Below are 53388 nucleotides of genomic sequence, written 5' to 3' on the forward strand. Positions count from 1 at the left end.
GAATCTCCCACAGGGACCGCGCTGGCCTTGGCGTTTGTTACAGGGCAGCGACTCCCTAATCATTGAAAAGGCTCTCGGCCCAGCGCGGTCCCTGTGGGTTGTTGCTGCGCGCTACCACCGCCCACCCAGCGCGCGGAACAGGTTGACCTGTGCCTGCGCCAGACGCCCTTGGGCCTCGACCTGGCTGGCGCGCAAGCGGATCAGTTCGCGTTCGCTGTCGAGCAATGCCAGGCCGTCCACCGTGCCGGCGCGGTAGTTGTTCTGGGCCAGGGCAAAGCCCCGCTCGCTATGGCCAAGCGCTGCCTCCAGTACCTGCAGACGCTGCCGCTCACCGGCGTAACGCGCCAGCGCCTGGCGCACGTCCTTCAGCGCATTCAATGCCACGCCCTGGTAGCGGGCGACCTGCGCCTGCTGCAATGCTCGGGCCTTGCCAACGCGCGCGCGATTGGCCTTCAGGTTGGGGAACTGCCAGTGAATCAGCGGGCCGATCCCGAACATCACCGCGCGGCTGTCGCCGAGGTCGGCCAGGTGAGCGGCGGAGGAGGTCAACGAGGCGCCGAAGCTGACCTTCGGGTACAGGTCCGCCCGGGCGATTTCGGTCTCCAGCGCAGCAGCGCGCAGTTCCCGTTCTGCCTGGCGCAGATCCGGCCTTCGCTCGAGCAGGCGCCACCCATCGCCAAGCGGTAGCGGCACCGACACCGTGGGGATGGCGCTGCAGTCGCCTACCGGTGCCGCAGCCGCCTGGCCACTGAGCATGGCCAGTTCGTAGAGCGCCATTTGCCGCCTGGCAACGAGCATCGGCAGTTGCGCCCGCACCTGCTCACGCAAGCCCAGCAGGCGCTCGCTGTCGAGCGCCGTTGCCACGCCGGCCTGTTGCTGGCGTTCACTCAATTGCACGCTGCGCTCGAGGCTTTGCAACGACTGCCTGGCCTGGGCCAGGCGTGCGCCATACACGCATTGAGCCAGGTAGGCGCGGCTGGTCTGGGTGACCACCTGCAGGCGTACCAGGTCCCGTGCTGCAGCGCTGGCATCGGCTTGAGCGCGGGCACGCTCGATGGCCGCACGTACCTGGCCCCAGACATCCACCTGGTAGGCCAGCTCGATGCCGGGGCTGAATTGCCATTGTGACGGCGCATGGCTGTCAGTGGCCTCGGCCAGGGTCTGGTCATCGGCGCTCTTGCCATAGGTTGCGCCAACCTCCACCGTAGTGGCGGGCCAGCGGCGCGCGTCGAATTCACCGATACCCGCCAGCATGGCCTGCACAGTGGCGTCTGCCTGGGCCAGGTCCTGGTTATGCGCCAGGGCCAGCTGTACCCAGTGGTTGAGTTGCGGGTCCTGGAACAGCGCCCACCATTGCGCGGGTAACGGCTGCTGGCTGACCCCCGCCGGCAGGTCTGCCAGCGGGTTTGCCTGCAGCACGGGTGGCGGCGCGGCGGGGGCCTGCTGCCGCGTGCACGCCGTGAGGGCACCCAGCACGGCGAGCGTGGCGCCCAGCCGGGCAGTGAAGGGAGAAAAGTGCAGTAAAGGCATCACACAGGCCACTTGAAGAGGGTGATGCGAGGTTAACCAGGGATGGGGAAGCGGCGCTGTCGCAAGCAGGACAAGCCTGCGCGCAAGCGGGACAACCTGCTGTTCAGTGACCGCGTGTGAGGTTGTGCTGCCAGTCACTCGGCGCGTAGCCGAGGATGCGCTTGAACATGGCGGTGAACGCGCTTGCACTTTGGTAACCGTGCTCCAGCGCCACGTTGAGAATCGGCTGCCCCTGCGCCAGGCATTGCTGGCTGAGCATTACCCGTGCGCGGGCGCGCCACTCGCCATACGACATGCCCAGTTCGCGTTGAAACAGCCGCGCCACGCTGCGCGCACTCAGGTTCAACTGCGCGCCACACTGCGCCAGCGTCAGGTCCTGGGCCGGGTCCTGGAGAAAGCCCTCGCACCAAGCACGCAAGCGCGGGTGCGAGGGCGTGGGCACGAAGGCATGGATGCGCCGAGCGGCGGACAACTCGTTCAGGATCAATGCCCGCGCATGCTCGCCGTCACGCCGGTCGAGCATGCGTGACGCGGCCAGGATCAGTTCGCGCAGCAAGCCGGATACCACGATGACCTGGCAGCACGCGATGCCGGCGTCGAGCAGCAACGTGCGCATGCTCACCACGCCCTGCATGCGGATGGCGTGGCTGACCCCGGCAGGCACCCACAGTGCATGCCCGCCGGGGATCACCCAGTCGCCTCCCGCGCTGCTGACGCGCATTACCCCGCTGGCGGCATAGATCAGCTGGTCTTCAGCGTGGCAATGGCTGGCGACCTGGTCGCCGTGGCCGTAGTCCATTTCCAGTGTTCGCATTCAAGGCATCCTCGATATTGGATCCAATTATACGGCGGTGGATTTTCATCGGGTTGCGATGGTAGGCATGGAAAAGGTGTGACCAAGACGCAAAATGGCTGTTTGGCAGTTGAACGTGGGGAATTATTGCCAGGCGAGTACTACGCACAACAAATAACGCGGCTTCTCTTGTCAGATCCAGACATCATTGACCGCGGTGCGCTCGCCGCCTTCATGCCCGGTGTTCAGAATGCCGCGGGGCTCGATCATCATCAGTTTCGCTTCGCCCTCTGCGGCTGTCCTGTGTTCGATACCGCGCGGCACGACATACAGCTCACCGGGGTTGACGTACACACAGCCATCGGGCAGATCGATGCGCAAAACACCCTCCAGCACCAGAAATGCTTCGTCGGTTTCCGGGTGTGCGTGCCAGATGAATTCGCCTTCAATGCGCACCACCTTGAACTGGTAGTCGTTCATTTCGGCAACGACCCTGGGGCTCCACTGCTGCTCGATCAGCGACGCTTTGTGCAGCAGGTTGGCAGGCTGGGAGGGGATACGGGCTTCAGACATGACAATTCCTCGTTGAGTGGAGTGGCCAGCCTAACGGTCTGCAACAGGCGCATCTTGTACGATCCTGCAAGTCAGCGGGTGGGGCGCAGGCGCTCCAGCCAACGCAAGGGCGGCACCCCATAGCAACGGGTGAAATGCCGGGTCATGTGGCTCTGGTCATGAAAGCCGGCAGCAAGGGCCGCATCGACCAGGCTGAAGCCGTCGACCACCATGCGCCGCAAACAGTCGAGGCGGCGCAAGGTGACGAAGCGGTAGGGGCTGGTGCCGTACAGCGTGCGAAAATCACGCGACAGGCTCCAGCGCTCGCGGCCGCTGGCCTGTTCGAGCATGTCCAGGGTAATGCTCTGGTGCAGGTGCGCCATGATGAAAGCCCGGGCCCGCTCGGCGGCTTGGTAATCCAGGCGCTTGCGCCCGCGTGGTTTGCCGCCGACCGCCAACAAGGCCATGGCCAGGTCGTACAGGGCGTCCTGCTGCTCCAGCGGCTCCAACGGGTGGTCCACGGCCTGTACCAGTGCCTCGCTGGCCTGGTACAGCCGTGGGTCGCTGGACAGCCCGCCAGCGATGAAGGGCAGCGGCTGGCCACCCAGCACGTTCTGGATCAGGGCCGGGTCTACGTAAGCCATGCGGTAGCGAAAGCCTGCGTTGGTGCCGGCCATGCCGTCATGCAGCTCGTCCGGGTGCAGCACCAGGGTGTTGCCGGGTATGCCGTGGCGCAGCGAGCCCTTGTAATGGAAGCTTTGCACGCCGGCCAGGGTTCGCCCGACCGAGTAGGTATCGTGGCGATGCGGGTCGTAACCGTGGCTGCCGAACCAGGCTTCGATACGCTCGATGCCGCCCGGCTGGTCGCTGCGGATTACCCAGTCGGACGGTGGCGGGTCAGCTTTACGGTTCATCGCGGTGGGAGCCTGGGCGGAGCACGGCTGGGGCGGCCGTGAGGGGAGGAGAAGGAAGGGTAACCGGACTGTCCGCTGTCGGGCAATCGGGTCGCCGCCAGGGGCCGCCCTGCCAGGTTATCTACCAACGTTGACTCGACCAGGGTGCTTGTCAGTGCTGAAATCGAGCAAGCACAACTACAATGGGCCGGGAGCGCCAATGAACCGCAACGAACTGCGCAAAGCCGATATCAACCTGATGGTGGTGTTCGAAGCGCTGATGCAGGAGCGCAACCTTACCCGCGCCGCAGAAAAGCTGTTCGTCGCCCAACCTACGGTCAGCGCTGCGCTGGCGAGGTTGCGGGCGATGTTCAATGACCCGTTGCTGATCCGTGTGGGCAACCGCATGGAGCCATCGGCCCGCGCCCAGGAAGTGATCAAGCACCTCACCCCGGCCCTGGATGCGATGTCTGTGGCCCTTAGCCTGACCCACGACTTCGACCCACTTTCCAGCAAGATGACCTTTCGCATCGGTTTGTCCGATGACGTCGAGTCCGGGCTGTTGCCGCCGTTGTTGCGGGCGCTGCGGGTCGAGGCGCCGAACGTGGTGGTGGTCGTGCAGCACGTGGATTACTGGCGCATTCCCGACTTGCTGGCGGCGGGTGACGTCACGGTCGGCATCAGCCAGACCCGGGGCCTGCCGGCCAATGCCAAGCGCAAGGTATTGCGCAGCATGCAGGCCAGGGTGGTGCGCGCCGACAAATCCACCAGGGCGTTGACGTTGGATGAGTTCTGCGCCCGCCCGCACGTTCAGGTCTCGCCTACGGCCAATACCCACGGTGTAGTCGATGACTGGCTCAAGGAGTTGGGGCGCGAACGCCAGGTGGTGTTGTCGGTGCCGCAATTCAGTACGCTGCCGGCGATCCTGGCCGGTACCGAACTGCTGGCCTGCTGCCCCGATTACGCGGCCCAGGGGATGGAGCGCTGGGGCAACCTGCAGGCCGAGCAACTGCCGTTCGCCGCCACGGCGCTGGAGCTGGCCATGGTCTGGCTGAGCACTACCGACAATGACCCGGCCGAGCGCTGGCTGCGCGGCCGCCTGGAGCACTACATGGGCGGTATGGCCTAGCCGGCAGAAGAGTGCTTAAAGGCCCGCTTCCAAGTCCAGCAGGTCCTGCACGGTCTGCCGCCGGCGGATCATCCGCAGTGCACCGTTCTCGATCAGGAACTCTGGCAGCAGTGGCCGGCTGTTGTAGTTGGACGACATCGATGCGCCATAGGCCCCGGCATCGTGGATCACCAGCAGGTCGCCCACCTGTGCTTGCGGCAGGTCTTGCGGGGTGAGTTCCTGGTCGTCCTGGGTGAATACGTCACCCGACTCGCACAGCGGCCCGGCCACCACGGTTGGCTGGCGTGGGCGCTCCACCGGCTGGCCGTTGGCATCGAGCAGGGTCATGCCGTGGTAGGCGCCGTACATGGCCGGGCGCATCAGGTCATTGAAGCCGGCGTCGATCATCACGAAGGTATTGCGCCCCACCTGTTTCACCGCCCGCACCTCGGCCACCAGGTAGCCGCACTCGGCCACCAGGAAGCGGCCGGGTTCGATCTCCATACGCACCGGGTGGCCGAGCATCGCTTCGATTTCCTTGCGTGCCACTGCCCAGGTCTGGGCGTAGCGCTGCAGGTCGACCGGCTTGTCGCTGCTGCGGTAGGGGGTGGAAAGCCCGCCCCCGATGGAAAACGCCTCGATGTCCACCCCCAGGCGGCCGACCAGCTCGATCATCGAGCGGGCTACCTGTTCCAGGTGCTGGTAATCCACGCCCGAGCCAATGTGCATGTGCACGCCGACCAGGTGCAGGCCGTGTGCCTTGATCACGCCCAGCGCTTCGTCCAGCTGCTCATGCCAGATGCCGTGCTTGCTGTTTTCACCGCCGGTGTTGGTCTTGCGGCTATGGCCGTGGCCAAAGCCGGGGTTGATGCGGACCCACACGCGGTGGCCAGGGGAGCGCTCGCCCAGTTGGCGCAGCATGTCGATGGAGCCGGCGTTCACTTCGATCTTTTCTGCCACCACCCGCTCCAGGGTAGGCCGGTCCAGTGCATCGCAGGTCAGCACCACGCCGGCCGGGTCGCCCTGAACGCTGGCGCCGGCAGCGAAGGCCCGCTCCATCTCGCCCAGCGACACGGCGTCCAGCACCAGGCCGTGGCCGCGCATCAGGCGCAGCACGTGCAGGTTGGGGTTGGCTTTCTGGGCGAAGCGTACGGTGTCGAACACCTTCAGCTGTTCGACACGCTCGGCGATGGTGCCGGTGTCGTAGGCCCACAACGGCGAGCCATGTTGGCGCACTGCCTCGGCCAGGAGGGTGAAGGGTGTTGTCATATTGGCGCTACTCGCTCAGGTGATACCAGGAAGGAAAGCAGGATGCGATAAAGGAGGAATTCAGAAAAATAGCTATTTTTCTGTCGGCCATTCATATCTGATATGGCCACTGTCATTACGCAGGGCGTTGCCGTGAAATTGTCCGTTCGCCATATCGAAGTGTTCCGCGCCATCATGGCGGCGGGCAGCGTCACCGCCGCAGCTCGCCTGCTGTTCACTTCGCAGCCCACCGTCAGCCGCGAGCTGGCCCGGCTGGAGCAGGTCAGCGGGCTGAACCTGTTCCAGCGCGAAGGTGGGCGGCTGGTGCCTACAGCCCAGGCACTGCTGTTGATCGAGGAGGTGGAGCGCGCCTATGTCGGGCTGGAGCGGATTGACCGCTTTGCCCAGGCCATTCGCAATTTCGAGCAAGGCCGGTTGGCCATCACCTGCCTGCCGCTGTTCTCGCAAACCCTGCTGCCCAAGGCCTGCCAGCGCTTTCACCAGCAGCACCGGGGGGTGAGTGTGAGCATTCTGGCCCAGGAATCGCCGTTGCTGGAGGAGTCACTGGTGGCCCAGCAGCACGACCTGGGCCTGACCGAGGTCGAGCAGATACCGCGCGGGGCGTATGGGGAGCGGCTGTTCAGCGCCAACATGGTGTGCGTGCTGCCCGAACACCACCCGTTGCAGGCCAAGGCCGAGCTGGCGTTTAGCGATTTTCACGAAGTCGATTTCATCAACCTGGCCAGCCTGGACACCTACCGCCAGCAACTGGACCAGCACTTTCGCGCGGCGGGTGTGAACCGCCGCACGGTGATCGAGACGACCAGTGCGGCCTCGGTCTGCGCCATGGTGCGCCAGGGCCTGGGGGTTGCCATCATCAACCCGCTGAGCGGCCTGGAGGCCGCGCAGGGCGGGCTGCCGATCCGGCCGTTGCGGGTATCGGTGCCATACCAGGTGATGCTGATCCGCCCGGATCATCGGCCGGCTTCGGCTGCGGTGGAGCCGTTTTGTGAGGCATTGCGGGCGCAGGCTAAAGCAATGCAACAAGCGCTGGCATGAGCAGGGGCGACGCGCGGCGTGTGAAGCCCTAAAGCTCGCAGACGAAGGTGCCAGTGCCGGCCAGGATGTTCTCCAGGGTTTCCTTCACCTCATCCAGGTCACTGAGGTCGCTGGTCAGGTTGATTTCCAGCACCTCATCCCCCTTCAGCGCATCGCGGTCACCGGCGGCCACTTCGATCAGCAGGCGCTTGGCACTCAAGGTCACTTTCAGCCCGTCCAGCGTCGACGGCTCGTCATCCAGGGTCAGGTCGACGGTGTCTTCGTCCGGGTAGCGGGTAAGCAGGAACATCTGGCCCTTGTCGCTGTGGCAGCACAGGGTCGCCATGTTGTCTTCCTCGTCATCGCAAGGGGTGGCGAACAGCAGGGCGGTGTTGATTTGCATGAGCAGGCTCGGATCAAAGGAAACGGAAGGGAATTCTGACAGTCTTGGCTACATGCATAAACGTAAAGTTACCGCCCCTTGACCGAAATTGTCGCAGCGCTGCAAGCCTTGATGACCGATCAGTCGTTAAGCTTCGCCAAGCCCGGGCGTGCCTGCGCACGTTCCACCTCTGGTTTTTACCGTCCGCCTTGCCACGGGTTGGCTATCGTTGATCCGTAAATGGCGCACGCAGCGACGCTTCAACTATTACAAAGCCCAAGCGGAGTACCACAGATGGCGTTCTTCACCGCAGCCAGCAAAGCCGACTTCCAGCACCAACTGCAAGCGGCCCTGGCGCAGCACATCAGCGAACAGTCCCTGCCACAAGTGGCGCTGTTCGCCGATCAGTTCTTCGGCATCATCTCTCTGGACGAACTCACCCAGCGCAGGCTTTCCGACCTGGCCGGCTGCACCCTGTCGGCCTGGCGCATCATCGAGCGTTTTGACCCCCAGTCCCCGCAAGTACGCGTGTACAACCCCGATTACGAACGCAACGGCTGGCAGTCGACCCACACCGTGGTCGAGGTGCTGCACCACGACCTGCCGTTCCTCGTCGACTCGGTACGTACCGAGCTCAACCGCCGCGGCTATAGCATCCACACCCTGCAAACCACCGTGCTCAGCGTGCGCCGGGGCGCCAACGGCGAGCTGCTGGAGCTGCTGCCCAAGGGCAGCCGGGGCGAGGGGGTGCAGCACGAGTCGCTGATGTACCTGGAGATCGACCGCTGCGCCAACGCCGCCGAACTGGCCGTGTTGACCCGCGAGATCGAACAGGTGCTGGCTGAGGTTCGGGTGGCGGTTGCCGACTTCGAGCCGATGAAAGCCAAGCTGCAGGAAGTGCTCGCCAAGGTGGAGCAAACCGCGTTCGGCCCGGCGCAAAACGAGAAGGGCGAGGTCAAGGCCTTCCTCGAGTGGCTGCTGGACAACCACTTCACCTTCCTCGGCTATGAGGAATTCACCGTTGCCAGCACCGCCGATGGCGGCCAGATGGTCTACGACGAACAGTCGTTCCTCGGCCTGCCGCGCCGCCTGCGTGTGGGCCTGACGGCCGACGAACTGCGCATCGAAGACTACGCCGTGGCTTACCTCAACGAGCCGCTGCTGCTGTCGTTCGCCAAGGCCGCGCTGCCCAGCCGCGTGCACCGCCCGGCCTATCCGGACTACGTCTCGATCCGCCAGCTGGACGCCGACGGCAAGGTCATCAAGGAGCACCGCTTCATGGGCCTGTACACCTCGTCGGTGTACGGCGAAAGCGTGCATGCCATTCCGTATATCCGCGGCAAGGTCGCGGAAGTGGAGCGCCGCTCGGGCTTCGATCCCAAGGCTCACCTGGGCAAGGAGCTGGCCCAGGTGCTGGAGGTGCTGCCGCGCGACGACCTGTTCCAGACGCCGATCGACGAGCTGTTCACCACGGTCATGGCGATCGTGCAGATCCAGGAGCGCAACAAGATCCGCGTGTTCCTGCGCAAGGACCCGTACGGCCGCTTCTGCTACTGCCTGGCCTACGTGCCGCGGGAAATCTACTCCACCGAAGTGCGGCAGAAGATCCAGCAGGTATTGATGGAGCGCCTGAAGGCCAGCGACTGCGAGTTCTGGACGTTCTTCTCCGAGTCGGTGCTGGCCCGCGTGCAGTTGATTCTGCGGGTCGACCCGAAAAACCGCATCGACATCGACCCGCAGCAGCTGGAGCGCGAAGTGGTGCAGGCCTGCCGCTCGTGGCGCGACGACTATTCTGCGCTGGTCGTGGAGAACTTCGGCGAAGCCCAGGGCACCAACATCCTGGCCGACTTCCCCACCGGCTTCCCGGCGGGCTACCGCGAGCGTTTCGCCGCCCACTCGGCGGTGGTCGACCTGCAGCACGTGCTCAACCTGTCGGAAGGCAAGCCCCTGGCGATGAGCTTCTACCAGCCGTTGACCCAGGTCGGCGAGCGCATCCTGCACTGCAAGCTGTACCACGTGGACACGCCGCTGGCGCTGTCCGATGTGTTGCCGATTCTGGAAAACCTCGGCCTGCGCGTACTCGGCGAGTTCCCATACCGGCTGCGCCATGCCAGTGGCCGTGAGTACTGGATCCACGACTTCGCCTTCACCTACAGCGAAGGCCTTAGCCTGGATATCCAGCAGCTCAATGACACCCTGCAGGACGCGTTCATCCATATCGTGCGCGGCGATGCCGAGAACGATGCCTTCAACCGCCTGGTACTGACCGCCGGCCTGCCTTGGCGCGACGTGGCACTGCTGCGTGCCTACGCCCGTTACCTCAAGCAGATCCGCCTGGGCTTCGACCTTGGCTACATCGCCAGCACCCTGAACAACCACACCGACATCGCCCGTGAGTTGACCCGGCTGTTCAAGACCCGCTTCTACCTGGCGCGCAAGCTGACCCAGGACGACCTGGACGACAAGCAGCAGCGCCTGGAACAGGCCATTCTGACCGCGCTGGACGAGGTGCAGGTACTCAACGAAGACCGCATCCTGCGCCGCTACCTGGACCTGATCAAGGCCACCCTGCGCACCAACTTCTACCAACCGGACGCCAACGGCCAGAACAAGTCGTATTTCAGCTTCAAGTTCAACCCGCGGCTGATTCCCGAGCTGCCCAAGCCGGTGCCCAAGTTCGAGATATTCGTCTATTCGCCGCGGGTCGAGGGCGTGCACCTGCGCTTTGGCAACGTAGCCCGTGGCGGCCTGCGCTGGTCCGACCGCGAAGAAGACTTCCGTACCGAAGTGCTCGGCCTGGTCAAGGCCCAGCAGGTGAAGAACTCGGTGATCGTGCCGGTGGGTGCCAAGGGCGGCTTCCTGCCGCGGCGCCTGCCGCTGGGCGGCAGCCGTGACGAGATCGCGGCCGAAGGCGTGGCGTGCTACCGCATCTTCATTTCCGGCTTGCTCGACATCACCGACAACCTCAAGGATGGCGGCGTGGTGCCGCCGGCCAACGTGGTGCGCCACGATGATGACGACCCGTACCTGGTGGTGGCGGCCGACAAGGGCACCGCGACCTTCTCCGACATCGCCAACGGCATTGCCATCGACTACGGCTTCTGGCTGGGCGACGCCTTCGCCTCGGGCGGTTCCGCCGGCTACGACCACAAGAAAATGGGCATTACCGCGCGCGGCGCCTGGGTCGGCGTGCAGCGGCACTTCCGTGAGCGCGGCATCAACGTGCAGGAAGACCCGATCACCGTCATCGGTGTGGGGGACATGGCCGGCGACGTATTCGGCAACGGCCTGCTGATGTCCGACAAGCTGCAATTGGTGGCCGCGTTCAACCACCTGCACATCTTCATCGACCCCAACCCCGAGCCGGCTTCCAGCTTCGCCGAGCGCAAGCGCCTGTTCGACCTGCCGCGCTCGGCCTGGACCGACTACGACACCAGCATCATGTCCGAAGGCGGTGGCATCTTCCCGCGCAGCGCCAAGAGCATTGCCATCAGCCCGCAGATGAAGGAACGCTTCGCCATCGAAGCCGACCGCCTGACCCCGACCGAGTTGCTGAACGCGTTGCTCAAGGCCCCGGTCGATCTGCTGTGGAATGGTGGGATCGGCACCTACGTCAAGGCCAGCAGCGAAAGCCACGCCGACGTCGGCGACAAGGCCAACGACGCGCTGCGGGTCAACGGCAACGAGCTGCGCTGCAAGGTGGTGGGCGAGGGTGGCAACCTGGGCATGACCCAGCTTGGCCGGGTGGAGTTCGGCCTGCACGGCGGGGCGACCAACACCGACTTCATCGACAACGCCGGCGGCGTGGACTGCTCTGACCACGAGGTCAATATCAAGATCCTGCTCAATGAAGTGGTGCAGGGTGGCGACATGACCGAGAAGCAGCGTAACCAGCTGCTCGGCAGCATGACCGATGAAGTCGCCAGCCTGGTGCTGGGCAACAACTACAAGCAGACCCAGGCGTTGTCGCTGGCCGCCCGCCGCGCCCGTGAACGCATTGCCGAGTACAAGCGCCTGATGGCTGACCTGGAGGCGCGGGGCAAACTGGACCGTGCCATCGAGTTCCTGCCGTCCGAGGAGCAACTGGCCGAACGCCTGGCCGCCGGCCATGGCCTTACCCGTGCCGAGCTGTCGGTGCTGATCTCGTACAGCAAGATCGACCTCAAGGAGCAGTTGCTGAAGTCGCAGGTGCCCGACGACGACTACCTGACGCGCGACATGGAAACCGCCTTCCCGCCGTCGCTGGTCAGCAAGTTCGCCGAATCCATGCGCCGCCACCGCCTGAAGCGTGAAATCGTCAGCACCCAGATCGCCAACGACCTGGTCAACAATATGGGCATCACCTTCGTCCAGCGCCTGAAGGAGTCGACTGGCATGAGCCCAGCCAACGTGGCCGGGGCTTACGTGATCGTGCGCGACATCTTCCACCTGCCGCACTGGTTCCGCCAGATCGAGGCCCTCGACTACCAGGTGCCGGCGGAGGTCCAGCTCACGTTGATGGATGAGCTGATGCGCCTGGGCCGCCGTGCAACCCGCTGGTTCCTGCGCAGCCGCCGCAACGAGCAGGACGCCGGGCGCGACACCGCGCACTTCGGGCCGAAAATCGCGCAGCTCGGGCTCAAGTTGGATGAGTTGCTCGAAGGCCCGACCCGCGAACGCTGGATGGTGCGCTACCAGGGCTTCGTCGAGGCTGGCGTGCCGGAACTGCTGGCGCGCATGGTGGCCGGTACCAGCCACCTGTACACGTTGCTGCCGATCATCGAAGCGGCTGACGTTACCGGGCATGAGCCGGCGCAGGTGGCCAAGGCGTTCTTCGCCGTGGGCAGCGCGCTGGACCTGATCTGGTACCTGCAGGAAATCAGCAACCTGCCGGTGGAAAACAACTGGCAGGCGCTGGCCCGCGAGGCCTTCCGTGACGACATCGACTTGCAGCAGCGGGCGATCACCATTTCGGTCCTGCAAATGGCCGACGGGCCGCAAGACATGGACGCCCGCGTGGCGCTGTGGGCCGAGCAGCACCGGGTGATGGTAGAGCGCTGGCGCGCGATGCTCGACGACCTGCGCAATGCCAGCGGCAACGACTATGCGATGTATGCGGTGGCCAACCGCGAGCTGGTCGACCTGGCCATGAGCGGGCAGGCAGCGGTGGTGCCTTCTTAAGCTGCAAGCTGCAAGCGGAGCTCACTGGTTTCGCTTGCAGCTTCTGGCTTTAGCACCGTTTAGATCGCGTACACAGCCCCCGCTTTTTCTTGAAGCTTGAAGCTTGAAGCTTGAAGCTTGAAGCTTGAAGCTCTCCTACTTGAACCGCCGCTCCACGCCTTTCTCCACCAGGATCTTCGCCGAGATCTCTTCCACCGAAAAATGCGTGGAATTGATGTTGGGAATGTTCTCCCGGCGGAACAAACTCTCCACCTCGCGCACCTCGAACTCGCACTGGGCAAAGCTTGAGTAACGACTGTTGGGCTTGCGCTCGTGGCGGATGGCCGTGAGGCGGTCAGGGTCGATGGTCAGGCCGAACAGCTTATTGTGGTGCTTTTTCAGCACTGCCGGCAACTGCAGGCGTTCCATGTCGTCTTCGGTCAGGGGGTAGTTGGCGGCGCGGATGCCAAACTGCATGGCCATGTACAGGCAGGTTGGGGTCTTGCCGCAGCGCGACACACCCACCAGGATCAGGTCGGCCTTGTCGTAGTAGTGCGTGCGCGCGCCGTCGTCGTTGTCCAGGGCGAAGTTCACCGCCTCGATGCGTTCCATGTAGTTGGAATTGCCGCCGATCGAATGGGACTTACCCACTGAATACGACGAATGGGCGGTCAATTCCTGCTCCAGTGGGGATAAAAACGACGAAAAGATGTCGATCATGAAGCCATTCGACGTGGCCAGGATCTCACGTATGTCCTGGTTGACGATGGTGTCGAAGATGATCGGGCGCACCCCGTCACGCTCGGCCGCGGCATTGATCTGCTGGACCATGGTCCGCGCCTTCTCGGGCGAATCGATGTACGGCCGGGTGAATTTGTTGAACGGGATGCTCTCGAATTGCGCGAGCAGACTCTGGCCCAAGGTTTCGGCTGTGATACCGGTGCCATCGGAGATGAAGAACGCGGTTCGTTTCATTTGCGACCTGGGCCTTAAGCTGATGAAGATTCTTGGATATGATAAGTTCGGTTTGCCGAATGCGGCTGTCGACATTCTGCCACATTTGCAAAGCCTATTTTCCAGGTACAGGCCACAAACGCCCGGCCAAGTCATAGCGGACAGGCGGGCGCCCTTTGAGCTTTTCCAACACAGTTAGTGGAGAGATCACCTTGGTAGAGTACGTAGTTTCCCTCGATAAGCTCGGCGTCCATGATGTGGAGCATGTGGGGGGCAAGAACGCATCCCTGGGCGAGATGATCAGCAACCTTGCCGGTGCTGGTGTATCGGTGCCGGGCGGCTTTGCCACTACGGCGCAGGCGTACCGCGATTTTCTCGAGCAGAGTGGCCTCAACGACCGAATCCATGCGGCGCTCGACGCCCTCGACGTGGATGACATCAACGCCCTGACCAAGACCGGCGCGCAGATCCGCCAGTGGGTCATGGAAGCCGACTTCCCGGCGCGTCTGGATTCGGGAATCCGTACGGCGTTTGCCGAAATGGCCGCTGGCAACGACAACATGGCCGTTGCCGTGCGCTCCTCTGCCACTGCTGAAGACTTGCCGGACGCCTCGTTCGCCGGCCAGCAGGAAACGTTCCTCAACATCCGCGGCGTGGACAACGTGATCCGCGCGGCCAAGGAAGTGTTCGCTTCGCTGTTCAACGACCGTGCCATTGCCTACCGCGTGCACCAGGGCTTCGATCACAAACTGGTCGCCCTGTCTGCCGGTGTGCAGCGCATGGTTCGTTCCGAAACCGGCACCGCCGGTGTCATGTTCACCCTCGATACCGAATCGGGCTTCCGCGACGTGGTGTTCATCACCGGCGCCTATGGCCTGGGTGAAACCGTGGTACAGGGTGCGGTCAACCCTGACGAATTCTATGTGCACAAGAACACCCTGCAGGCTGGCCGCCCGGCTATCCTGCGCCGCAACCTGGGCAGCAAGGCGATCAAGATGGTCTATGGCGACGAAGCCAAGGCCGGCCGTTCGGTGAAAACCGTGGAAGTCGACCGCGCCGAACGTGCGCGCTTCTGCCTGAGCGACGCCGAGGTCAGCGAACTGGCCAAGCAGGCGATGATCATTGAGCAGCACTACCAGCGCCCGATGGATATCGAATGGGCCAAGGACGGTGACGACGGCAAGCTGTACATTGTCCAGGCCCGCCCTGAAACCGTGAAAAGCCGCTCCAGCGCCAATGTCATGGAGCGCTACCTGCTGAAAGAAAAGGGCACGGTACTGGTCGAAGGCCGTGCCATCGGCCAGCGCATCGGCGCCGGCAAGGTCCGCGTGATCCACGATGTATCGGAAATGGACAAGGTGCAGCCAGGCGACGTGCTGGTTTCCGACATGACCGACCCGGACTGGGAACCGGTAATGAAGCGCGCCAGCGCCATTGTCACCAACCGCGGCGGCCGTACCTGCCACGCGGCGATCATTGCCCGTGAGCTGGGTATTCCGGCCGTGGTCGGTTGCGGCAACGCCACCCAGGTGCTCAAAGACGGCCAGGGCGTCACGGTTTCCTGCGCCGAAGGCGACACCGGCTTCATCTTCGAGGGTGAACTGGGCTTTGACGTCAAGCAGAACTCGGTCGATGCCATGCCCGAGCTGCCGTTCAAGATCATGATGAACGTCGGCAACCCGGACCGGGCCTTCGATTTTGCCCAGTTGCCCAACGCAGGCGTGGGCCTGGCGCGCCTGGAATTCATCATCAACCGCATGATCGGCGTGCACCCCAAGGCACTGCTGAACTACGCAGGCCTGCCTGCCGACCTCAAGGACAGCGTCGACAAGCGCATTGCCGGCTACGACGACCCGGTCGGCTTCTACGTCGAGAAACTGGTCGAGGGCATCAGCACCCTGGCCGCGGCCTTCTACCCGAAAAAGGTCATCGTGCGCCTGTCGGACTTCAAGTCCAACGAGTACGCCAACCTGATCGGCGGCAAGCTGTACGAGCCGGAAGAAGAGAACCCGATGCTGGGCTTCCGCGGTGCCTCGCGCTACATCAGCGAGTCGTTCCGTGACTGCTTCGAACTCGAGTGCCGCGCGCTCAAGCGCGTGCGCAACGAGATGGGCCTGACCAACGTTGAAATCATGGTGCCCTTCGTGCGTACCCTGGGCGAGGCCAGCCAGGTCGTCGACCTGCTGGCCGAAAACGGCCTGGCCCGTGGCGACAACGGCCTGCGCGTGATCATGATGTGCGAGCTGCCGTCCAACGCCATTCTCGCCGAGGAATTCCTGGAGTACTTCGACGGCTTCTCGATCGGCTCCAACGACCTGACCCAGCTTACCCTGGGCCTGGACCGTGACTCGGGCATCATTGCCCACCTGTTCGACGAGCGTAACCCGGCCGTGAAGAAGCTGCTGGCCAACGCCATTGCCGCGTGCAACAAGGCTGGCAAGTACATCGGCATCTGCGGCCAGGGCCCTTCGGACCACCCGGACCTGGCCAAGTGGCTGATGGAGCAGGGCATCGAAAGCGTGTCGCTGAACCCCGACTCGGTACTCGAAACCTGGTTCTTCCTCGCCGAAGGCCAGGGCGCAGCCTGACGCAATAAAACGCGGGGGGCGTCTGGCGTGCCCCCGCCTGGTTTTTTCCAGGGCGAGTTCCAGCAATGGATCCCGCCCTTTTTTGTGCACCAAGCAACCTTATGCAAAGCAGTAGCCGTTTATTTCCCGTGGCCTTGCTCAGTGCCGAGCGCCGCGGCGACCTCAGTGAAGACGTGTACCGGATCAAGGCCGGCAACAGCCCTGATCCCAGTGTGGAATTGGCCGTTACCCGCCTGGGGCTGGCCGACCAGGAGCACGCCCATGGCGTGCCGGTGATTCTGCTGCATGGCAGTTTTTCCAACCGGCGTTTCTGGTATTCGCCCAAGGGCATCGGCCTGGGGGCCTATCTGGCTCGGGCCGGTTTCGACGTATGGATCCCGGAAATGCGTGGCCACGGCCTGTCGCCACGCAATACAGCCTGGCGCCACAATAGCGTAGCCGGCTATGCCCGGGACGACCTGCCAACCATCAACGCCTTCGTGCGCGAAAAAGCCGGCCAGGCGCCGCACTGGGTGGGCCACTCACTGGGTGGAACAACCTTGGTGGCAGCCTTGGGTGGCGGTTTTCTGACCGCCGACCAGGTCGCGAGCGTGGCCCTGTTCGGCACACAGGTCAGCCGTGTGTACTGGCCGTTGAAAGTCCCGCCAGTGGCCTGGGGCGCGAAGTGGCTGCTCAAGCGCTGGGGGCAGATTTCCGGGCCGCGCTTCAAGCGTGGGCCAGAGGACGAACCCCTGGGGCTGGCCCTGGAAAGCCTGCGCTGGCATGGCTTGTTCGGGCGTTTTGGCGACAAGAAGCAGGATTGGTGGGCAGGGCTGGCCGAGGTGGATGTGCCGCTGTTGGCAGTGGCCGGCGCCGGCGACTTCCAGGACCCGGTGTGGGCCTGCCGCAAGCTGTTCGAGCAGGTGGGGGGCGAGCGCAAGCAGTTCCTGCGGCTGGGGCGTGAAGAAGGTTTTGAAGCCTTCGGGCATGTCGACATGCTGGTGAGCAAGGCTGCGCAGGTGCAGGTGTGGCCGCTGGTGGAGCGCTGGCTGCGTAACCCGCTGTTGCCGGTGCATGCGTCTACAGTGGTTGCAGAGCCTGTGCCGGTCAGCTGAGTTTGCGTCGCCTGTGCTGGCCTCTTCGCGGGCGCGCCCGCTCCTACAGGTACTGCACAAGCCTGCGAACCTGTGACAATCCTGTGGGAGCCGGCTTGCCGGCGATAGGGCCGGCACAGGCAAAACACACATGACTACCTAGTCCCGGATGACTGCAATGGGCTCTACGGTGTAGCCTTGGCCGATACCCGCTTTCGTTGTGACTGACAGGAGCTTCCCATGCAGCATTACGTAACGCCCGACCTGTGTGACGCCTACCCGGACCTGGTTCAGGTGCTGGAACCGATGTTCAGCAACTTCGGTGGCCGCGATTCGTTTGGCGGCCAGATCGTCACCATCAAGTGCTTCGAGGACAACTCGCTGGTCAAGGAGCAGGTCGAACTCGATGGCAAAGGCAAGGTGCTGGTAGTCGATGGCGGTGGGTCGCTGCGTCGGGCATTGCTGGGGGATATGCTTGCCGAGAAGGCTGCCAGAAACGGCTGGGAAGGCTTGTTGATCTACGGCTGCGTACGCGACGTCGATGTATTGATCCAGACCGACGTCGGCGTGCAGGCGCTGGCCAGCCACCCTATGAAGACCGACAAGCGCGGCATCGGTGACCTCAACGTGGCAGTGACCTTCGCCGGCGTGACGTTCCGCCCGGGCGAGTATGTGTACGCCGACAACAATGGCGTGCTGGTGTCGCCAAGCCCGCTGAAAATGCCGGAGTGATGCGCCGCACGCGCTGATGGAGCTTTGATGTTCGAGGAAGACAACGCGCAGTGGGGGCTGGTGCACGCCCTGGTGCTCGATGGCAAAGGCGGCGCGCGCCCGATTGCCCGTACCGAACTGGCCGACCTGCAATTGCAGCCCCAGCAGAGCCTGTGGCTGCACTGGGACCGCAGCCATCCGCAAACCCGTACCTGGCTGCTGAATGAAAGCGGCCTCAGCGAGTTCGCCTGCGAGCTGCTGCTGGAGGAAAACACCCGCCCGCGCTTGCTGCCCATGGCCGATGAACAGCTGCTGCTGTTCTTGCGTGGGGTCAACCTGAACCCGGGTGCCGAGCCGGAAGACATGGTCTCGGTGCGCATTTTCGCCGAGGCGCAGCGGGTCATCTCGCTGCGCTTGCGGCCCCTGCGCGCCAGCGACGAGGTGCTCCAGCTACTGGAACAGGGCAGGGGGCCCACATCCGCATCCGAGCTGCTGCTGCTGATGGGGGAACTGCTGACCGAAAAGGTGCAGGGCCTGGTCAGTGACCTCGCCGAACTGGTCGACCTGGAAGAAGAAAAGGTTGAATCCGACGAACGGTATACCCCCGAACAAGGCAGCCTGCAGCAGATCCGTCGGCGGGCCGCCGGGTTGCGCCGATTCCTGGCCCCGCAACGGGAAATCTATGCCCAGTTATCACGCAGCAAGTGGAGCTGGTTCGCCTATGCCGATGCCGATTACTGGAACGAGCTGAACAACAGCCTGATCCGCTATCTGGAGGAGCTGGAGCTGACCCGCGAGCGCGCCGCGCTGGTGCTGGAGAGCGAAGACCGTCGCCGTAGCGAGCGGATGAACCGCACCATGTACCGCTTTGGCATCATCACCTGCATCTTTCTGCCGATGAGCTTCATCACGGGGTTGCTGGGCATCAACGTCGGTGGCATTCCGGGGGCGCAAAACCCCTACGGCTTCCTGTTCGCCTGCATTGTGGTGCTGGGGCTGGCGGTGGGGCAGTGGTGGTTGTTCCGCCGGTTGCGGTGGGTGTGACGCGTGGGTGGGCTGCAGGCGAACATCACACCATTCGAAACATTCGTGCCAATCGGATGTGTGACCCATCGCCGGGCCATCTCGTCTCTAGCTGACACTGCGCGAGGTGCACATGCACGATCCGTTTGAAGAATCCCTGCGCGACCTGCTCAAGGCGTCACCCTCCGGCAACGACCGGGACGACCGGGATGACGCTGCCTGCTTGGGCCGCGTGCTGAAAACCGCCAACCGCCAGGTCGGTGCGGGTGATCTGTTCAGCTTGCTTGGCCGCTGGAGCCAGGCGCTGCTGATCGCCGTGAACAATGGCTCGGCGCATGTCGCGCCGGTGCGTCGACACACTTCCCGCAACGCTGCCACTGGCAGCAAAGCAGATAAGGCCGATTGAATATGGAACTCGATCTCTGGACCCAGAGCCTGGTCACCGCGATGACCGCCCTTTGGACCAAAGTGGCGAACTTCATCCCTAACCTGTTCGGCGCACTGGTCGTGGTGCTGCTCGGTTTCGTGGTAGCCAAGCTGCTCGATACACTGCTCTCCAAACTGCTGGCCAAATTCGGCCTGGACCGCCTCATGGCCGGTACCGGCCTGACCAAAATGCTGGGCCGGGTCGGCATACAAGTGCCCATTTCCACCCTCATCGGCAAGATCGTCTACTGGTTCGTTCTGCTCATCTTCCTGGTTTCCGCCGCTGAATCGCTGGGCCTGGAGCGGGTTTCGGCGACCCTCGACATGCTTGCCCTGTACTTGCCGAAGGTGTTCGGCGGGGCCCTGGTGTTGCTGGCCGGCGTGCTGCTGGCACAGGTGGCCAATGGCCTGGTGCGCGGTGCTGCAGAAGGCATTGGCCTGGAGTATTCGGCTGGCCTGGGGCGCATCGCGCAAGGGCTGGTCATCATCATCAGCATTTCGGTGGCCATCAGCCAGCTGGAGGTGAAAACCGACCTGCTCAACCATGTGATCGTCATCGGCCTGATTACCGTTGGTCTGGCGGTTGCCCTGGCCATGGGCCTGGGCAGCCGCGAAATTGCCGGGCAGATTCTGGCCGGCATTTATGTTCGCGAGTTGTACCAGGTAGGCCAGCAGGTGCGGATTGGAGAGGTCGAAGGGCTCATCGAGGAAATCGGCACGGTGAAAACCACCCTGCTGACCGATGGGGGGGAGCTGGTGTCGTTGTCCAACCGCGAGCTGCTGGAACAGCGAGTCAATAGCCGCTAACCGCGTGAAAGCTGTTAATGTATGCCGCCGCGAAATTCGACCCACGGGGTCGCGCGGCGACATTGACCTGACTGTCGGCCAGATCCGTTTTGAATAAAGTTCCTACGCCGCCCATGCGTTATGACCCTCGCGAGCTCACCGACGAAGAGTTGGTGGCGCGTTCGCATGAGGAGCTGTACCACGTCACCCGCGCCTATGAGGAGCTCATGCGGCGCTACCAGCGGACCCTGTTCAACGTTTGTGCACGTTATTTAGGGAACGACCGTGACGCGGACGATGTCTGTCAGGAAGTGATGCTGAAGGTGCTGTACGGCCTGAAGAACTTCGAGGGTAAATCCAAGTTCAAGACCTGGCTCTACAGCATCACCTACAACGAGTGCATTACCCAGTACCGCAAGGAGCGCCGCAAACGCCGGTTGATGGATGCCCTGAGCCTGGACCCTGTTGAAGAGGCGTCCGAGGACAAGGCACCGAAGCCGGAAGAAAAAGGCGGGCTGGACAAGTGGCTGGTGCATGTGAACCCGATCGACCGCGAGATCCTGGTGCTGCGTTTTGTCGCAGAGCTGGAGTTCCAGGAGATCGCCGACATCATGCACATGGGCCTGAGCGCGACGAAGATGCGATACAAGCGTGCGCTAGACAAGCTTCGTGAGAAATTTGCGGGCCTCGATGAAACTTAGTCGTCTGCAAATATCTCTAACGAATCGGCGAGTTCTGCTAGACTTGCCGTCGAGTTGTCCCCCTTGTTTATGGTGGGACTGCTTAACTATCACCAGATGGGGATTTAACGGATGAAATTGAAAAACACCTTGGGCTTGGCCATTGGTTCGCTCGTAGCCGCCACCTCGATTGGCGCTATGGCACAAGGTCAAGGCGCCGTCGAGACTGAAATCTTCTACAAGAAAGAATTCTTCGACAGCCAGCGCGACTTCAAGAACGACGGCAACCTGTTCGGCGGTTCGATCGGTTACTTCCTGACCGACGACGTTGAACTGCGTCTGGGCTACGACGAAGTGCACAACGCTCGTGGCGATGACGGCAAGAACATCAAGGGCTCGAACACCGCCCTGGACGCCGTTTACCACTTCAACAACCCGTACGACGCTATCCGTCCGTACGTTTCCGCTGGTTTCTCGCACCAGTCGCTGGGCCAGACCGGCCGTGGCGGTCGTGACCACTCCACCTTCGCCAACGTTGGCGCCGGTGCCAAGTGGTACATCACCGACATGTTCTACGCCCGTGCTGGCGTTGAAGCCCAGTACAACATCGACCAGGGCGACACCGAGTGGGCCCCAAGCGTTGGTGTTGGTCTGAACTTCGGCGGTAGCCCGAAGCAAACCGCAGCCCCTGCTCCAGCACCTGTTGCTGAAGTTTGCTCCGACTCCGACAACGACGGCGTGTGCGACAACGTCGACAAGTGCCCAGACACCCCGGCCAACGTTACCGTTGACGCCGACGGCTGCCCGGCTGTTGCCGAAGTCGTTCGTGTTGAGCTGGACGTGAAGTTCGACTTCGACAAGTCGGTCGTCAAGCCAAACAGCTACGGCGACATCAAGAACCTGGCTGACTTCATGAAGCAGTACCCACAAACCACCACCGTGGTTGAAGGTCACACTGACTCCGTGGGTCCAGACGCTTACAACCAGAAGCTGTCCGAGCGTCGTGCCAACGCTGTCAAGCAAGTCCTGACCCAGCAGTACGGCGTAGAATCCAGCCGTGTTGACTCGGTTGGCTACGGCGAAACCCGTCCGGTTGCTGACAACGCCACCGAAGAAGGCCGTGCTATCAACCGTCGCGTTGAAGCTCAGGTAGAAGCCCAGGCCAAGTAATTGGTTTGAAGCTTCACGAAAAACCCGGCCTCGGCCGGGTTTTTCTTTGGCTGGGTTTTACCGGCCGGCGGGCCGTGGCTGTCAGCCGGTAGCGGCCACCCACTGCTGAGCCACCTGCGCCCCAACCACCTCGCCAATCACCAGGATCGCCGGGCTACGCAAGGCGAACCCACGCGCATCCTCGACCATACCCTGCACATCGCTCCTGCACTCGCGTTGCTCGGGCAGCGAGGCATTCTCGATCATGGCCACCGGCATGCCGGGTGCCATCCCCCCGTCCAGCAACCCTTGGCGGACCTGCTCCAGCCGGGCCACGCCCATGTACACCACCAACGTGGTGCCAGCCTGGGCCAATGCTGCCCAGTTCAGTGCGCTGTCATCCTGGGTATGCGCCGTCACCAGCGTTACCCCGCGGCTGACGCCCCGCGAGGTCAGGGAAATACCGCACTGCGTGGCGCCTGCCAGGCCTGCGGTGATGCCATTGACAATTTCCACCTCGATACCATGCCCCTGCAGCCACATGGCCTCCTCGCCGCCGCGGCCGAAAATGCACGGGTCGCCACCCTTGAGCCGCACCACACAGCGCCCTTGGCGGGCGTGGCGCAACATCAGGCGCTGGATGAACGCCTGCGGCGTCGAGCGGCAGGCGCCCCGCTNNGCGCGGGGCGGCAGCCGCCACGCTTGCCCACTGCAATAACCCGCGCCTGCGGGCAATGCTCCAGCACTGCCGGGTTGACCAGGTCGTCGATCATCACCACTGCCGCTTCCTGCAAGGCGCGTACAGCCTTGAGGGTGAGCAGTTCCGGGTCACCCGGGCCGGCGCCAACCAGCCACACTTTTGCATTCATTCGTGTTTCCTCATTGGCAAGGTGCATTCAGCCCTTGAGCAGGGTGAGCAGCAATATCAGGTTGATCAGTAACGACAGCACGGCCAGGGTGCGCCAGACTTTCAGTGGCTCGCGCTCAAGCAATGGCCGCGGGCGGCCGGGTAGTTCCTGGCGGTCACCCCGTTCGAGCAGTAGCAACCAGTGTTCGGCGGTTTCGAAGCGCTGCGCCGGGTCGGCGGCCACGGCCTGCTGCAGGTTGTGCTGCAGCCACTCCGGCAGGTCGGGCCGGTAGCGCGCCGGGTTGACCGGTTGGCCGAAGCGCGGCCGCTGAAAAACTTCCACTTCCCCATACGGGTAGTGCCCGGTCAGCAGGTGATACAGCGTCACGCCTGCGGCATACAGGTCCTGGCGTGGGCTGGGCGGCTGGCCGTCGAAGGCTTCCGGGGCGATGTAGGACGGGGTGCCGGGCAAGGCATGTTGCGGGTCTTCGCAGAGCCCGGGGCAGTACGCCAGGCCGAAGTCCAGCAGGCGCAACTGGCCATCGCCGCCCAGGTGCAGGTTGTCGGGCTTGATGTCGCGGTGCAGCAGGTTGCGCCGGTGCAGCACCCCTACCGCCTGTAGCAACTGCCGGGCGAGCTCCAGCCACTGGGCCAACGGCAGTGGGCCATTTTCGGCCAGCAGTGCGGCCAGGCTCTGGCCCGGGTATTCGCGCATCACGTAGTACAACTGCTGGCGCTGGCTGCAGGCGTGCAGCTCGGGAAAGTGCCGGCCGGCGACCCTGCGCATGAACCATTCTTCGAGCAGCAGGCCCTGCGCCGCACCAGGCTCCTGCCGCCGCTCGGGCGGCAAGGTCTTGAGCAGCCACGCCTGGCCCTGGCCATCGCGCACCCGGTACAACAGGGACTGACGGCTGTGTGCGCGCAGTTGTTCGACCTGCCAGCCATCGATCGACTGGCCTGCCCGTAACGGCTCGGGCACGGGCCAGTGCTGCAGTTGGGCCAAGGTGTCACCAAGGTTCGCCGTGCCCGGTTGTTCGACCTGCACCAGCATGGCGCTGGCGTTATCCTGGCTACCGTTGAGGTGGGCGCTGGCAACCAACGTGTCCACGGCCAGCTGCAGGTCGGGTTGCTCGCGCAGCACCGCCTGGATGTGCTGGTCGCCCAGGCTGGCCCACACACCGTCGCTGACCAGCAGATAACATTCACCCGGCTGCAATTCGCCTTCCAGGTAATCCACCAGCAGATGCTGGTCCAGGCCCAGCGCGCGTTTGAGTACATGCTGCATGCCGGGCTGGTCCCAGACATGGTCTTCGCTCAGGCACTGCAGCTGGCCGGCGTGCCAGCGATACACCCGGCAGTCGCCTACGTGGGCCAGGGTGAAGCGCCGCCCGCGCAGCACCAGTGCGCTGAGGGTGGTCAGCAACGGCTGGCCATTCCCTTGGGCGCGCAGCCAGCGGTTCTGTGCCAGCAGCAGGCGGTCGAGGGCCTGGGCCACGCCCCAGGTGGCCGGCGTGGCGTAGTAGTCCAGGGCCAGCGCCTGCAGGCTGGCCCGCGCGGCAAGGCCGCCGTCGGCACATTGGCTGACCCCGTCGGCCAGGGCGAACAGGTAGCCTTTGCTGGCGGCCAGTTCGGGCGCCGGGGTAACCAGGCGCAAGGCATCCTGGTTTTCCGCGCGCGGCCCAGTGGCGCTGGCCTGGGCAAAGCTCAGTTGCAGGCTCATGGGTGTGCCTCAGACCCGCGCAGCGGTCACGGCCGCCGAGCCCCAGGTGGTGCGCCAGCGTTGTTTCACGCCGTGCAGGCCGAACCAGGCCAGCAGGCCCAGGCTTGCGAACAGCCACAACCCCAGTTGGTAGTCGCCAGTGTGCTGCTTGATGGTGCCCAGCCCCGCCGCCAGCAGGAAGCCACCCATACCACCGGCCATGCCGATCAGGCCGGTCATCACGCCGATTTCCTGGCGGAAGCGTTGCGGCACCAGTTGGAACACTGCGCCATTGCCGGCACCCAGGCCGAGCATGGCGCTGACGAACAGGGCCAGGGCGGCGGCCGCGGAGGGCAGGTTGAAGCCGACGGCAGCAATGCAGACGGCCGCTACGCTGTACATGCCCAGCAGCGTGCGGATGCCGCCAAAGCGGTCGGCCAGGGCGCCACCGAGCGGGCGCATCAGGCTGCCGGCGAACACGCAGGCCGCCGTGTAGTAGCCGGCGGTGACCGGGCTCAGGCCGTACTGATCGCTGAAGTAGCCGGGCAGGGCGCTGGCCAGGCCGATGAAACCACCGAACGTGACGCTGTAGAAGAACATGAACCACCAGCTGTCGCGGTCGCCCAGTGCCTTGAGGTAGTCGGCCATGGCTTTGGGCTTGGGCCGTTGTGGGGCGTTACGTGCCAGCAAGGCGAAGACCACCAGCGCCAGCGACAGTGGCAGCAGTGCAAAGCCGAAGACATTGTTCCAGCCAAAGCCGGCTGCCAGTGCCGGGGCGAGCAGGGCCGCGAACACCGTGCCCGAGTTGCCAGCCCCGGCGATGCCCATGGCCTTGCCTTGATGCTGTGGCGGGTACCACTGCGAAGCCAGTGGCAGCGACACGGCGAACGAGGCGCCGGCAAAACCGAGGAACACGCCCAGCAGCAGTGCCTGTTCATAGCTGTGCACGCCCAGGCGCCAGGCAGCGGCCAGCGCGACGATGACCACTACTTGGCCGATCAGGCCGGCGGTCTTGGGCGACAGGCGGTCCACCAGCACGCCCATGGCAAAGCGCAGGATGGCCCCGGCCAGGATCGGCACCGCCACCATCAAGCCCCGCTGTTGTGCGCTCAATTGCAGGTCGGCGGCAATCTGCACCGCCAGCGGGCCCAGCAGGTACCAGACCATGAAGCTGAGGTCGAAGTACAGGAACGCGGCGAACAGCGTGGGCACATGCCCGGATTTCCAGAAGCTGGTACTCATCGAACACCTCACTCGGTCATGCAACGGAACGAAAAAGACGCCGCCACCCGCTCCACGGCTGTGGAGGGGTGAGCGACGTCTTTGTCGGAATTTAAGTGGGGCAACCGCCGTTGGTTACCGGTGCGTTTTGTTCAGCAAGAGATGGGCCAACTGTGCCTGGGCAGGGTGGCCAGGCAGTGCACCTGCCCCCTCAGCCGAGCATCTCGTGCATGGCGATGATCTGCTCGGCCACCTGGATCAGCTTCTGTTGGCGGCTCATGGCCTGGCGGCGCATCAGGGTGTAGGCCTGTTCTTCGTTGCAGTCTTTCATTTTCATCAGCAGGCCCTTGGCTTGCTCGATACGCTTGCGTTCAGCCAGTTGCTGGTCGCGTGCCAGCAACTGGGCGCGCAGGGCCTGGTCGCTTTCGAAGCGAGCCATGGCCACGTCCAGAATCGGCTGCAACCGCGCCGCATGGATACCTTCCACGATATAGGCACTGACCCCTGCCTGGATCGCCTGGCGCATCACCCCGGGGTCGTGTTCGTCAGTGAACAGCACGATCGGTCGGGGTTGGTCACGGCTGACCAGCACCACATGCTCCATCACATCGCGGTCCGGTGAATCGGTATCGATCAGCACCACGTCCGGGCGCACCGTTTCGACGCAGGCGGGCAGGTCGATGGTCAGGCCTGGGGCTTCGGTGACGTCGAAGCCGGCCTCGGTCAAAGCGGCCTTGAGGCGGCCTAGTTTGCTCTGGGTGTCGTCGATCAGCAGGATGCGCAGCATGGTCGTTCCCCTTACCTGCCAACCTGGGCGTCGGGCAGCTCGCCCAACGCATGCAGGCTGAAGCTACGGGCATAGCCGTAGGGGTCGCTGCCGTCCCAGCGGCCACCGTCTATCAGCAGGCTGCTGCGCATGGGGTGCGCCGGGCATGCCACGCCCAGGCTCTGGGCGGCCTCGGTGTACAGCGCCAGGTGCTGGACCTGGCCCGCGACCTGGAGGTAATCCGGGTCTTCGCGCAGCAGGCCCCAGCGGCGAAACTGGGTCATGAACCACATTCCGTCGGACAGGTATGGGAAGTTGGCTCGGCCCTGGTCGAACAGGCGCAGGGCGTGCGGGTCTTGCCAGTGGTTGCCCAGGCCGTCCTGATAGTGGCCCAGCAGGCGTGGCTCGATGCTGGCCAGCGCGGTGTCCAGGTACGCGCTGCCACTGAGCAGTTGCGCGGCGCTGCGGCGGTTGTCCGGGTTTTGCTCGATGAACCGGCTGGCAGCGAGGATTGCCTTGATCAATGCGCGCGCGCTGTTGGGGTATTGTTCGGCGAAGGCCCGGGCACAGGCCAGGACCTTTTCCGGGTGGTCGGGCCAGATCGACTGGCTGGTGGCCAGGGTAAAGCCCTGGCCTTTGGCTACCGCGTCAGCGGCCCACGGCTCGCCGACGCAGAAGCCGTCGATGCGCCCGGCCTGGATGTGTGCGGCCATCTGCGCAGGCGGTACGACTACGCTGTCGACGTCACGCAAAGGGTGGATGCCCTGGCTGGCCAGCCAGTAATACAGCCACATGGCGTGAGTGCCCGTGGGGAAGGTCTGGGCAAAGGTCAGCCGCGGGCCATGTTGGTGCACCAGCCGCGCCAGTGCCTCAGGGTTGGTCACGCCTTTGCGTTGCAGGGTCGGGGACAGGTTGATGGCCTGGGCGTTCTGGTTCAGCCCCATGAGCACGGCCATGTCGCTGCCCGGCACACCACCGATGCCCAGGTGCACGGCGTAGACCAGCCCATACAGGCAGTGCGCGGCGTCCAGTTCGCCACTGACCAGTTTGTCCCGCAGGCCGGCCCACGAGCCCTGGCGCTTGAGGTTGAGGGTCAGGCCGTGCTGCTGGGCGAAGCCCTGGGTGGCGGCGACCACGACCGAGGCGCAGTCGGTGAGACCCATGAAACCGATATTGAGGCTGGGTTTCTCCGGCGCGTCGCTGCCGTTGACCCAGGCCAGGGGCGTTGCTCGGGGTGCAGTGTTCACAAGGTTCCTCGCCCATACTGATAAGGCTGTGGGCAGTTGGGGTGCAACCGATGTGCCATTTACGCGACCACCTCGCCCCATGGCCCCACGATGTGCTGTCATGCCGGCGCCGCGCTGGCTATAATCGCCCCCTCACTCACCCTGAGCCTTGCCCGCCCATGTATACCCTGGCCCGCCAGCTGCTGTTCAAGCTTTCCCCGGAAACTTCCCACGACCTGTCCCTGGACCTGATCGGTGCCGGTGGCCGTCTTGGCCTAAACGGCATGCTGTGCAAGCAACCGGCGGCGTTGCCGGTTTCGGTCATGGGCTTGAACTTCGCCAACCCGGTCGGCCTGGCCGCCGGCCTGGACAAGAATGGCGCGGCCATCGACGGCTTTGCCCAGTTGGGCTTCGGTTTCGTCGAAATCGGCACCGTCACGCCGCGCCCGCAGCCGGGCAACCCCAAGCCTCGGCTGTTCCGCCTGCCGCAGGCCACCGCCATCATCAACCGCATGGGCTTCAACAACCTGGGGGTCGATCACCTGCTGGGTCGTGTTCGTGCGTCGCGTTACAGCGGTGTGCTGGGTATCAACATCGGCAAGAACTTCGACACCCCGGTCGAGCGCGCGGTCGACGACTACCTGATCTGCCTGGACAAGGTATACACCGCTGCCAGCTATATCACGGTCAACGTCAGTTCGCCGAACACCCCGGGCCTGCGCAGCCTGCAGTTCGGCGATTCGCTCAAGCAGCTGCTCGATGCCCTGGCCGAGCGCCGTGAGCAGTTGGCTGCTGAACATGGCAAGCGCGTGCCGCTGGCGATCAAGATCGCCCCGGACATGAGCGACGAAGAAACCGCCCTGGTGGCGGCTGCATTGATGGAGTCGGGCATGGATGCGGTGATTGCCACCAACACCACGCTGGGCCGTGAGGGTGTCGAAGCGCTGCCGTATGGGGGCGAGGCAGGTGGCCTGTCAGGCGCGCCGGTGCTGGAGAAGAGTACCCATATCGTCAAGGTGCTGGCGGGCGAACTGGGTGGCAAGTTGCCGATCATTGCCGCCGGTGGCATCACCGAAGGGCGCCACGCTGCCGAGAAGATCGCTGCTGGGGCGAGCCTGGTGCAGATCTATTCGGGCTTCATTTACAAGGGGCCGGCACTGATTCGCGAAGCGGTGGATGCGATCGCGGCGATGCCGCGCTAGTTTGGCGCTTTGCCAGCCCATTAAAAAGGGCCCCTTGAAGGGGCCCCTGGGCCTACGCCCGCCGCCCGATTGGGGCGTGCATGTAAATCGAATTCAGTGTCCTCGATCAGCCTACGGCGTGATTTTCGTTGAGTCTATGGATGCCAGCGGTGCCAGTCATTCCGTCCCAGTTATCGCCGCGACCTTCACGCCAGCCGTTGATCCAGGCTTGGCGAACAGAAGGAAGATTGAACGGGCAAAGTTCGCGGGATTTGCCGGTGACCCCGTATTGGTAGCCACGTGAATATGCTCTTTCCAACGGATCACGCTTAAGTCTTCTCATAGGGTGTTGCCCTCACTTGTTGACTGTAATGTCCCGTCGGCCTCTCCGAGGCCGGGCAGAGTCTTTCTGCCGGTTTGCGCTCGCTGCCGGCGTCGCGAGCTGAATGTGCCGCCTCGTTGCGAAGCGGCCTGAGACCAGTTCTATCGAATGCGAGTCACGGTGTGAATGATCGATTTGTCATAACGACGTAACGTTTGTGAGGGTGTGGGGATAAGTAAAGAAATGCGACTCAACCTTGTTTAGCGTTGAGCCCGCTACGATCGGGGTTTGCCGATCATTGACGTCATTTTGCCAGCGTCACTCAAGGAACAGAGAAATAATTTGAAATGCGACGAAGGGTCACATAGGGCTCTACGTCGCCAGAATTTTTCGTACTGCCTGATGATCTAAGCTGTCTTTGCCACCCGGCAAAGTGCAGATCTGTCAGGTGGCCCGGCCCGCTGCGGCACACGTTGTGCCCAACCGGCCACCTGCACGCCTGCTGGAAAGGCGTGCGGGCAAACATCGCGGGGCGATGCGTCGCCTCGTCAGTCAATAGCCCAAGGCTCTGGAATATTCATGTCGGACCGTTTCGAACTCTACCTCACCTGCCCCAAAGGCCTTGAAGGCCTGCTTGCCGAAGAGGCCAAAAGCCTTGGCCTGGACGAAGTGCGTGAGCACACCTCGGCCATCCGCGGCGCCGCCGACATGGAAACCGCCTACCGCCTGTGCATCTGGTCGCGTCTGGCCAACCGTGTGCTGCTGGTGCTCAAGCGTTTTTCCATGAAGAACGCCGACGACCTGTACGACGGCGTGCACGCCGTCGACTGGGCGGACCACCTGGCGGCCGATGGCACCCTGGCGGTCGAGTTCAGCGGCCATGGCTCGGGCATCGACAACACCCATTTCGGTGCGTTGAAGGTCAAGGATGCTATCGTCGACAAGCTGCGCAACCGCGAAGGCCTGCGCCCGTCGGTGGAAAAAATCGATCCTGACGTTCGCGTGCACCTGCGCCTGGAGCGCGGCGAGGCGATCCTGTCCCTCGACCTGTCCGGGCACAGCCTGCACCAGCGTGGCTATCGTCTGCAGCAGGGCGCCGCGCCGCTCAAGGAAAACCTGGCGGCCGCTGTGCTGATCCGCTCCGGCTGGCCGCGTATTGCCGCGCAAGGTGGCGCGCTGGCCGACCCGATGTGCGGTGTAGGTACGTTTCTTGTGGAAGCCGCCATGATTGCTGCCGACATTGCGCCCAACCTCAAGCGTGAACGCTGGGGTTTCAGCGCCTGGCTCGGCCATGTGCCGGCGCTCTGGCGCAAGGTGCATGAAGAAGCGCAGGCACGGGCCCAGGCTGGCCTGGCCAAACCCCCGCTGTGGATCCGTGGCTACGAGGCCGACCCGCGGCTGATTCAGCCGGGCCGTAACAACGTGGAGCGCGCAGGCCTGGGTGACTGGGTGAAAATCTACCAGGGCGAGGTCAGCACCTTCGAGCCGCGCCCGGACCAGAACCAGAAAGGCCTGGTCATCAGCAACCCGCCCTACGGTGAGCGCCTGGGCGACGAAGCCAGCCTGCTGTACCTCTACCAGAACCTGGGTGAGCGTCTGCGCCAGGCGTGCATGGGTTGGGAGGCTGCGGTATTCACCGGGGCGCCGCAATTGGGCAAGCGCATGGGCATTCGCAGCCACAAGCAGTACGCGTTCTGGAACGGCGCGTTGCCGTGCAAGCTGCTGTTGTTCAAGGTGCAGCCTGACCAGTTCGTCACCGGTGAGCGCCGCGAGGCACCGGCCGACACCCGTGAGGTCGGCCAGCAGGTGCCCGTCACCAGCGAGCCGGCACGCCTGTCGGAAGGGGCACAAATGTTTGCCAACCGCCTGCAGAAAAACCTCAGGCAACTGGGCAAATGGGCCCGACGCGAGCAGGTCGACTGCTATCGCCTGTACGATGCCGACATGCCTGAGTATGCCCTGGCAGTCGATCTGTACCACGACTGGGTACACGTGCAGGAATATGCCGCACCACGCTCGGTGGACCCGGACAAGGCCCAGGCGCGCCTGCTCGATGCCCTGGCGGCCATTCCGCAGGCATTGGGCATTGCCCCGCAGCGCGTGGTGCTCAAGCGCCGCGAGCGGCAAAGCGGTACCCGCCAGTACGAGCGTCAGGCTACCGAGGGCCGTTTCCAGGAAGTCAACGAAGGCGGCGTGAAGTTGTTGGTCAACCTCACCGATTACCTCGACACCGGCCTGTTCCTCGACCATCGTCCGATGCGCATGCGTATTCAGCGCGAAGCAGCCGGCAAGCGCTTCCTCAACCTGTTCTGCTACACCGCCACGGCCACCGTGCACGCGGCCAAGGGTGGGGCGCGCAGCACCACCAGCGTCGACCTGTCGAAAACCTACCTGGACTGGGCGCGACGCAACCTGGCGCTCAATGGTTATTCCGAGCGTAATCGGCTGGAGCAGAGTGATGTCATGGCCTGGCTGGAGGGTAACCGCGACAGCTACGACCTGATCTTCATCGACCCGCCAACCTTCTCCAACTCCAAGCGGATGGAAGGTGTGTTCGACGTGCAGCGTGACCACGTGCAGTTGCTGGACTTGGCCATGGCCCGCCTGGCGCCCGGTGGCGTGCTGTATTTCTCCAACAACTTCCGTAAGTTCCAGCTGGACGAACACCTGATGGCGCGCTACGCCGTGGAGGAAATAACGGCCCAGACCCTGGACCCGGATTTCGCCCGCAACAATCGCATCCACCGCGCCTGGCGCTTGCAGCTGCGCTGAGCCGACGGGGTACATTGCGCGGGTAGTGGCCAATAGCTATAACTTGGTTCATGGCTGGATAATCCGCAGGACGCTGACGTGACGAGACGTGTGTATGTCAAAGTGTGGCGTGCTTGCGCGGGTGCCTGGCCTGCGCGCAGAGGCGATGTCCGCCTGGGTGATGGCCTTGATTGCGCTGCTGGCCGGCGGCCTGCTGACGGCCGCCCTGGCCCTGGCCACGCAGTCGTTGTACAACCAGCAGCTGCGCCAGCGCTTCGAGTTGCTGGCGGGCGAGCGCTTTGGCCGCATCGCCGAGCGTTTTGCCGAACAGCAGCAGCGCCTGGATGGGCTGCGCTGGTTTTTCAGCTATTCCGATGAAATAACCCCCCGGGAATTTGCCGGTTATGCCCGGCCGCTGCTGCACCGTACCCAGGCCTATGCCTGGGCCCCGCGTGTAGAGGCTGCGCAGCGCGCCATATTCGAACGCCAGGCCAGCACCCTTGCTGGCCCGGGCTTTATGATTCGCGATCAGGACCCGCAGGGGCAGTGGCGCCGCGCCCCCGCGCGCGACCTGTATTTTCCCGTGCTGTATAGCGCGTCAGGCACCTTGCCGGGGCTGCCATCTGGTCTCGACCTGGCTGCGCAGGATGCGGCCCGGGCAGTGCTTGCGCGGGCGCTGGTGCCGGGGAGCATGGCGGTGTCGCAGCCGCTGAAGTTGAATGCCAGCGAACCGGGCGTGCGCGGCCTGATGATGGTGGCCCCGGTATTCGCCGTTGCCACGCCCCACGGCGTGGCAGCGGGTTATGTGCTGGCCCTGTTGAGCATGCCTGAGCTGATCGGCGATGGCCGGCCAGTGGCGCCTGACGATAACCTGGTAACGCGCCTGGTTGACCCGTCCGGGCGGCAGGGCCCAGAAGTTCTGTACGACTCCAACAACCCCGTGGCGCCCCTGTCGCTGGTCACCGATCAGGTGTTGCACCTGGCGGACCGCCAGCTGCTGCTGAGTATCCGCCCCAGCCTGGCATTCCTGCAGGCCAACCGTTCTTCGGCGGTGCTGGCAGTCGGTGCACTGGGCGGTTTGCTGAGCCTGCTGCTGAGCGTGCTGTTGTTCAACCTGTTCAGCCAGCGTCAACGGGCCTTGGCCCTGGTTGCACAGCGCACCGCAGCGCTGCAGGTCAGCGAACAGTCGCTGCGTGGCACCCACAACCAGCTGCGCAGCGTGCTGGATGCCGCGACCCAGGTTGCGATCATCGCCACCAACCTCAAAGGGGTGGTCAGCACCTTCAATGTCGGTGCCGAAATCATGCTCGGTTACCCGGCCAGTGAAGCCATTGGCCGCCTGCGCCTTGAGCAACTGGTGCTGGCCGAGGAGCTGAGCCAGCGTGCGCATGCCTTGAGTTTGCGCTTTGGCCGCACCATTGCGGGGGGCCATGCACTGTTTGCCGAAACCGTATACGAACAGGGCGCCGAGCCAGGTGAGTGGACCTTGGTACGCGCCGACGGCAGCCAACTGGTAGCCAACATGTTGGTGACCGCCATGCTGGACGACCAGGGTTTATGGGTGGGTTACCTGGCCATCTGCATCGACGTCACTGAGCGGCGTCGGGTACATGAGGCATTGGCTGCGCGTGACCGGTTGCTGGAAAAACTCAGTGCCGAAGTACCGGGCGGCATCTACCAGTACAGGCTGGATGCAAACGGCCATTCGTGTTTCCCCTATGCCAGCAAGGGGCTGTACGACATTTATGAGCTTGACCTGCAGCAGCTGCGCGAAGATGCCGCCGCAGTGTACGAGCGCATTCACCCTGATGACCTGGAGCGGGTGAGCCGTTCGGTGCGCTACTCGGCCGAGCACCTGACGCCATGGCGCGAGGAGTACCGCGTGTGCCTGCCCCGGGCGGGCTTACGCTGGGTGCGTGGCGAGGCAACGCCGGAAGTGGGCGAGCAGGGCTGTACCTTGTGGCATGGCTACCTGACCGATATTTCCGATCTCAAGGGTGTGGAACACGAGTTGCGCAGGCTGTCGGTGACCGATTCGCTGACCGGCATCCATAACCGCCGTTACTTCCAGGAACGGCTGAAAAACGAGTTGGAGCGTGCCCAGCGAGATGGCCAGGCGCTGGCGGTGATCATGCTCGACATTGATCACTTCAAACGCATCAACGACCGTTTCGGCCATGCGGTCGGTGACCGGGTGCTGCGTAGCCTGTGCCAGCGCATCGGCCAGCGCTTGCGGCGGACCGATGTGTTCTGCAGGCTGGGCGGGGAGGAGTTCATGGTGCTGTGCCCGGGCACTGATGCCGAGCAGGCGCGTGTGCTGGCGCTGGAGCTTTGGCAGGGCGTGCGCAACGACCCGGTAGACGGCGTGGGCCAAGTCACCGCGAGTTTCGGCGTGGCCGGGTGGCGGCCGGGAGAGGGCGCCGACGCGTTGCTGTTGCGCGCCGATGCCGGGGTTTATGCGGCCAAGCAGGCCGGGCGGGACCGGGTAGAGGGGGAGTCTGCCTGACCGCGCTGCCAGGTGCTGGCCACTGCATCTTCAGCGCCTGTGAGATCGAGCGCCGCGCGGGCGGCGCTCGACGCATCAATTGGCAGCGGTGCTGCCGGCCAGCTTCGGCTGGCGGTACAGGTCCAGCAGCACCTGGTCCAGCACCTGCGAAGCACCCCAAGGTTTCGGGTCGTTGAGGATCGCCGCCACCGCCCAGGTGTGGCCGTTGCTGTCGCGGCTGAAACCGGCTATTGCGCGCACCGTGTTCAGGGTGCCGGTCTTGATGTGCCCTTCGCCGGCCATGGCGGTGCGCTTGAGGCGCTTGCGCATGGTGCCATCCATGCCCACCAGCGGCATCGAACTCATGTATTCGGCAGCGTAGGGGCTCTTCCAGGCTGCCTGCAGCATCTCGGCCATTTCCCGGGTGCTGACGCGCTCGGCTCGCGACAGGCCAGAACCGTTTTCCATCACCAGGTGCGGCGCGGTAATGCCTTTTTTCGCCAGCCACTGGCGTACCACGCGCTGTGCGGCACGCGCATCGTCGCCATCGGCATCGGTGCGGAACTGTGCGCCAAGGCTGAGGAACAACTGCTGGGCCATGGTGTTGTTGCTGTACTTGTTGATGTCGCGGATCACTTCGACCAGGTCTGGGGAGAAGGCACGTGCCAGCAGGCGGGCACTCTTGGGCACGTTCTCGACACGGTCGCCGCCCTGGATGGTGCCGCCCAGCTCGTTCCAGATGGCACGTACGGCACCGGCCGCGTAAGTCGGGTGGTCAAGCAGGGCCAGGTAAGTCTGCGAGTTACAACCGTCACCCAGTTGGCCGCTGACCGTCACACTGATGCCGTTGGCCTGAGGCACTGGGTTGTAGCGCACATCGCCACTGCATTGTTTCGAGGCCACAGGCTTGACCTGGTTGTCGATGCGGATGCTGGCAATCGGTGGCTCCACCGCAATGGTGACCTTGCCGCCATCGTTGCGGGCAACAAAGCGCAGGGCCTTGAGGTTGACCAGCAGCGAGTCGGGCTTGACCAGGAACGGCTTGTTTTCGTCACCGCCGTCGTCGTTGAACTGGGGCAGGTTGGGTTGCACGAAGTGGCTACGGTCCAATACCAGGTCACCGGTGACGGTGCGCACACCATTGGCGCGCAGGTCACGCATCAGCAGCCACAGCTTTTCCATGTTCAGCTTGGGGTCACCGCCGCCTTTGAGGTACAGGTTGCCGTTGAGCACCCCGTTGCTCAGGGTGCCGTCGGTGTAGAACTCGGTCTTCCACTGAAAGGTCGGGCCAAGCAGCTCGAGGGCTGCGTAGGTGGTAACCAGTTTCATGGTCGAGGCCGGGTTTACCGACACGTCGGCATTGAACACGGTGGGAATACCGGGGCCATCCAGGGGCAGCATGACCAGCGACAGTGCGGTGTCTTGCAGTTTGTTGGCTTTGAGCGCCTGCTGCACTTTGGCAGGCAAGGTGGTGTTGACGGCTGCGGCTTGGCTGGGCAAGGCGAAGGGCAATAGCAGGCCGGCGAGTACGAGGGGACGAAGCGTTTTGATCATGGTGAGCAAATACCCTGCAGCGAGGGAAAAGGACATTGGGGCTGTAAGCGATGATGGCCCCACGAGCTAAAGAAACCGCATTATGCCCCAAGCGTAGCGACGATGCGCCACGTTCGACGGAAAACCATCGCCAATAAAAAGGCCACCTCGAGAGGTGGCCTTTCTTCGATCGAACCGGGCTGAGGGTTACTCAGCCTTGTTGATCGGCTTTTCCGGGTACCAGGCGTCCAGCAACGGGCTGACTTCGATCTTGGTCAGTTCGCTGCGGCCTTTGAGCCAGGCTTCGACGGCGGCGCGTTGTTCTTCGCTGACCGAGCCGCGTTTGACCGAGCACACCAGGCCGTAATCGTCACCGCCTACATAATCCAGGCCGTTGGCGTCCATGGCTTCAGCCAGGAACGCGTCGAGGAAAGCATCGATTGCCTGGTCATCCAGATCTTCCTTGAATTCCAGGTTCAGCTCGAAGCCCAATTCCTGAAACTCGTCGACACACAGCTTCTTGCGCAGACGACGGGAGCGGTTTGTGGCCATGAAACAATCCTCTTAGGTAATAACGCCGCGCAGTCTACCAGTTAACACGCGTGGCTGCCTGCCTGAGTGTCGGCGGGTGGCGCCAACTCCCTGGCCAGGGCGCGCTCCACCCGGCGCATGTGGCGTGCCAGTGCCTGGCGCTTCAAGCGTAGCTGGGCAGGGGTGAGGGTGCCGGCTTCCAGCGCTTCGCATGCCGCCATCAGGGCGGGTGCCTTGAGCATGCGTGCGGCGCTCAGCACCTTGTGGGCCTGGTCGGCGATGGCTGTGCTGTCGTGCTGCGGGTCCAGCGCCATCAAGCTGAGCAGGTCGGCCTGCAGGCTCTGCAGTAGCGCTTGCAGAAAACGCTGGCGGTCGTCGGGTGCTGGCCCGGTCACGGCCGCCAGGCCGTCCAGTTCGTACAACCTGCCCGGGGGGCATTGCTGGCGGCGCGGGTGAATGCCGGCCAGGCACTGGCTGAGCGTACTCAGGCTGATGGGCTTGAGCAGGCAGTCGTCCATGCCGGCGCTCAGGCACTTGCGACGGACCTCTGGCTGGGCGTTGGCGGTATAACCCAGGATGGTGCAGCGCGGCCGCTGGCCATGGCGTTCTTCGGTGCGCACGGCGGTTGCCAGCTGATAGCCGTTCATGTGCGGCATGTTGCAGTCCAGCACCAGCACGTCGAAATCACCGGCGCGCCAGGCGGCCAGGCCTTCCCGGCCATCCCGGGCGCTGGCATGCTGCAGGCCCAGATAACCGAGCTGCTGCGCCATCAGTTCCAGGTTGGCCGGGTGATCGTCGATCACCAGCACGCGCAGACCGGGGTCGGGAACGTCCAGGCATTCCGGCAACTGGGCGGGTTGCGCTGCAGCATCGACCCGTTGCAACGGCATCTTCAGGCGCACCTGGGTGCCGACATCCTCCAGGCTCTTGATGGTCAGGCTGCCCCCCATCATGTCGCACAGGTTGCGGCAGATGGCCAGACCGAGCCCGGTGCCCGCGCGGGCACCCTGGCTGTGCGGGTTGGCCTGGATGAACGGGTTGAACAGGCGTTCCAGGTCGTCGGGATGGATGCCGATACCACTGTCGCGCACCTCCAGGTCCAGCATTGCAGGCCTGCCAGGGGCTTCGTCCAGCAGGCTGACGCAGATGCGTACCTGGCCATGCTCGGTGAACTTGATGGCGTTGCTCACCAGGTTGGACAGCACTTGCTTGAAACGCAGGGGGTCGAGCAACGCGTGGCAACGTGCGGCCGGTTCGATGATCACTTCCAGCGCCAGGCCTTTTTGCCGTGCCTGGCCATCGAACATGCGCCCCACCGACTCGACCAACGCTGCCAGGTCGACCACCTCGGGGGCCAGAGAGAGATGCCCGGATTCGATGCGCACGATATCGAGAATGTCACCGATCAGGCCCAGCAGGTCTTTGGCCGAATGGTGCGCCAAGGCCAGCGCGCTGCGGTCCACCCACCCTTGATCGGCGCGTTTGACCGCCAGTTCGAGCATGCCGATGACGGCATTCATGGGGGTGCGGATTTCGTGGCTGATAGTGGCCAGGAAGGTGCTTTTGGCGCGGTTGGCATTGTCGGCCTGCTGCTTGGCCTGGCGCAGTTCCGTGACCAGCTGGCGGCGGTCGCTGATGTCGATCCAGCCGCCGATGATGCCCTGCACTTCACCCAGCGAATCACGGTAGGGCAGGATCCAGTGGTAGATGGTCATCTCCCGGCCCTTGATCCGCAACGGGCGGTCCATGATCAGGGGGGAGCCGGCAGCCATCACTTTGTGGTAATCCGCCTGGATCTGCCGGGTCTGTTCGGCGTCGGCGAACAGGCTGGCGCTCAGCTGTTTGCCGATAACCTGCTCGGAGCGGGCCTGCACCGCCTCCAGGTAGCTGTAGTTGCAGCTTTGCAGGCGGCCATCGCGGTCGCGCACGTACATGGGGTGAGGGGTGCCGTTGAGCAGTGCGCGCATGAATGCCAGTTGGTCGTTCAGCGCCCTTTCGGCGCGCTGGCGCTGACGGATCTGCAAGCGCAGGCGGGCGTTCCAGAGCAACGCCAGCAGAAGCAGCACCGCCGTGGCCAGTACCACCTGCAGCGCCAGCCGGCGGTAGCTCTGGCTCTTGCTGTCTTCGTGCGGGCCAAAGCTGCGCCAGCGGTTGTTGATGACCCCCAGTTCCTCGGGCGAAATGCTCTGCAGGGCCTTGTCGAGAATCGAGGCCAAAGCCGGTGAAGACGCGTTGGTGGCCATGGCGTAGTTGGCGGGCTCGCCGCCGACCGAGGTGCGGATGACCAGGTCGGGGTTGCTGGCCAGGGCGTGGTTGGCATCGATCAGGGTGGTGATCACCGCATCGACGGCGCCGCTGTTGAGCAACGCCATGGAATAGAACGCGCTGGCGCTCTCGACCCAGCCAATGTGCGGATAATGCTGCGGCAACGTGGCATGCATGGCGCTGTGGCGGGTAAAGGCGATGCGGTGGCCCTGCAACTGCTCCAGGGACCCTGGGGCCGGTTTGTCCTTGCGGCTAACCAGAACATAGGCGCTTTCCAGGTACGGCCGGCTGATCTGCAGGTCCTTGTCGACCAACCCGGCGATGGCCAGGGCGGCGATCACGTCAGCGCGGCCATCCTTCAAGCGGGCGATCATGTCGGCAATGCCACTGGCCCGCTGTACCTCGAAGCGCAAGCCGGTGCGCAGGCGAATGAGCTCCAGCAGGTCAGCAGTGATGCCGCGAAAATGCCCCGAGCCATCGAAGTAGGACAAGGGCGCAGCGGTGTCGTCAATGGCCACACGCATCACGGGGTGCTGTTGCAGCCATTGTTGCTCTGTTGCGCTCAATTGCAGGTTGCGGTCGGTCAACAGCAGGTCGCTGCCGGCGCTCCAGCGTTTGAAGATACTGGCACGCATGGCGGGGGGCTGGCTATCGAGGATGGTATCGACCAGTTCCCTCAGTACGGTGTCCTGCTGGCGCAGGGCAAAGCCGAAGCCGATGGCTTCGTGCTTGCCGAAGTTGGCCATGCGCAGGCGTGGCAGGTGGCCGCGGTTGAGCTGGTAGTGGGTGGAAATGGTGTCGCCGATGAACACGTCGGCCTGGCCGAACGCTACGGCATTCAACGCCTGGCTGGAGGACTCGAACGTCAGCAGCTCGGCATCGGGGTAGGCGTTGAGCAGTTCTGCCTCGGGCAGGTAGTGATAGAGCATGCCCAGGCGCATGCCGGCCAGGCCCGTGTCCAGTGCCCGCGTTTCGTCTTCGCGTGTGACCAGCACCGGCTGGTCAACGGCATAGGGGTGCGACAAGGCCAGGCCGTCGCTGGCCGCTTCGTAGCCATTGGCGCTGCCCAGCAGGTCGATGTCGCCTTGCCGGAGTGCTTCCAAAGCGGCCTGCCGGCTGGGAAAACGCAGCACCCGGACCGGCAACTCCAGGGCCGTGCCGATCAGGTTTGCATATTCGGCGGTAAGCCCCTGGTAGTCACGGCCGCCACTGGTGATGTCGAACGGCGGGTAGTCAGGGGCCGATGTTCCCAGCACCAGTTCCTGGCGCCCTGCAAGCCATTGCCGTTGCTCGGCGTTGAGTTCCGGTGGCGCTGGCATAGCCGACGAACGCGGGAGGAGCGTGTACGATGCAGTTTCGTGGTGGGTGGCCACTGCCGCGCTGCTGAACAGCAGCAGCGCGAGCAGCAAGCGGGCGAAAGGGCGGGCCATGACCATGCTCAGACCAGTGCGTTGCGCTTGGCCATCTCGATCAGGTCGACCAACGTACTGACCTGCAGCTTTTGCATGAGGCGCTTCTTGTAGGTACTGACGGTCTTGCTGCTGAGGAACATGCCCTTGGCAATTTCCTTGTTGCTGCGCCCTTGGGCGAAGAGTTGCAGTACCATCAGTTCGCGATCATTTACCTGGCGGAAAAGTTGCAGGTCGCTCGTGGTTACCTGGTCATGCTTTATTGCCTGGCTGGGGAAGTAGTTGTAACCGGCCAGCACGGCCTTGATTGCACTCAGCAGTTCACCGAGGTCCTCCTGCTTGCACACATAACCGGCAGCACCCGAGTGCATGCAGCGAACGGCAAACAACGCCGGGGCCTGGGCAGTCAGCACCAGCACTTTCATGGGCAGCGCCATGGCCTGGAAGCGCGCAAGCACCTCCAGCCCGTCTAGCTTGGGGATGCTGATGTCGAGGATGACCAGGTCGGGGTGGCTCTCGCGGATCATCTGCATCGCGTCCACGCCATTGTCCGATTCACCGACAATCTTGTAATTCTGGTTTTCCAGCAGCATGCGGACGGCAAGGCGGATGACCGGATGATCGTCAACAATAAATATGGAATGCATGTTCAACTTGCCTGCGGTCAATTGTGGGTGACAGGCGGCACCTTATCGCAGTTGGAAGTCAACGGGCATGCAAGGAAGGGCTGTTTGCCCCATATGGGAAATGGCTTACAAGATAAAGCAAAACGGGCTACGAGATAATCGTGCGCGACCCAATGTCAAAGTGCATTTGGTAACTTTTCGTTGGCAAATTAAACGTGTTGTTTAATTTGCCCTTGGTATATGTAGGAAGTTTCCTGTAACCCAGGTGCAGCACCGGCACGCTGGCCGGTCTGCACCGCCATGGCTCAGCCCGGGCCCGAGCGCCCGGTCATTTCCCTGGCCATTTCGCTGGCGTAGCTGTCGGTCATGCCGGCGATGAAATCGATCATGCGCAGGAACGCGTTGTACAGCGAGCCGTGTGGGTCTGGTGCACTGTTGCCGAGCAGGTCCATGACGCGCCGGCTCTTGAACGAGGGTGTGCGCCCGCCGTGTTGTTCGAGCGCCGCGCCGCAGAAGGTATTGAGCAGGATTTCCAGTGTGGTGTAGGCGCCGATTTCGTGCAGGGTCTTGCGCTTGTCCTGGAAGATCTTGTTGCGCGCCATGTCTTTGGCCTGCAGCACGCAGCGCTTGGCCGGGCCGTGCATGTGTTCGACCAGGTCGCCTGGAAGTTGCCCGGCCAGCAACGCTTGCTGCTGCTCGACAAAAGCTTGGGCGGCAGCGTTGGTCAAGTGCTCGATGGCCTTGCCACGCAGGATGGCCAGCTTGCGCCGGCGAGAATCGCCAGGGCCGAGTTGGCGATAGGTTTCCGGCAGATCGTCGCCGACCAGGTCGAGCAACAAGGCTTCGACTTCGCCGTATTGCAGCAGGTCCATCTCCAGGCCGTCTTCCAGATCGATCAGCGCGTAGCAGATGTCATCGGCCGCTTCCATCAGGTACACCAACGGGTGGCGCGCCCAGCGCTGGTGCTCCAGCTGTGGCAGGCCGAGCTTGCGGGCGATCTGTTCCAGCAGTGGCAGCTCGCTCTGATAACTGCCGAACTTGTGCTTCTTGTAGCCCAGGGCGTCGGCATGGCGGGCGCTCCAGGGGTATTTGAGGTAGGTGCCGAGGGTGGCATAGGTCAACCGGGTGCCACCGTCGAACTGGTGGTACTCCAGTTGCGTAAGCACGCGGAAGCCCTGCGCATTGCCCTCGAAATTGAGGAAGTCGGCACGCTCGTCATCACCCATGTCGTCCAGCCACCCGCGCCCGGCCGCCTGCTGGAACCAGTGACGTATGGCGTCTTCGCCAGAATGGCCGAATGGCGGGTTGCCGATGTCGTGGGCCAGGCAGGCCGACTGCACGATCATCCCCAGGTCGCTGGGCGCGCACCAGTCTGGCAAGCTTTCGCGCAGGGTTTCACCCACGCGCATGCCCAGCGAACGCCCCACGCAACTGACTTCCAGCGAATGGGTCAGGCGCGTGTGAATGTGATCGTTACTGGTGACGGGGTGCACTTGGGTCTTGCGCCCCAGGCGGCGAAAGGCGCCCGAGAAAATGATGCGGTCGTGGTCTTTGTGGAAGGGGCTGCGCCCGAGTTCTTCGGCGCTATACAGGGCTTTGCCCAGACGTTCGCGGGTGAGCAGGGTGTGCCAGTCCAAGGCGCGGTCTCCAGGGGGTCAAAGGCTATAGCTTCTGGTGTGCTGTGCCTGCGCGCAAGTGGCAGGGGCAACGCTGGCCGCTGGCATGCATTACCCGCGAATGGCCGGTGGCGGCACCGACACATTCGCAGTCGAGCCTGCGCCCATGCACCGCCTTCAGCGGCGACGGCTACCTTGCAGGTACAGGCGCACCAGCGGCAGCAGGCTGGTGCCCAGGCGCACAAGCCTGCCCAGGTTACCGCTGCGCACGCCCTTGCCGGTCATGAAGCCCAGGGCTACCACAGCGCCAATGCCCCACAGCGGCGCGTGTTTGATGCCCAAGCCGTCGTGCAGCGAGCTGCCCATGCCGCGCATGCGCTGCAAAGGTGCCAGCAGTTGCCCGGATTCGTGGCGGATCTCCTGGCGGTGCATTTCCATGCGCAGGCGCAGCAACGCCTTGCGCAGCTCGCGTGGGTTTCGTGTGTTCGGCAGTTGTGGCAGGTTCATGGCAACAAGCGCTCCCGGTCCTTGGCGAGTTCTTCGAGGGTGGCGTTGAAGGGAGATGACTCGTCGAACACCGCTGCCTTCAACCGTACACCGCAATACAGTGCAGCCAGGCTATAGAACACGCACAGGCCGATGATGCCGGCAAGGCGATAGCTGTCCCACAGCAGCACCAGTAGCAAGCCCGACAGTGCAGTGAGCAGCAGCAGGGCGAACACCAGTGCCAGGCCGGCGAACAACAGCAACCTCAGCGTGCGGCCTTTCTGCTCCTGCAGCTCGATACCGAACAGCTCGATATGGCTGTGCAGCAGCCCCAGCGCGGCTGCGCCCAGGCGCCTGCCCGATGCGCCGGCGCCGTTGGCTTCGTTCTCCATGGGAACCCCTTAACGCCGGTTGGCCAGCAGGCCGATCAACAGGCCGACGCCGGCAGCGATGCCGATGGCCTGCCATGGGTTTTCCTGTACGTACTGCTCGGCGCTGCCCAGCGCAGCCTGGCCGCGGTCGCGTACCGACTCCTGAGTCAACTGCAGGGTTTCGCGGGCCTGAGCCAGGCGCTCGTGAATCTGCCCGCGCAACTCCTCGGCCTGGTCGCCTGCCAGGTTGGCGGTGTCGGCCAGCAGCTTTTCGGTGTCGCGCACCAAAGCCTGGAAGTCAGCCATCAATATCTCTTGTGCAGTCTTTGCCGAATTGCTGGCCATGTGTCTCTCCCTGTCGATGAATGTTGGTAGTTCGAGTGATAGCAGGCGCGGAAGGTTCAAGTGACCGTACACCCGCGTGTGCTGGTATGCGCCTTGCTATGTGTTTGCCACGTTGCGGGGCACCTCAGGCTGTTCTTGCGCCGATTCGGGGCGCCCACGCGGCGAATATCGATAAACCTTAACGCAATCCTCGACAAACCCAAGAAAAAACCACGCAGGTCGCGCCCACGCAACTGAAACAGGGTGATGGCTGGCACCGATTCGGTGCAGGGATGCAGGTTCTTGAACTGTCCTGGTGCCTTTTTCAGCAGGTCTGCCTATTTCATGGATAACATGCACAGCGCGATGGACTCCCTGGTCCACGGTTCCAACACCCTGTTCCTTCTCATGGGCGCCATTCTGGTGCTGGCCATGCATGCCGGCTTCGCGTTTCTCGAAGTGGGCACCGTACGCCACAAGAACCAGGTCAATGCCTTGTCGAAGATCCTCAGCGACTTCGCCATTTCGGCGCTGGTGTATTTCTTTATAGGCTACTGGATCGCCTATGGGGTCAACTTCTTCCAGCCTGCTGCAACGCTGGCTGCCGACCATGGCTACGCGCTGGTCAAGTGCTTCTTCCTGTTGACCTTCGCTGCAGCCATTCCGGCGATCATTTCCGGGGGCATCGCCGAGCGTGCGCGTTTCGTGCCGCAACTGTGTGCCACCGCACTGATCGTGGCATTCGTCTACCCCTTCTTCGAGGGCGTGGTATGGAACGGCAACCTGGGCCTGCAAGCCTGGTTGCAGGACCGCTTTGGCGCGCCGTTCCATGACTTTGCCGGCTCGGTGGTGGTGCATGCCATGGGCGGCTGGCTGGCGCTGGCGGCGGTGCTGCTGCTCGGCCCGCGCCGCGGTCGCTATCGCGATGGTCGGCTGGTGGCTTTTGCGCCCTCGAGCATTCCCTTTCTCGCCCTGGGCTCGTGGATCCTGATCATTGGCTGGTTCGGTTTCAACGTGATGAGCGCCCAGACCTTGGAGGGGCTCAGTGGCCTGGTGGCGATCAACTCGTTGCTCGCCATGGTTGGCGGCACGTTGTCGGCGTTGCTGGCAGGGCGCAACGACCCTGGCTTCCTGCATAACGGGCCGTTGGCCGGGTTGGTGGCGGTTTGCGCCGGCTCAGACCTGATGCACCCGATCGGTGCGCTGGCTACCGGCCTGGTGGCGGGCGGGCTGTTCGTGTGGACGTTCACCGCGGCCCAGAACCGCTGGAAAATCGACGACGTGCTGGGTGTTTGGCCGTTGCATGGCCTGTGTGGCGTGTGGGGTGGGGTTGCCTGCGGCATCTTCGGCCAGACGGCACTGGGCGGCATGGGCGGCGTGAGCCTGGTCAGCCAGCTGCTGGGGAGCCTGATGGGGGTGGTGGTGGCACTCGCCGGTGGTTTTGCCGTGTATGGTGCGCTGCGCGCCGTGCATGGCCTGCGCCTGAGCCATGAACAGGAGTTCCAGGGCGCCGACCTGTCGCTGCACCGTATCGGCGCCACCAGCCAGGATTGAAGGTGCACGATGGCCGTGGTGGTCCTAGAATAGGTTTCTCTGCATGCTACATCGGGACCCGCCCCATGCTGCCTGAATGCCAACTGTTCGGCACCCTCGGCTGCCACCTGTGTGAAGTGGCCGAGTCGGTGCTGATGCCCTTCGTCGATCATGGCCTGCTGGTGGAGCTGGTCGATGTTGCCGAAAGCCAGCCTTTGTTCGAGCGATATGGGCTGGTCATTCCGGTGCTCCGGCGCTGTGACAACGGTGCCGAGTTGCACTGGCCGTTCGATGCCGAGCAGGTGGTGGCGTTCCTGGGGCAATGACACCGACAGGGGAGGTACAACCCTGCTCCATGGCAGGTGATGCGCGCTGATGATCAGGCGCCGGCGCACCAGTGCCGGTGCCCCTAGCCATCATCGGAACCGCTTGCCATGTTGATCACACCACATTTCACCCTCGCTGAACTGACCGTTTCCCAGCTCGCGGCCAGGGATGGGTTCGACAACACCCCGCCACCTGAAGCCAGGGCCAACCTGCAACTGCTGTGTTGTGCCCTGGAGCAGGTGCGCGCGCTGTTCGGCGTGCCCATCATTGTCAGCAGTGGCTACCGTAGCGAGAAAGTCAACCGCTTGATTGGCGGTGCCGCCAACAGCCAGCATGTACAAGGGCTGGCGGCTGACTTCACGGTCATCGAGGTCAGCCCGCGCGAGACCGTGCAACGGATCAGCGAAAGTACGGTGCCCTTCGATCAACTCATCCTGGAATTCGACAAGTGGGTGCACCTGTCGGTGGCGCGGGGCACCCCGCGGCGCCAGGTGTTGACCATCCGCAAGGGCGGCGGCTATCTGGCGGGGCTGCAATGAAGCGCATTGACTGCGACGCGAGGATGTTCGTATGCTGTATATAAATACAGTATCGAGGTAAAGCCATGCTCAACGTCGAGCAACTCAAGTACAGCGTCAACCGCATGCCTGTGGAGCGGGTGGCCGACGCCGTTCTGGAACTGCGCCTCGAAGGCCTGGTGACCGATGACCGCACCCCCTTCGGCAAGGTGCATTTCAATACCTGCTTTGCCGAGATCGAAGCCTTGTTCCAGCGGGCCGGCTACCACCGTGGGCTCGATGTGGTCGGGTACCAGGGAGCGCTCTACGCACTATACGACCCTGGCCGCTGGGAGCCGGTGCAGGTGCTGCGCTGGTTGAAGGAGCGCAGCGAGGCGCTGGCCCAGGCTGGTTGATGGGGCGGGGTTGGGTGATAATGCGCGGCCGTGCCTGTTCCGAGCCCTGCCATGCCCACGCCATTCGACCCCGCCCGCCAGCAAGCCAGCACCGTGTGCCTGCCACCCGGTCACTGGGCAACGGTGCTCGATTGCCTGTGTGACCATTTCAAGGCCATCGACCGTGCCCAGTGGCTCGACCGCTTTGCCAGGGGGCGGGTGCTGGACGCCCAGGGGAGGGCAGTGGCTGCCGAGCTGCCTTACAAACCGGGCATGCGCTTGCACTATTTTCGCGAAGTGCCGAACGAGCGACCGATCCCGTTGCAGGAGCACGTGCTGCACGTGGACGAGCACCTGGTGGTGGCGGACAAGCCGCATTTCCTGCCGGTGACACCGACTGGCGAGTACGTTGAGCACACCTTGCTGCGCCGCCTGATCCGCAGGCTGGATAACCCTCACCTGGTGCCGTTGCATCGCATCGATCGGCATACCGCCGGGCTTGTGCTGTTCTCTGCCAACCCGCATACGCGTAGCGCTTATCAGCGGCTATTCCCCGAGCGACGCATCGACAAGCGCTACCAGGCCATCGCGGCCGCTTTGCCGCAACATGCGTTTCCGTTGGTGCACAAAAGCCGTCTGGTGCATGGCGAGCCCTTTTTCCGCATGCATGAGGTAGAGGGCGAGGCCAATAGTGAAACCCTGGCCGAGGTGCTGGAGAAGCGCGGAGCGCTGTGGCGGTACGGGTTGTCGCCGGTCACCGGCAAGACCCACCAGTTGCGGGTGCACATGGCTGCGTTGGGCGCGGGCATCAGCAATGACCCGTTCTATCCGCAGTTGCTCGACACCGCAGACGATTACCAGCGGCCATTGAAACTGCTGGCGCAGAGCCTGCGTTTCACCGACCCGTTGAGCGGCGAAGAGCGCTATTTCGAGAGCCGCTTGAGCCTGGACTGGTAACCCTGCCTGGGCATGCGTTGCCAGCCAGGGGCTGCTGTGCAACCCCTCGCGGCGCGCAGGTCTGCGGTCAGCGGTTGAAGCGCTCCACAAGTGAGTACTGGCTCCCGGCCGTAGTGGTCAGCTCTTCGCTCAACAGCGCCGAGTGCTGTGCCTGCTCGGCGGTCTGGTCGGCCAGTTCGGCGATGGTGCTGATGTTACGGCTGATCTCATCGGCCACGGCGGTCTGCTCTTCGGTCGCGGCGGCAATCTGGGTCGCCATGTCGGTGATGTTGGCGACCGCTTCGCTGATGCCGACCAGCGCTTCGTCAGCCTGCATCACACGATCAACGCCTTCCTGCGCCTGACGGTGGCCGGTTTCCATGGTCAGTACGGCGGTGCTGGCGGTTTGCTGCAGCTTGGCGATCAGGCTGTGGATCTGCCCGGTGGACTCGGCGGTGCGTTGAGCCAGCTGGCGCACTTCGTCGGCCACTACAGCAAAGCCACGGCCCATTTCCCCAGCCCGCGCCGCCTCGATGGCGGCATTCAATGCCAGCAGGTTGGTCTGGTCGGCAATGCCCTTGATCACATCGACGACACCGCCAATTTCGTCGCTGTCCTTGGCCAGTTGCGTGACGGTCTGGCCGGTTTCGCCCACTGCTGTCGACAGGCGTTCGATGGCCTCGCGGGTTTCTCCGGCAATCTGCCGGCCCTGGCTGGTCAGGCGGTTGGCTTCCTGGGTGGCATCGGCTGTGCGTTGCACGTGGTTGGCAACTTCCTGGGTGGTCGCAGCCATCTGGTTGACGGCGGCGGCGACCTGTTCGGTTTCGACCCGCTGGCGTTCCAGCCCCGAAGAGCTCTTGTGTGCCAGGGCGTCGGACTGCCGCGCCTGGTCGCTGAGGTGCTCGGCGCTGTCCTGCAAGCGGGTCAGGCAGGTTTTCATGCGCGCATCCTGGCTGAGCATGGCCATTTCCAGGCGGGCCTGCACGCCACGGCTGTCGGTGTACATCTGCGCGATCAGCGGGTCGGAGGTGGTCTGTTCAGCCAGCCGCAGCAAGCGCTTGAGGCCGCGTTGCTGCCAGCTCAGGCCGATCAACCCAAGCGGTACGGAAAGCGCGGCGGCCAACGCGAAGCCCCAGGAATGGCCCAGCCAGTTGCCAATCAGGAAGCCCGCCTGGCTGATCAGGATGAACGGCAACCAGTCCTGCAGCACCGGCAGCCACTTGTCACGGCGCGGTACCGGCGGCTTGCCCTGGTTGATGCGCTGGTACAGCGCCTCGGCGCGGCGGATCTGCTCGGCGGTGGGTTTGACCCGCACAGACTCGAAGCCGACCACCTGGTTGTTGTCGAAAATCGGTGTGACGTAGGCGTTGACCCAGTAGTGATCGCCCGACTTGCAGCGGTTCTTGACGATACCCATCCACGGCTGGCCTTGCTTGAGGGTTTGCCACATATGGGCAAACACAGCAGGCGGCACGTCGGGGTGGCGCACCAGATTGTGCGGCGCACCGGTCAGTTCTTCGCGGGTGAACCCACTGATGTCGATGAAGGCATCATTGCAGTAGGTAATCACGCCCTTGGCGTTGGTGGTGGAGATCAACCGCTGCTGGGCAGGGAAAGTCCGTTCTCTCTGGGTAATCGGCTGGTTGTTACGCATGGGGTGATAGTCCGCAGGGCTTTGGATGGGTATCGGCAAGCCACCGGGATTATTGAGAGATTATTTAACATGCGTGACAAAAGGTGTTCGATTTTGGTGCAAGGGTGCCTGAGCAATCGAACGCCGTGTGGGCGGCGCTCGATTGGCAGGTGTCGCAGGTTTTCCAGTGCGGCTGCGCCCTCAACCCGCAATCAGCTGGCGCAGCACATAATGCAGAATCCCGCCTGCCTTGAAGTACTCCACCTCGTTGACGGTATCGATCCGGCACAGCACCTCGATCTGTTCCTGCTGGCCATCCTCGCGGGTGATGCGCACCTGTAGCGGCATGCCGGGGTGAATCGGTGCGCCGTCCAGCCCCAGCACGTCGATCTGCTCCTTGCCGGTCAGCCCCAGCGCCTTGCGGTCGTGCCCGGCCGTGAACTGCAGCGGCAGCACGCCCATGCCCACCAGGTTGGAGCGGTGGATACGCTCGAAGCTTTCCGCCAGCACTGCCTTCACGCCCAGCAGGTTGGTGCCCTTGGCCGCCCAGTCGCGGCTGGAGCCGGTGCCGTATTCCTGCCCGGCAATCACCACCAGCGGGGTTCCTTCCTGCTGGTAGCGCATGGCCGCGTCATAGATCGACAGTTTTTCACCCGAGGGCACGTGCAAGGTGTTGCCGCCTTCCTCGCCCGCCAGCATTTCGTTGCGGATTCGGATATTGGCGAACGTACCGCGCATCATCACTTCATGGTTGCCGCGCCGCGAACCATAGGAGTTGAAGTCGCGTGGCTCCACACCTTTTTCGCGCAGGTAACGCCCCGCTGGGCTGTCGGCCTTGATGTTGCCGGCAGGGGAAATATGGTCGGTGGTCACCGAGTCGCCCAACAGCGCCAGCACGCGGGCGCCGCGGATGTCGGTGATGGCCGGTGGCGGCCCGCCGATGTCGTCGAAGAAGGGAGGGTGCTGAATATAGGTGGAGTCTGCCTGCCACACGTAGGTAGCGGCCTGGGGTACCTCGATGGCCTGCCACTGGGCATCGCCGGCGAACACTTCGGCATATTGCTTGTGGAACATGGCCGTGTCGACCTTGGCCACGGCCGCCGCGATCTCCTGCTGGCTGGGCCAGATATCGCGCAGGTACACCGGTTGGCCGTCCTTGCCCGTACCCAGCGGGTCACGCGTCAGGTCCACGCGCACACTGCCAGCGAGCGCATAGGCCACGACCAGCGGCGGCGAAGCCAGCCAGTTGGTCTTGACCAGCGGGTGAACGCGCCCTTCGAAATTACGGTTGCCCGACAGCACCGAGGCCACGGTGAGGTCCGCGCTGGCAATGGCTTTCTCGATGGCTTCATCCAGCGGGCCGGAGTTGCCGATGCAGGTGGTGCAGCCATAGCCAACCAGATCGAAGCCCAGTTCGTCGAGGTAAGGCGTGAGCCCGGCGGCCTGGAAGTAGTCGGTGACCACCTTGGAGCCCGGTGCCAGCGAGCTTTTCACCCAGGGTTTGCGTTGCAGGCCTTTTTCCAGGGCTTTCTTGGCTACCAGCCCGGCAGCCATCATCACGCTGGGGTTGGAGGTATTGGTGCACGAGGTGATGGCGGCGATCACCACGGCGCCATCGCGCAGGGTGTGGGTCTGGCCTTGGTGGCTGTAGTCGATCTCGCCGGCCTGGTCGGCATTGCCAACGGCCACGCCGCCACCCCCTTCACTTTCCAGGCGGCCGACTTCCTTGGCCAGCGGCTTGGGTTGCAGTTCGATGAAGTGGTCGAAGGCCTGGCTGACCTGGCCCAGTGCGACCCGGTCCTGCGGCCGCTTGGGCCCGGCCAGGCTGGCTTCGACGTCGTGCATGTCCAGCGCCAGGGTGTCGCTGAACAGCGGCTCGTGGCCGGGCAAGCGCCACATGCCTTGGGTTTTGCAGTACTGCTCGACCAGTTGCACGGTCGCTTCTGGCCGCCCAGACAGGCGCAGGTAGTCCAGGGTGACGTCATCGACCGGGAAAAACCCGCATGTAGCGCCGTACTCCGGGGCCATGTTGGCGAGGGTGGCGCGGTCGGCAAGCGGCAGCTCGGCCAGGCCGTCGCCATAGAACTCGACGAACTTGCCGACCACGCCTTTCTTGCGCAGCATCTGGGTCACGGTCAGCACCAGGTCGGTCGCAGTGATGCCCTCGCGCAGCTTGCCGGTCAGCTTGAAGCCGATCACTTCCGGGATCAGCATCGATACGGGCTGGCCGAGCATGGCCGCCTCGGCCTCGATACCGCCGACCCCCCAGCCGAGCACGCCCAGGCCGTTGATCATGGTGGTGTGCGAGTCGGTGCCGACCAAGGTGTCGGGGAAGGCATAGGTGCGGCCATCGGCTTCACGGGTCCATACCGTGCGGCCCAGGTATTCCAGGTTGACCTGGTGGCAGATGCCGGTGCCCGGCGGTACCACGCTGAAGTTGTCGAAGGCGTTCTGGCCCCAGCGCAGGAAGGCATAGCGCTCGCCGTTGCGCTGCATTTCGATTTCCACGTTCTCGCTGAAGGCTTGCGTTGTGCCGTAGCGGTCGACCATCACCGAGTGGTCGATCACCAAGTCGACCGGTGACAGCGGGTTGATGCGTTGTGGGTCGCCGCCGGCCTTGGCCATGGCGGCGCGCATGGCGGCCAGGTCGACCACTGCCGGTACGCCGGTGAAGTCCTGCATCAGTACGCGTGCGGGGCGGTACTGGATTTCGCGGTCGGAGCGCCGCTCGCCCAGCCATTGGGCGAGGGCGCGCAAGTCGTCGCCGGTCACGGTTTTGCCGTCTTCCCAGCGCAGCAGGTTTTCCAGCAGCACCTTCAGGGACATGGGCAGGCGTTGCAGGTCACCCAGCTGGCGGGCGGCTTCGGTGAGGCTGAAATAGTGGTAGGTCTGGTCGCCGACCTTGAGCGGCTTGAGGGTGTTCAGGCTATCGAGCGAGGGCATTGCCAACTCCTTCTGCGCCGGTGCCCGGCATTGAATTGCGGTTTGCCGGTAGCACCGTTATGTATCGGCCCGCACGGCACGGACCTGGCTGAAAGGTCAGGTTAGACCGGTTTAGGCCACCTGACCCTTTTCTGGACCGGCGGGGCGTGTCGCAGGTTCCGAACTTCCTTTATCATCGCCGCCCTGCCGGCGCCTGTGACGCGCCCGCCGTAGTGGAGTGAGAGATGAATACCCTGTTCATGCATTGCCGGCCCGGTTTCGAGGGTGAGGTGTGCGCCGAGATCAGCGAACATGCCGCCCGCCTGGGTGTCGCGGGCTATGCCAAAGGCAAGCCGCAAAGTGCCAGCGCCGAGTTTGTCTGTAGCGAGGAGGGCGGTGCCGAGCGGTTGATGGGGGAGCTGCGTTTCAATCAGCTGATCTTCCCACGGCAATGGGCCCGGGGTGCGTTTGTCGAGCTGCCGGAAAGTGACCGTATCAGTGTGCTGCTGGCGCAGTTGGCTGGTTTTCCGGTGTTCGGCAGCCTGTGGCTGGAAGTGCTGGACAGCAACGAGGGCAAGGCGTTATCGACGTTCTGCCGCAAGTTCGAAGTGCCTTTGCGCAAGGCCCTGGAAAAGGCCGGGCGCCTGGTTGACGACGCCAGCCGCCCACGCTTGCTGCTGACCTTCATCAGTGGCCGGCGGGTATTTGCGGGTATCGCTGCGGCCAACAACAGCGCGTTGTGGCCCATGGGTATCCCGCGTCTCAAGTTCCCCCGCGAGGCGCCCAGCCGTTCGACCCTCAAGCTGGAAGAGGCCTGGCACCAGTTCATCCCGCGTGAGCAGTGGGAGCAGCGCTTGGGCGATGATATGACCGGCGTCGACCTGGGGGCTTCGCCGGGAGGGTGGACTTACCAGCTGGTGCGTCGTGGCATGTTGGTAACGGCTATCGATAATGGGCCGATGGCCGAGAGCCTGATGGATACCGGCTTGGTCCAGCACCTGATGGCCGATGGTTTTACCTGGCAACCCAGGCAACCGGTGGACTGGATGGTTTGCGATATCGTCGAGAAGCCGGCGCGGACGACTTCGCTGATCGAAACCTGGTTGGGTGAGGGGCTATGCCGGGAGGCGGTGGTCAACCTGAAGTTGCCGATGAAGCAGCGTTATGCCGAGGTACGGCGGCTGCTCGAGCGCATGGAGGCGACGTTCAAGGCGCGTAAGGTACGGGTTTCGATCGCGTGCAAGCAGCTGTATCACGACCGTGAGGAAGTGACATGCCATTTGCGGCGGCTTGATCTGAAACCTCGTTGAATTCGTGGTTGGTGCTTGAGGGTGGGGCCGGGCAATGGGGGGTGTGGTTAGATAATTGGAGTCTTAAGCGCTGGTTTTTGGTGGCGCGATAACTCCAGCTGCG

42 protein-coding genes and 1 pseudogene are annotated in these 53388 nt (G+C 63.7%); 20 read left to right on the forward strand and 23 right to left on the reverse strand.

Annotated features, from left to right (window positions below; translation table 11 throughout):
* Window positions 1–111 precede the first annotated feature (111 nt).
* The 4 genes from G1E_RS04745 to G1E_RS04760 form a co-directional block, all read right to left on the reverse strand.
* Complete coding sequence (locus G1E_RS04745) at window positions 112–1530, reverse strand: efflux transporter outer membrane subunit (protein ID WP_009684035.1); 1419 nt, start codon at window positions 1528–1530, stop codon at window positions 112–114.
* A 103-nt stretch (window positions 1531–1633) separates the two neighbouring features.
* The gene (locus tag G1E_RS04750; protein WP_009684034.1) at window positions 1634–2344 is read right to left on the reverse strand and encodes a helix-turn-helix transcriptional regulator; all 711 of its coding nucleotides are present in this window, start codon (window positions 2342–2344) and stop codon (window positions 1634–1636) included.
* A gap of 171 nt (window positions 2345–2515) precedes the next feature.
* The gene (locus G1E_RS04755; protein WP_009684033.1) at window positions 2516–2896 is read right to left on the reverse strand and encodes a cupin domain-containing protein; all 381 of its coding nucleotides are present in this window, start codon (window positions 2894–2896) and stop codon (window positions 2516–2518) included.
* A gap of 71 nt (window positions 2897–2967) precedes the next feature.
* Complete coding sequence (locus G1E_RS04760) at window positions 2968–3789, reverse strand: AraC family transcriptional regulator (protein WP_009684032.1); 822 nt, start codon at window positions 3787–3789, stop codon at window positions 2968–2970.
* A 199-nt stretch (window positions 3790–3988) separates the two neighbouring features.
* Between G1E_RS04760 and G1E_RS04765 the strand changes: the two genes are divergently transcribed.
* On the forward strand, window positions 3989–4897 hold the full coding sequence (locus G1E_RS04765) for a LysR substrate-binding domain-containing protein (RefSeq protein WP_009684031.1): 909 nt from the start codon (window positions 3989–3991) through the stop codon (window positions 4895–4897).
* A gap of 15 nt (window positions 4898–4912) precedes the next feature.
* Here the strand turns inward: G1E_RS04765 and lysA are convergent, their stop codons facing one another.
* On the reverse strand, window positions 4913–6145 hold the full coding sequence (lysA, locus tag G1E_RS04770; RefSeq protein ID WP_009684030.1) for a diaminopimelate decarboxylase: 1233 nt from the start codon (window positions 6143–6145) through the stop codon (window positions 4913–4915).
* Between the two features lie 132 nt (window positions 6146–6277).
* On the opposite strand from lysA, the gene G1E_RS04775 reads away from it, so the two are divergent.
* Window positions 6278–7183 carry a LysR family transcriptional regulator gene (locus tag G1E_RS04775; protein ID WP_047149679.1) on the forward strand — a complete coding sequence of 302 codons (906 nt, stop codon included), beginning with the start codon at window positions 6278–6280 and terminating at the stop codon, window positions 7181–7183.
* Window positions 7184–7211: 28 nt separating this feature from the next.
* On the opposite strand, the gene G1E_RS04780 is transcribed toward G1E_RS04775, so the two are convergent.
* Window positions 7212–7565: a hypothetical protein gene (locus G1E_RS04780; RefSeq protein ID WP_009684028.1), complete on the reverse strand. Its 354-nt coding sequence runs from the start codon at window positions 7563–7565 to the stop codon at window positions 7212–7214.
* Between the two features lie 273 nt (window positions 7566–7838).
* On the opposite strand from G1E_RS04780, the gene G1E_RS04785 reads away from it, so the two are divergent.
* Window positions 7839–12704: an NAD-glutamate dehydrogenase gene (locus tag G1E_RS04785; RefSeq protein ID WP_047149677.1), complete on the forward strand. Its 4866-nt coding sequence runs from the start codon at window positions 7839–7841 to the stop codon at window positions 12702–12704.
* 135 nt (window positions 12705–12839) lie between these two features.
* On the opposite strand, the gene G1E_RS04790 is transcribed toward G1E_RS04785, so the two are convergent.
* Entirely contained in the window at window positions 12840–13658 is an 819-nt protein-coding gene (locus tag G1E_RS04790) for a pyruvate, water dikinase regulatory protein (RefSeq protein ID WP_009684026.1), read from the reverse strand.
* Between the two features lie 191 nt (window positions 13659–13849).
* On the opposite strand from G1E_RS04790, the gene ppsA reads away from it, so the two are divergent.
* The 8 genes from ppsA (at window position 13850) to G1E_RS04830 (ending at window position 22094) form a co-directional block, all read left to right on the forward strand.
* A complete protein-coding gene (gene ppsA, locus G1E_RS04795; protein ID WP_009684025.1) occupies window positions 13850–16225 on the forward strand; it encodes a phosphoenolpyruvate synthase in 2376 nt (791 codons plus the stop codon).
* A 101-nt stretch (window positions 16226–16326) separates the two neighbouring features.
* Window positions 16327–17319 (forward strand): alpha/beta fold hydrolase, encoded by a 993-nt coding sequence (locus tag G1E_RS04800; RefSeq protein WP_232961711.1) that lies wholly within the window; start codon window positions 16327–16329, stop codon window positions 17317–17319.
* 219 nt (window positions 17320–17538) lie between these two features.
* Window positions 17539–18030 (forward strand): ribonuclease E activity regulator RraA, encoded by a 492-nt coding sequence (gene rraA, locus G1E_RS04805; protein WP_009684023.1) that lies wholly within the window; start codon window positions 17539–17541, stop codon window positions 18028–18030.
* A gap of 27 nt (window positions 18031–18057) precedes the next feature.
* The gene (locus G1E_RS04810) at window positions 18058–19053 is read left to right on the forward strand and encodes a zinc transporter ZntB (RefSeq protein WP_009684022.1); all 996 of its coding nucleotides are present in this window, start codon (window positions 18058–18060) and stop codon (window positions 19051–19053) included.
* 112 nt (window positions 19054–19165) lie between these two features.
* Window positions 19166–19438, forward strand: a complete 273-nt coding sequence (locus G1E_RS04815) for a hypothetical protein (protein ID WP_009684021.1) — start codon at window positions 19166–19168, stop codon at window positions 19436–19438.
* Window positions 19439–19440: 2 nt separating this feature from the next.
* Window positions 19441–20265, forward strand: coding sequence for a mechanosensitive ion channel domain-containing protein (locus G1E_RS04820; RefSeq protein WP_009684020.1), 825 nt, complete (start codon window positions 19441–19443; stop codon window positions 20263–20265).
* A gap of 113 nt (window positions 20266–20378) precedes the next feature.
* A complete protein-coding gene (gene sigX, locus G1E_RS04825) occupies window positions 20379–20945 on the forward strand; it encodes an RNA polymerase sigma factor SigX (RefSeq protein ID WP_003248665.1) in 567 nt (188 codons plus the stop codon).
* Between the two features lie 111 nt (window positions 20946–21056).
* Window positions 21057–22094, forward strand: a complete 1038-nt coding sequence (locus tag G1E_RS04830) for an OmpA family protein (RefSeq protein WP_009684019.1) — start codon at window positions 21057–21059, stop codon at window positions 22092–22094.
* 81 nt (window positions 22095–22175) lie between these two features.
* Here the strand turns inward: G1E_RS04830 and cobA are convergent.
* The 5 genes and pseudogenes from cobA to G1E_RS04855 form a co-directional block, all read right to left on the reverse strand.
* A pseudogene (cobA, locus tag G1E_RS04835) lies at window positions 22176–22942 on the reverse strand (uroporphyrinogen-III C-methyltransferase).
* Window positions 22943–22969: 27 nt separating this feature from the next.
* Entirely contained in the window at window positions 22970–24640 is a 1671-nt protein-coding gene (locus G1E_RS04840; protein ID WP_009684016.1) for a bifunctional protein-serine/threonine kinase/phosphatase, read from the reverse strand.
* A gap of 9 nt (window positions 24641–24649) precedes the next feature.
* Complete coding sequence (locus G1E_RS04845; protein WP_029887899.1) at window positions 24650–25861, reverse strand: NarK/NasA family nitrate transporter; 1212 nt, start codon at window positions 25859–25861, stop codon at window positions 24650–24652.
* A 190-nt stretch (window positions 25862–26051) separates the two neighbouring features.
* The gene (locus tag G1E_RS04850; RefSeq protein ID WP_009684013.1) at window positions 26052–26627 is read right to left on the reverse strand and encodes an ANTAR domain-containing response regulator; all 576 of its coding nucleotides are present in this window, start codon (window positions 26625–26627) and stop codon (window positions 26052–26054) included.
* A gap of 11 nt (window positions 26628–26638) precedes the next feature.
* The gene (locus G1E_RS04855; protein WP_009684012.1) at window positions 26639–27853 is read right to left on the reverse strand and encodes a CmpA/NrtA family ABC transporter substrate-binding protein; all 1215 of its coding nucleotides are present in this window, start codon (window positions 27851–27853) and stop codon (window positions 26639–26641) included.
* A gap of 158 nt (window positions 27854–28011) precedes the next feature.
* On the opposite strand from G1E_RS04855, the gene G1E_RS04860 reads away from it, so the two are divergent.
* Window positions 28012–29034, forward strand: coding sequence for a quinone-dependent dihydroorotate dehydrogenase (locus G1E_RS04860; protein ID WP_009684011.1), 1023 nt, complete (start codon window positions 28012–28014; stop codon window positions 29032–29034).
* Window positions 29035–29140: 106 nt separating this feature from the next.
* On the opposite strand, the gene rmf is transcribed toward G1E_RS04860, so the two are convergent.
* Window positions 29141–29356 carry a ribosome modulation factor gene (gene rmf / locus G1E_RS27265; RefSeq protein ID WP_003248687.1) on the reverse strand — a complete coding sequence of 72 codons (216 nt, stop codon included), beginning with the start codon at window positions 29354–29356 and terminating at the stop codon, window positions 29141–29143.
* 558 nt (window positions 29357–29914) lie between these two features.
* Here rmf and rlmKL point away from each other — a divergent pair.
* Window positions 29915–32107, forward strand: coding sequence for a bifunctional 23S rRNA (guanine(2069)-N(7))-methyltransferase RlmK/23S rRNA (guanine(2445)-N(2))-methyltransferase RlmL (gene rlmKL, locus G1E_RS04865; RefSeq protein ID WP_009684010.1), 2193 nt, complete (start codon window positions 29915–29917; stop codon window positions 32105–32107).
* A 94-nt stretch (window positions 32108–32201) separates the two neighbouring features.
* Window positions 32202–34592: a GGDEF domain-containing protein gene (locus G1E_RS04870; RefSeq protein WP_009684009.1), complete on the forward strand. Its 2391-nt coding sequence runs from the start codon at window positions 32202–32204 to the stop codon at window positions 34590–34592.
* Window positions 34593–34667: 75 nt separating this feature from the next.
* On the opposite strand, the gene dacB is transcribed toward G1E_RS04870, so the two are convergent.
* The 8 genes from dacB to G1E_RS04910 form a co-directional block, all read right to left on the reverse strand.
* The gene (gene dacB / locus G1E_RS04875) at window positions 34668–36125 is read right to left on the reverse strand and encodes a D-alanyl-D-alanine carboxypeptidase/D-alanyl-D-alanine-endopeptidase (RefSeq protein ID WP_009684008.1); all 1458 of its coding nucleotides are present in this window, start codon (window positions 36123–36125) and stop codon (window positions 34668–34670) included.
* Between the two features lie 186 nt (window positions 36126–36311).
* The gene (locus G1E_RS04880) at window positions 36312–36656 is read right to left on the reverse strand and encodes a YggL family protein (RefSeq protein ID WP_009684007.1); all 345 of its coding nucleotides are present in this window, start codon (window positions 36654–36656) and stop codon (window positions 36312–36314) included.
* Between the two features lie 41 nt (window positions 36657–36697).
* On the reverse strand, window positions 36698–40330 hold the full coding sequence (locus G1E_RS04885; protein WP_033690614.1) for an ATP-binding protein: 3633 nt from the start codon (window positions 40328–40330) through the stop codon (window positions 36698–36700).
* Between the two features lie 8 nt (window positions 40331–40338).
* Window positions 40339–40956: a response regulator transcription factor gene (locus G1E_RS04890; protein WP_009684005.1), complete on the reverse strand. Its 618-nt coding sequence runs from the start codon at window positions 40954–40956 to the stop codon at window positions 40339–40341.
* Between the two features lie 284 nt (window positions 40957–41240).
* Window positions 41241–42572 (reverse strand): deoxyguanosinetriphosphate triphosphohydrolase, encoded by a 1332-nt coding sequence (locus G1E_RS04895; protein WP_009684004.1) that lies wholly within the window; start codon window positions 42570–42572, stop codon window positions 41241–41243.
* A gap of 156 nt (window positions 42573–42728) precedes the next feature.
* Window positions 42729–43058 (reverse strand): hypothetical protein, encoded by a 330-nt coding sequence (locus G1E_RS04900; protein WP_009684003.1) that lies wholly within the window; start codon window positions 43056–43058, stop codon window positions 42729–42731.
* Window positions 43055–43429, reverse strand: a complete 375-nt coding sequence (locus G1E_RS04905; protein ID WP_009684002.1) for a phage holin family protein — start codon at window positions 43427–43429, stop codon at window positions 43055–43057. The genes G1E_RS04900 and G1E_RS04905 overlap by 4 nt, the downstream gene beginning before the upstream one ends.
* 9 nt (window positions 43430–43438) lie before the next feature.
* Complete coding sequence (locus G1E_RS04910) at window positions 43439–43753, reverse strand: YqjD family protein (RefSeq protein ID WP_009684001.1); 315 nt, start codon at window positions 43751–43753, stop codon at window positions 43439–43441.
* A gap of 324 nt (window positions 43754–44077) precedes the next feature.
* Between G1E_RS04910 and G1E_RS04915 the strand changes: the two genes are divergently transcribed.
* From G1E_RS04915 to G1E_RS04935, 5 genes are all read left to right on the forward strand, one after another.
* Window positions 44078–45286, forward strand: coding sequence for an ammonium transporter (locus tag G1E_RS04915; protein WP_009684000.1), 1209 nt, complete (start codon window positions 44078–44080; stop codon window positions 45284–45286).
* Between the two features lie 65 nt (window positions 45287–45351).
* On the forward strand, window positions 45352–45591 hold the full coding sequence (locus G1E_RS04920) for a glutaredoxin family protein (protein WP_009683999.1): 240 nt from the start codon (window positions 45352–45354) through the stop codon (window positions 45589–45591).
* A 108-nt stretch (window positions 45592–45699) separates the two neighbouring features.
* Window positions 45700–46131, forward strand: coding sequence for a D-Ala-D-Ala carboxypeptidase family metallohydrolase (locus G1E_RS04925; RefSeq protein ID WP_009683998.1), 432 nt, complete (start codon window positions 45700–45702; stop codon window positions 46129–46131).
* Between the two features lie 65 nt (window positions 46132–46196).
* Window positions 46197–46505, forward strand: coding sequence for a hypothetical protein (locus G1E_RS04930; protein WP_009683997.1), 309 nt, complete (start codon window positions 46197–46199; stop codon window positions 46503–46505).
* Window positions 46506–46556: 51 nt separating this feature from the next.
* Window positions 46557–47441 (forward strand): pseudouridine synthase, encoded by an 885-nt coding sequence (locus tag G1E_RS04935; protein ID WP_009683996.1) that lies wholly within the window; start codon window positions 46557–46559, stop codon window positions 47439–47441.
* Between the two features lie 67 nt (window positions 47442–47508).
* On the opposite strand, the gene G1E_RS04940 is transcribed toward G1E_RS04935, so the two are convergent.
* Window positions 47509–49074 (reverse strand): PAS domain-containing methyl-accepting chemotaxis protein, encoded by a 1566-nt coding sequence (locus G1E_RS04940; RefSeq protein ID WP_047149678.1) that lies wholly within the window; start codon window positions 49072–49074, stop codon window positions 47509–47511.
* 180 nt (window positions 49075–49254) lie between these two features.
* Window positions 49255–51996: an aconitate hydratase AcnA gene (gene acnA / locus G1E_RS04945; protein ID WP_009683993.1), complete on the reverse strand. Its 2742-nt coding sequence runs from the start codon at window positions 51994–51996 to the stop codon at window positions 49255–49257.
* A 224-nt stretch (window positions 51997–52220) separates the two neighbouring features.
* Between acnA and rlmM the strand changes: the two genes are divergently transcribed.
* The gene (rlmM, locus tag G1E_RS04950) at window positions 52221–53285 is read left to right on the forward strand and encodes a 23S rRNA (cytidine(2498)-2'-O)-methyltransferase RlmM (RefSeq protein WP_009683992.1); all 1065 of its coding nucleotides are present in this window, start codon (window positions 52221–52223) and stop codon (window positions 53283–53285) included.
* Window positions 53286–53388: the final 103 nt, after the last annotated feature.

It is taken from the genome of Pseudomonas sp. TJI-51, from assembly GCF_000190455.2.
GTDB classification, from domain to species: domain Bacteria; phylum Pseudomonadota; class Gammaproteobacteria; order Pseudomonadales; family Pseudomonadaceae; genus Aquipseudomonas; species Aquipseudomonas juntendi.

What these genes read in the sequence shown, in the direction of transcription:
- G1E_RS04880 (WP_009684007.1), bottom strand. Translation starts at nt 36,656, where the DNA reads ATGGCCACAAACCGCTCCCGTCGTCTGCGCAAGAAGCTGTGTGTCGAC.
- G1E_RS04935 (WP_009683996.1), top strand. Translation starts at nt 46,557, where the DNA reads ATGCCCACGCCATTCGACCCCGCCCGCCAGCAAGCCAGCACCGTGTGC.
- rraA (WP_009684023.1), top strand. Translation starts at nt 17,539, where the DNA reads ATGCAGCATTACGTAACGCCCGACCTGTGTGACGCCTACCCGGACCTG.
- G1E_RS04890 (WP_009684005.1), bottom strand. Translation starts at nt 40,956, where the DNA reads ATGCATTCCATATTTATTGTTGACGATCATCCGGTCATCCGCCTTGCC.
- G1E_RS04815 (WP_009684021.1), top strand. Translation starts at nt 19,166, where the DNA reads ATGCACGATCCGTTTGAAGAATCCCTGCGCGACCTGCTCAAGGCGTCA.
- G1E_RS04840 (WP_009684016.1), bottom strand. Translation starts at nt 24,640, where the DNA reads ATGAGCCTGCAACTGAGCTTTGCCCAGGCCAGCGCCACTGGGCCGCGC.
- G1E_RS04820 (WP_009684020.1), top strand. Translation starts at nt 19,441, where the DNA reads ATGGAACTCGATCTCTGGACCCAGAGCCTGGTCACCGCGATGACCGCC.
- lysA (WP_009684030.1), bottom strand. Translation starts at nt 6,145, where the DNA reads ATGACAACACCCTTCACCCTCCTGGCCGAGGCAGTGCGCCAACATGGC.
- G1E_RS04925 (WP_009683998.1), top strand. Translation starts at nt 45,700, where the DNA reads ATGTTGATCACACCACATTTCACCCTCGCTGAACTGACCGTTTCCCAG.
- dacB (WP_009684008.1), bottom strand. Translation starts at nt 36,125, where the DNA reads ATGATCAAAACGCTTCGTCCCCTCGTACTCGCCGGCCTGCTATTGCCC.
- G1E_RS04940 (WP_047149678.1), bottom strand. Translation starts at nt 49,074, where the DNA reads ATGCGTAACAACCAGCCGATTACCCAGAGAGAACGGACTTTCCCTGCC.
- G1E_RS04755 (WP_009684033.1), bottom strand. Translation starts at nt 2,896, where the DNA reads ATGTCTGAAGCCCGTATCCCCTCCCAGCCTGCCAACCTGCTGCACAAA.
- G1E_RS04830 (WP_009684019.1), top strand. Translation starts at nt 21,057, where the DNA reads ATGAAATTGAAAAACACCTTGGGCTTGGCCATTGGTTCGCTCGTAGCC.
- G1E_RS04860 (WP_009684011.1), top strand. Translation starts at nt 28,012, where the DNA reads ATGTATACCCTGGCCCGCCAGCTGCTGTTCAAGCTTTCCCCGGAAACT.
- rlmKL (WP_009684010.1), top strand. Translation starts at nt 29,915, where the DNA reads ATGTCGGACCGTTTCGAACTCTACCTCACCTGCCCCAAAGGCCTTGAA.
- G1E_RS04810 (WP_009684022.1), top strand. Translation starts at nt 18,058, where the DNA reads ATGTTCGAGGAAGACAACGCGCAGTGGGGGCTGGTGCACGCCCTGGTG.
- G1E_RS04745 (WP_009684035.1), bottom strand. Translation starts at nt 1,530, where the DNA reads ATGCCTTTACTGCACTTTTCTCCCTTCACTGCCCGGCTGGGCGCCACG.
- G1E_RS04760 (WP_009684032.1), bottom strand. Translation starts at nt 3,789, where the DNA reads ATGAACCGTAAAGCTGACCCGCCACCGTCCGACTGGGTAATCCGCAGC.
- G1E_RS04905 (WP_009684002.1), bottom strand. Translation starts at nt 43,429, where the DNA reads ATGGAGAACGAAGCCAACGGCGCCGGCGCATCGGGCAGGCGCCTGGGC.
- G1E_RS04915 (WP_009684000.1), top strand. Translation starts at nt 44,078, where the DNA reads ATGGATAACATGCACAGCGCGATGGACTCCCTGGTCCACGGTTCCAAC.
- G1E_RS04870 (WP_009684009.1), top strand. Translation starts at nt 32,202, where the DNA reads ATGTCAAAGTGTGGCGTGCTTGCGCGGGTGCCTGGCCTGCGCGCAGAG.
- acnA (WP_009683993.1), bottom strand. Translation starts at nt 51,996, where the DNA reads ATGCCCTCGCTCGATAGCCTGAACACCCTCAAGCCGCTCAAGGTCGGC.
- rlmM (WP_009683992.1), top strand. Translation starts at nt 52,221, where the DNA reads ATGAATACCCTGTTCATGCATTGCCGGCCCGGTTTCGAGGGTGAGGTG.
- G1E_RS04900 (WP_009684003.1), bottom strand. Translation starts at nt 43,058, where the DNA reads ATGAACCTGCCACAACTGCCGAACACACGAAACCCACGCGAGCTGCGC.
- G1E_RS04780 (WP_009684028.1), bottom strand. Translation starts at nt 7,565, where the DNA reads ATGCAAATCAACACCGCCCTGCTGTTCGCCACCCCTTGCGATGACGAG.
- G1E_RS04800 (WP_232961711.1), top strand. Translation starts at nt 16,327, where the DNA reads ATGCAAAGCAGTAGCCGTTTATTTCCCGTGGCCTTGCTCAGTGCCGAG.
- G1E_RS04920 (WP_009683999.1), top strand. Translation starts at nt 45,352, where the DNA reads ATGCTGCCTGAATGCCAACTGTTCGGCACCCTCGGCTGCCACCTGTGT.
- G1E_RS04785 (WP_047149677.1), top strand. Translation starts at nt 7,839, where the DNA reads ATGGCGTTCTTCACCGCAGCCAGCAAAGCCGACTTCCAGCACCAACTG.
- G1E_RS04845 (WP_029887899.1), bottom strand. Translation starts at nt 25,861, where the DNA reads ATGAGTACCAGCTTCTGGAAATCCGGGCATGTGCCCACGCTGTTCGCC.
- G1E_RS04885 (WP_033690614.1), bottom strand. Translation starts at nt 40,330, where the DNA reads ATGGCCCGCCCTTTCGCCCGCTTGCTGCTCGCGCTGCTGCTGTTCAGC.
- G1E_RS04750 (WP_009684034.1), bottom strand. Translation starts at nt 2,344, where the DNA reads ATGCGAACACTGGAAATGGACTACGGCCACGGCGACCAGGTCGCCAGC.
- G1E_RS04910 (WP_009684001.1), bottom strand. Translation starts at nt 43,753, where the DNA reads ATGGCCAGCAATTCGGCAAAGACTGCACAAGAGATATTGATGGCTGAC.
- G1E_RS04930 (WP_009683997.1), top strand. Translation starts at nt 46,197, where the DNA reads ATGCTCAACGTCGAGCAACTCAAGTACAGCGTCAACCGCATGCCTGTG.
- rmf (WP_003248687.1), bottom strand. Translation starts at nt 29,356, where the DNA reads ATGAGAAGACTTAAGCGTGATCCGTTGGAAAGAGCATATTCACGTGGC.
- G1E_RS04790 (WP_009684026.1), bottom strand. Translation starts at nt 13,658, where the DNA reads ATGAAACGAACCGCGTTCTTCATCTCCGATGGCACCGGTATCACAGCC.
- G1E_RS04765 (WP_009684031.1), top strand. Translation starts at nt 3,989, where the DNA reads ATGAACCGCAACGAACTGCGCAAAGCCGATATCAACCTGATGGTGGTG.
- G1E_RS04850 (WP_009684013.1), bottom strand. Translation starts at nt 26,627, where the DNA reads ATGCTGCGCATCCTGCTGATCGACGACACCCAGAGCAAACTAGGCCGC.
- sigX (WP_003248665.1), top strand. Translation starts at nt 20,379, where the DNA reads ATGCGTTATGACCCTCGCGAGCTCACCGACGAAGAGTTGGTGGCGCGT.